This window comes from Moraxella boevrei DSM 14165 (assembly GCF_000379845.1).
In the GTDB taxonomy this organism is placed as follows: Bacteria; Pseudomonadota; Gammaproteobacteria; order Pseudomonadales; family Moraxellaceae; genus Faucicola; species Faucicola boevrei.
Genome location: NZ_KB903780.1, coordinates 1 through 57,671 on the forward strand (window position 1 = coordinate 1; position 57,671 = coordinate 57,671).

Here is a 57,671-nt window from a genome sequence, read left to right on the forward strand (position 1 = left end):
AGCCAAATCGGTTTACGATGCAGGTTGGTTTGAACTGAAACGACAACTAACCTACAAATGTAAGAATGCAGGTTGCCGTTTTGAAATCGTGAATGAACGATACACTACCCAAACTTGCTCGTGCTGTGGCGATATGTCCAGTAGTCCGAAAGGTAGAGCAGGACTTGGAATAAGAGAATGGACTTGTGCAAAGTGTGGCACACGGCATGATAGAGATATCAACGCCAGTAAGAACATTCTTGCGGTCGGGCTTGACTGTCTGGGAGCAGGAATCCCCGAACGATAGGGAGGGGAGGAAGTCAAGGTTGGTTAAATTACTCGCCAAGATGGGGGTTTAACCATTCCTTCGCCGTCGCCAAATCCCAGCCTTTTAATTTGGCATAATGCTCTAATTGGTCTTGGCTGATTTTACCGATGTTAAAATATTCACTTTCAGGCAAGCTATAATAAAATCCACTCACGCTTGACGGTGGGTACATGGCGTAGCTTTCGGTAACAAATGTGCCGATTTCTTGTGTGGTGTAAAGCCAGTCAAACAGCGTGCCTTTTTCGGTATGTTCTGGGCAGGACGGGTAGCTGGGGGCTGGGCGTATGCCGACATATTTTTCACGGATTAACTCATCATTGGTGAGATTTTCGTTCGCTTGATAGCCCCAAAATTCTTTGCGAATGCGTTTATGCAGATGTTCGGCAAAACTTTCTGCAAAACGGTCACCCAAACTTTGTGCCAAAATCGCCGAATAGTCATCGCCTTTCGTTTTAAACTCACTCGCCATCTCTTCCACGCCAAAAATTGACACGGTAAATCCGCCCAAATAATCATTGCCATGGGGCGAAATGTAATCAGCAAGCGACAAGTTGGGTTTGCCTGTGACCTTATCTGACTGCTGACGCAAATGGTAAAACTCATGCGTGGCTTGACCCAAACCATCACCACAGTTATCGTAAACCGTAACCGTAACCGTATCCGTGCGTTTGGCTTGCATCAGCGTAAATACTGCTCGTGCGTCAAATCGCTGATTATCAATGATGTCTTTTAACAGGGTTTGGGCGTTGTCATATAATTCTCGTGCCGACTCGCCGACAATTTCATCGTCCAAGATTTTAGGGAATTTGCCTGCTAAACTCCACGAAATAAAAAACGGTGTCCAGTCAAAATAATTGAGCAAAACATCAAGTGGATAATTTTTTAACACCTGTTTGCCAAGCTGATTAGGAATTGGTGGTAAGTAATTTTCCCAATCTTTTTTAAAGCCGTTTTCTACCACTTCAAGATAACTTAATTTGGCGGCTTTGGGTTGTTTATTGGCAAGGCGTTCACGCACTGTTTGATATTCAGCACGAGTTTTGGTAACAAATTGTCCTTTCATTTCTTTGGATAATAGCGTGGTCGCCACGTCCACTGCACGGCTAGCGTCCGCCACATAAATCACCGCATCATTGCTATAATTTGGGTCAATTTTTACCGCCGTGTGGGCTTTTGATGTGGTCGCACCACCGATGAGTAGCGGAATATGAAAGCCTTGTTCTTGCATTTGGCTTGCGACATAGACCATTTCATCGAGGCTTGGCATGATTAATCCTGATAGTCCGATGATGTCCACTTTTTCATCTTTGGCGGTTTGCAAAATTTTCTCACAAGGTACCATTACGCCCAAATCGATGATGTCATAGCCGTTACACCCTAAGACTACACCCACGATGTTTTTGCCGATGTCGTGTACGTCGCCTTTGACGGTCGCCATTAAGACCTTGCCCTTTTTCAGTATCCGCCTGTCCTTTTTCATCAAATGCCATGACGATAATCGCCGAACCGTAACGGCGACACAGGCGAGCCTTTTGTACAAACTCATGTTAAGTGTGGGTGAATTATGATATACTACCAATATGAAGCTAACTCGTTGTAAACTAAGTAAAAAAATTGCAGTTAAAACTGCTAGAACCGTTGCAGATTTGGTGGGAATTCACCATAACGTTGCTACCTTATTCTACCATAAAATCAGACTTGTGATAGGATATCATCTTGATTTTGAAGCTGAAGCTGAAATTGAATTTGATAGTGAAATAGAACTTGATAAAAACTATCTTGGTGATGTACGCAAAGGTAAACGTGGGCGTGGTGCAGGTGATAAAACAATCGTTTTTGGTATTCTAAAACGCAAAGACAGGGTTTATAATGTCATTGCCAAAACACCAAATAAAGCAAGCTAAGGCATTTCCACTTATTTTTAAAAAGAATGTGAGTTTAGAATTAACTATAGCACACCATCACAAAAACTTAGAGTTTTGAGAAAATGGTATGATGTTTAGGGCTTGTCTAATACAGCTCTAATCAGTTTTTAAAAGAGAAAAAGTGATGCAGAAACAAGATTTAATCACCAATAAACAAGTGGACAACCTTGTTGACATTATCAAAAACCAAGCCATTACAACACCGTTGGTAGCGGTGTATTGTGGCTCTCGCATGGGTAATCAGCCGATTTTTGTGGAACAAGCGTACGAGCTTGGCAAAAAGTTGGCACAAGCCAAACTCGGCTTGGTATATGGCGGTGCGAGCGTGGGCATTATGGGGGCAGTCGCGGACGGTGTACTATCAGAAAATGGTGTGGCGGTGGGTGTCATTCCTGATTTTTTGCTTGGTAAGGAAAATGCCCACCCAAGACTCACACACTTACATTTTACCGACACAATGCACACTCGCAAGGCGATGATGGCGGAGTATGCCAGTGCGTTTGTGGCATTGTCAGGCGGTATGGGTACAGTGGAAGAGTTGGCGGAGATTTTTACGTGGCGACAGCTGAATATTCACCAAAAGCCAATCATTTTGCTAAATACGGACGGTTATTATGATGATTTTATTCGTTTTGTGCAAAGTATGGCGGATAAGGGCTTTATGAGCCAAGTGGATGCCGAGCGGTTAGTGGCGTGTGAGACGGTGGATGCGGTGGTGAACGTATTAAAGGTGTTGGCAAAGCCTGATGAAGATGTGGATACGAGTGTTTTTTGATTGTGGTTCGGTCAATAAAAACAGAATTTATTTTAAAATCCCAAGCGTTGCAAAATCAGCTTGGGGTTATTTTCCAACCAATCATTAACAAAAAAACAACCCTATTTTCACCACAAAATCGGTATCATAGCAAAAATTTATGACAAACCAAAATCGCTATGCAAACTACCCTAACACCCTTAATTGACCCCATTCAAACACTCACCCCAACCCCAAAACCTAGCCTAAAACGCTGGTGGCGACAGGTTTTTTTTATCCCCTGTATCCACAACCGTTGGCTTACCCAACAAGCCCAAGCCGAACTCTCCAAAGCCGTTAGTCAAGCCGAAACAGGACACCGTGGCGAAGTCTTTTTGGTGATAGAAAACACCTTACCTCTCCACATCGCACGCACACAAGATAGCCGAGACAGGGCAGTACAAGTGTTCGCTGACTATGGCGTGTGGGATACGGCAGACAATACAGGTGTGCTCGTCTATCTCAACGTCTGCGAACACCGTCTAGAAATCGTGGCAGATAGGGGTATCAATCAGCACGTTTTGCCGACCATGTGGCAAGCCATGTGCGACAAGGCTCTTACCCAGATCAAAGCCGACAAACCTGTCGTTGGATTGGTCGGATTATTGGACGACATTGGACAGTTATTACGCCAATATTACCAACAAACCGACACCGCAGGTAACGAATTAAGCGACACAGTTGTTTACTTAAGATAAGGTATATTTTTAATGAAATTTTGTTTATAATAATCAATCAAATAAACTTAGAACCTGTATTTATCACGTTTTTGTAATGAAAAGTAAGCTTTAGCCAATTTTCATGCGAAAGCGAACTTTTGTCTATTAATTTTTACAGCAAATGTTAATTGCGTAAAGCTGTGAATACAGGTTCTTAGTTTCCCGTTGGTAATGAGCTAAGTCGAAGTCTTGGAAAACCGTTATTCTTCGATAAGCTCAACATAACGGTTTTAAATTAATCCTCTTATTTGATAAAATTTTTGACAAATAAATAAAATTAACATTGGATAAAAAATGACTGAACAAACGTCTCTTAATCACGATTTTTCCCATTACCAACCACTAGCCGAACAAGGCGATGCCGAAGCCCAATATCAGCTAGGTTTATGCTACGCCCAAGGTAACGGTGTAGAAAAAAACTTTCGTGAAGCAGGGCGATACTGGCTCATGGCAGGTAAACAAAACCATGCCTATGCGTTGCTATATTTGGGTAAATTGTTTGAAAAAGGGGCGGGCGTGCCACAGGACTATGCCCGAGCGTGTCAATGTTACCAAGTCGCTGGTCAACAAAATTTGGCAGAAGGCAAAGTTCATCTTGCCATGCTATATTTACAAGGGCTTGGCGTGGCACAAGATGCGAAAAAAGCAATTAATTTATTTATCCAAGGGGCAGAACAAGGCGATGCTACCGCCCAATATAATTTGGCGATTGCCTATGAAAAAGGCATGGGCGGGTTGAGTGAAAATAACGAACAGGCGATTTTTTGGTATCAACAAGCGGTTAATCAAGGTTACGAACCTGCTAAAAAACGCCTTGAACGGATTGGCATGACGCATAATCAATCTAGTGAAACTGCCGAAGATTTATTTCAACAAGGCGTAGCCATACTACAGCACGACCTTGGCAACGCCTTTGCCCAATTTGAACAATCCGCCCAACAAAACTTTGCCAAAGCCCAATACAATATGGGCGTGGCTCATGCGTTTGGCGTGGCAAATGTGGCGTTGAATTTGGCAAAATCAGTTGAATATTTGCAAAAATCAGCGGAACAAGGCTATCGCAATGCCCATTTTTTGCTTGGTTGGCTATACCAAACCCAACAAAATTTAAAGAACGACACCCAAGCCCTTACCCATTATGAAAAAGCGAGCGAACTCGGAAACGCTCAAGCCCAATACGCCCTGTATCAGATGTACGAAACAGGCAATGGCGTGGCAAAAAATCCCGAAACTGCCCTAATGTGGCTACGTCAATCCGCCAAACAAGGTTACGGCGTGGCGTATCAGCGTTTAGAGCAGTTAATCCCTTAATGTCAAAATTTTAACCAATTTAACAAAACAAAAGCGAGAAACGCATGAAAAAATCTTTGCTACTCTTAAGCCTAATCAGCGTGTTATCCATCAGTGCCTGTAGTTCGGATGAACCTGCAAAATCTGAAAGCACATCAGAAAGCAAGCCTACAAGCCACAGCGATATTGGCAATCAACCCAAAGCCATGATTGATAAAGCCAATAACGCCGTGGATAAAGCCAATGCCCATACCGCAGAAAAAATGGAACAGGCAAATCAATAAGTTAAACTGATAAAACTTTTAAACTTGCCAAAATAAAAAAGGTGATAAATTAGTTATCACCTTTTTTAACATGATTGATTGTCATTATTTTGACTGAAACCAACTATCCGCACGGCTACGAGCGGTTGCGATGTCTTGGGTTGATAGGTTCAAGGCCAATTGACTAATTTTGCTTTGTGCCTTGCTACGCACTTGGTCAGATAGCATACCGTCACGTGAGGCTAAGTCGTACCATTTGTACGCATCGACCAATTTTTTGTCTTTTTCGTCCAACATCGCAAGCGTATAACTTGCACGGTTATCACCAAGTTTTGCCGCTTTTTCTAGCCAATAGCGTGCTTGTTGGGCATTTGGTTTGACACCTTCGCCACGGATATACATCATTGCTAAGTTTAGCTGAGCAGGTGCGATGTCTTGCTTAGCAGCGGTGGTGTACCATTGGATGGCTTGGGCAAAGTCTTGCTGTGTACCGATACCTTTATGGTAGCGTTTTGCCAAAAAAAATTGGGCTTGTTGGTTGCCAGATTTGGCTTGTGTGATTAAATCTTTCACAGGCATGATGTCAAAGCGTGAGCTATCAAGTGGAATGTTTGCGACTAAATCTGCACTGGCAACGCCTGAAAAACCTAAGACACTTGCCAATAAAGTTGCTTTAAAAAACTTTTTCATAAAAAAACTCCGTGAGATGAGATTTACCAAGTTTCTAGACAAAAAACTTGCATAAATTCAACTAATTAAGTGAAATTTTGCCGTTCATTGATAAGATAAAAATTGTTCAAAATCAATTTTTATCTCCTTTTGACGATACGTTTATCGTACCATTCTTTACAAAAAATTTCAAACCATTTTTCGATAAAAGGCAGTATGGCAAAGGTTTGTTACAATATGGTCAAAATTTAGACAAATTTGCCAGTTTAAACCTTCGCCACCCGATATACCGCCACATCTGCGAGTAGATTTGGGGCGGATTTTATCACTTTATCAATGTTCGGTTTGATAAGTTTGTCTTTTAAAGTGTTTGGTACAAATTTTGGTAATTTATCCAGCATCGGCGAGTCGGACAACGCTACTGTCTCTAAAATAGTGATATTGTTGTCATGGCAGAGCTTTTCAAAATCCTTAAAGGTACACAGATGAATGTTGGGTGTGTCATACCACATATGCGGAATGGTTTCGCTCATTGGCATAATGCCTTTAATGCCAAGATATACACGGTTTTGCCAATAGGCGAAATTGGGAAAGGTTACAATGCCAATTTTGGCAACACGGAGCATATCATTTAACAAATCTTTGGGGTTTTTGACTGCTTGCAAAGCACGAGCCATGACTACCACATCAAAACTGCCATCATGAAAACGAGATAATCCGTCATTTAAATCTTGCTCAATGACGTTTACGCCACGAGCGATACATTCGTTGATTTTGGATTGGTCAAGCTCAATGCCGTAGCCAAACACGTTTAAATTATCCTGCAAATGTGACAAAAGCGAGCCGTCACCACAGCCTAAATCTAGAACTTTGGCGTGCGGTTTTATCCATTTTTCGGCGAGTTGGTGGTCGATTTTCATAGTTTACCTTTTTGATTTTTTATGCTAAATTTAAGGCAAATTTAATTGAGCATATCATTTTGAAAGAATTGGCTTTAAAACTTTGGCAAAGATTCACTTTAACACAGCTAGTTATTTTTCCTGTGATTGCAAATGCGGACGATATGTATCGTGGCATGGCAACATTACTAGTCGGCTATCCAAGTATTATTTTTGCAATCACTTTAATTCTATTGGCGTTAAAAGATTTTGGCATAATTTTGCTAAAAATGATAACGTTGCCAATAGCTATGTTAACCATCATCACAAATTTGCTAATTTTCTCAACGGATACAGTCAGCTATTTTGTTTATCACATGAATCAATTAAATCAAGCTGATAAGTTTTCAAATTTACCATCAGAAAGTATCATTTCAACGGATTTAATCATCATGATAATTTACCTTATTTTGAATATTTTCTTAATTTATTTGGCTATCAAATTTTATAAATTCAAGAAAGTTAATTAAGTAAAAAATTAAACACCGCCTGCCGATACAGCGGAATGTCAAACAAAAACGAGTCATGCCCGTACGGTGCGTTAATATTAATGTAGCTGACAGGCTTAGCATTACTGATTAGGGCATTGACGATTTCTTGGGAACGTTCAGGAGCGAACCGCCAATCGGTGGTAAACGACACCACCAAAAATTGACACTGCGTGTGGGCAAGGGCGTGTTTTAGGGCGTCATGGTCGGATAAATTTTCATAATTATCCACCACACCGCGAGCAGGGTCAAAATAATCGAGTGCCTTTGTCATAAGTAAATACGAATTGGCATCAAATCGAGTGCTAAACTGCTCACCTTGATAACGTAGATAGCTTTCTACTTCAAAATCCACGTCGTAATTAAACTTGAGTTTGCCTGTTTTTAAATCTCGCCCAAATTTAACCTTCATCGCCTCATCGGTCAGATAGGTGATATGTCCAACCATACGTGCCAAAATTAAACCACGTTTTGGGGTTTTGTTTTTTTCTAAATAAAATCCACCTATAAAATCTGGGTCGGATAAAATCGATTGGCGAGCTACCTCGTTAAAGGCGATGTTTTGGGCGGAGAGTTTTGGTGTACTGGCAATCACCACGCATTTTTTTAAACGATTTGGAAAATCAATCGACCAGCGTAACGCCTGCATACCGCCCATAGAACCGCCCACCACAGCGTGCCATACATCAATACCAAAATAATCGGCGAGCATGGCTTGGGTCATCACCCAGTCTTTGACCGTAACCATGGGAAAATCCGCCCCAAATGGTTTACCTGTATCAGGATTTATAGTTGTAGGACCTGTTGAGCCGTAGCATGAACCGATGTTATTTAAGCACACCACAAAAAATTCTGATGTGTCAATCGCACGCCCCTTGCCAATAAAATTATCCCACCAGCCCGCTTTTTTATCGTCAATATTATGATAACCTGCTGCATGATGCGAACCTGATAAAGCGTGACAAATTAAAATGGCGTTGGATTTATCGGCGTTTAATTGCCCATAGGTTTCTATCATTAAATCAAAACCGTTTAATTCCTGTCCGCTCTCTAACGTCAAAATCTCATCAAAATGTACTTTTTTTGGAATGACAATGCCGACCGATGTGGGGTCAAGGTGTTTTAGGGAGGTAAGCGTGGGGTTATCTTCGTATTTTTCTTCTGTCTGTGGCTGTTTTTTGGTTTGTACTGTCATAATCATTACCAAGCATAATTTTTTAATCATGCTATTTTAACATAAAATCCGTTTACAAATTAGGGCGTATTGGACATTTAAAAAGAATTTGCCAAAAAAATAGCGATACAGTAAACTTTAAGCTCTGACCCAAAAAATGAGCTATTCGCCATGACTAAGCCCAGACCTATGCTTAAAGATAGACGTTGACATTTTAATTTCTACCCCTTAATGCCCCCAAATAATAGTTATCAAACAGTTTATTGGGTAGATTGCCAGCGTCAGATGTACGCCAAATTATCACGCATTGGCAAAGAGCTTTCAACTTTTAAAAGCGAAAAAAAATCGTCATTGGCGGGTGGGTGTGTTTACCAAATCAGAACGGTGGGTCGGATATGATGAAAATCAGTAGCATATCGTTAGAGAAATTATGACCAAACAAGCAACCAATAAATATATTAAGATTGCTCATATTCCGCATCTCAAAGCCCGTAAAAATAAGAAAATTGACATACAGCAAGAATTGGAAGCGTATGATGATGAATAAAAGTAATTTTTTAATCCGTCACCATTCAGTTTATATAAAACGTCCTTAAACATTCGTTTAAGCAAAACTTACAAAACCAGCCCGCATTTTTACTGATTCACAGGTTCAGCAGGGATGAATTGCTCTTGATTGGTATTTGTACCACGGGCTTGCTGATCTTGCTTCAACGATTTTGCAACTTCAGGTGGCATATAATTTTCATCATGCTTTGCCAACACTTCGCTCGCCACAAAAGTCTTACCCTGTATTTCTCCCGTTGCCACCACGCCCGAGCCTTCGGCAAATAAATCAGGTAAAATCCCTTGATAACTCACAGGCACGGTCTGCTTATAATCGGTAATTTGAAAATTCACCTTTAACGGATCAGTCGCATCACGCACCACGCTACCACGCACTACCATACCACCTGCACGGATGCGGGTTTCCTGTGGGGCTTTGCCTGCATGAATGGCGGTCGGGTCAAAATAATAATCCGTCTGTTGCCCAATGGCGTAAATCACCAACGCCACCGCAATCACCGCCCCAATCAAGGTTGCGATAACCCACATCAATTTTTTTTGACGCACTGCATTCATTGCCATAACGACTACCTTTATTTATCAGTTATTGTTGGCTAAATTGTAAAGAATTTGGCTAAACCGTTAAAATTTTATCAATTATCAACATTATACACTATTTTGTACGTTGGCGTTGATTTTGTCGGACGTGTTGGGTATAAATACGTTTTAGCGTGTTCTGACGTTCACTACGGCTATAAATAATGATGCCAATCAAACAGGCAAAGCTAAAGCCATAGCTTGCCCAAACGTAAAAACCATGTCCACCCATATTTAAAAATTCTGTAAAATTATTAAAGTAAAAATTCATAAGATACCTATTTTTTTGTTAAACGCCGAACTTCCTCAATCACCCATTGCTTGTTGCTTTCTCGTTGCAAAATCAACGTATTGGTACGATAAATCGCTAACGCACCCACCAAAAAATAACAACCAAGCATCATGATTAACAACGGCACCCACATTTCTGCAGGCATTTTTGGGCGTTCGGTAACGGTAAAAGTCGCCCCTTGATGCAGGGTATTCCACCAATTCACCGAATATTTAATAATTGGCAAATTCACCGCTCCAACAATGGACAAAATCGCCGCCGCCTTGCCACGATTTGCCGTATGCTCAAACGCCACAAATAACGCCATCACCCCGGCATACAAAAACGCCAAAATCAACATAGACGTCAGCCGTGCGTCCCACACCCAGTACGTTCCCCACGTGGGTTTTGCCCAAATTGACCCTGTTAACAGACTTAAAACACACAAAATAAAGCCAATCGGAGCAATCGCTTGAGCGACCAAATTCGCGGTTTTAATTTTCCAAACCAAATAAATCACGCCCAAAATCGCCAATGCCAAATAAATAGACATGGCAAGCCCAGCCGCTGGCACATGGATAAAAATAATCCGATAACTATCGCCTTGCAAATAATCCGCAGGAGCAAAACCTAGCCCCCACACCGTGCCAACCGTGAGCAACACCAACGCAATCAACGATAAATACTTGACCCAAGGGGCAAAAATACGGTAAAACTCTTTCGTGCCGACAGTTTTTAAAAAGCCTTGCCACACTCGTGAAAAAAAGCCTTGATTGTCAACAGTTGGGTCAGTTGGGGTCGTTGCCATAGCGTTGCCTGTGTTGGTTGCGGTTTTAGTTTCGGTGATTGAAAAATGATACAATGGGTTAAATATTACAAATATGACTTAAATTTTTATATTTTAATGGATTTTTGAAATTTTTTCACCCAAAAACTGCGATTAAAATTTTTAAAAATCGGTTATAATCTTTTTTTGTCAAACCAATTAATAAACATATAACAAGCATTTGGAAAAACGATGTCAAAACTGCATTACACCCTTGATTTTCAACGTTTTCGTGAGCATCTTGCCGATGTATCGCTCACTTTTACCGCTCATACCGATAATCCAACCGTTTGGTTGCCAACTTGGATTGCAGGCAGTTATCTAATTCGAGAATTTGCCAAAAATATTACCGCATTAACGGCAAAAATCGGCGATAAAACTCAGCGTTGCAAAAAAATCCACAAAAACGCATGGCAAATTTTAGCAAAACAAGGCGATATTATCACGGTGAATTATGAAGTTTATGCCTACGATTTATCTGTTCGCACGGCATATTTTGACCAAACTCGGCTATACGGTAATTTTTCAGCCTTGGCAGTGGCAATTTTAGGGCAAGAAAATGCACCGATTTTAGTGGAGTTGATTTGCCCAAATGCGTTTTTGCAGTCGCCTTATCATGACGGTTTTGAGCCAACTTTGGCAACGGCTTTGCCTGATAAAATGCACCAACAACGCACCCAAACCATTTATCAACTCACCGCCAACAATTACGAAGAATTAACCGATAGCCCCTTTGAAATTGCGGTGCAAGACGGTTTTGAATTTGAAGTCTTTGACCAATATAAGCAACCAATTTTACACCGTTTTTTATTGTCAGGCAAACATAGTGCATATTTAGAAAGATTACACGATGATATTGCTAAAATTTGTCAATTTTATGTTGATTGGCTTGGAGATACGCCGTTTGATGATTATACATTTATGACGCTTGCGACAGGCAATGACTATGGTGGATTAGAACATTTGTCCAGTACGAGCTTGGTAACACCACGCGATGATTTACCAAGTTATCAAGAAAAAGCCGAGCCAAGTGATAATTACCAAACTTTTTTGGGCTTGTGTAGCCACGAATATTTTCATGCGTGGTGGGTAAAAACCGTCTGTCCAAGTGCTATAGAAAATCCTGATTTAAATCAATTATTTAGTAGAGAAACCGACACCAATTTATTGTGGGTTTTTGAAGGCTTTACCAGTTATTTTGATGATTTTGTGTTGCAAGCCAGTGGCGTGATTTCGCAAGACAGTTATTTGAACTTATTGGCAAAACAAATTAACCGTTATTTTCAAACACAAGGGCGAGAATTACAAACACTTGCCGAGTCTGGCTATGACGCTTGGTTAAAACTGTACCGCCCTGATGAAAACTCTGCCAATGCAGGCGTGAGTTATTATAATAAAGGGGCGTTGGTTGCGTTGTGCCTTGATTTGACCTTAAAACAGCACGGCAAACGTTTGCTTAATGTGGTGAAACATTTTTATCAGCTTGCCAAACAAAATCCGTCCGCTAAATTTGGCATGACCGATGACAATGTGAACAGCGTGATGTGTGAGTTTTTGCCAAAACAGGTTTGGGATAATTTTCGTGAAAATTATATTGACGGTTTGACTGAGTTGCCATTGTACGAATTATTAAGTGAAAATGGGATAAGTATTAAACAAAGGTTTGAAAATTTAGCATTTGGAATAAAAGCTATCGATGAACCCTATGGGTTAAAAATTCAACGTGTATTGAGAAATAGCCAAGCCAGCCAAGCAGGTCTATCGGCGAATGATGTCTTGTTGGCGTTTGATAATATCAAAGCGAGTGAAAAGATGTTAAAACAGTTGGCTTTAAATCAAGGGGAAGATGATGAAATTTTGTGTCATTTTTTCCGTAGAGATGAGTTAATGCAGACCTGTATTCAAGGTGGTGGTTCGCCACGATTTGAGATTTGGCAATTAACCGCCACAGAAAAACTTGAATTTTTGGCAAAATGCGTGTAAAATATCAGCTCATTTTTGTTTAAATTATTTCAACCTAGTTCTGTGTTGGCTTTAATCGGTTGGGTTTTTTGGGTAAATTATTGATTCTAAACTTATTTTTTAAAATTCACTATTTACGCCAATCAATACCAATCGCAGACCAAAGGGCAGAACGTAACTAACAAGAGAACCACCATGCGTGCAGACATTCATCCAGAATATAACGAAGTATTATTTCACGACACCAATGCAGACGTGTATTTTTTGACACGTTCAACCATTAAATCAAAACACACTCGTGAATACGAAGGCAAAGAATATCCATACGTTGCCCTTGACGTGTCAAGTGCGTCTCACCCATTCTATACAGGTGAACAACGTAAAGCACAAAATGAAGGTCGTGTTGCGAGCTTTAATAAACGTTTTGGTGCTTTTGCAAGCCGTAAAAAATAAATTTCAGACTGTACTAGAGCGTGTTGAACTTTTATTTTTCCTATTAAAATGATAAAAATCGCAGTCTCTTTAAGGAAAATCTCTTGCTAATATTCATTATATCAACAAGAGATTTGACGAAGAACAACAAGATTTAGCCGTTTTTAATCCAAAAACATATAATGGATTTTAACATATTTCTATTTTGTGAAAAGTGTGATAAATGTTCAACACGCTCTAGATAAGCCCTAAACATCATACCATTTTCTCAAAACTCTAAGTTTTTGTAATGGTGTGCTATAGTTAATTCTAAACTCACATTCTTTTAAAAATAAGTGGAAATGCCTTAGCGTTCTTTATTTGTTGTTTTTGGCAATGACATTATAAACCCTGTCATTGCGTTTTAGAATACCAAAAACGATTGTCTTATCACCTACAACACGCCCACGTTTACCTTTGCGTGTATCGCCAAAATAGTTTTCATCAAGTTCAATTTCAGCTTCAAAATCAAGATGATATTTTATCACAAGTCTGATTTTATGGTAGAATAAGGTAGCAAGGTTATGGTGAATTCCTACCAAATCTGCAACGGTTCTGGCAGTTTTAACTGCAATTTTTTTACTTAGTTTACAACGAGTTAGCTTCATATTGGTAGTAACTCACTCATATGTGCTAATCTACGTCAGCCCTTTTAGTATAGTACAGCCCCATTATAATAAACTTAATTCCGCACTAATCGGTAAATGGTCGGATAATTTGTCAAAAGGCGTGCCTGTATGTACCCACGCTTGATTTACCCTTAAATTTTTCACATAAATTCTGTCCAAGCTTAACAAGGGCAAACGTGCTGGAAAAGTCGGCAATAGTTTGCCAAAATGTTGTTGAAATACTTCTTGCAGTGCCAAATTTTTTGCCAATTTATCCATAGACAACTGTTGCCAATCATTAAAATCCCCTGCTAAAATTAATGGGGCATCAGGGGCGATGTTGTGGCGAATATAGTCGCTAATCGCTTGGTACTGCTTGGTGCGGTCTCGCTCTAGCAGGTTGAGATGAGCATTTAGTACGGTCAAAGGCTGTGTAGCGTTGGGCAGAAGGATTTCGCAATGCAACACGCCACGCTGTTCAAGGCGGTTCACGCTAATATTCATGTTATGCTTTGGGTCAAGCACAAAACGGCTTAGCACTGCATTGCCATGATGTCCATGCGGATATTCACAGTTTTTACCATAGTTGGGTGACATTTGCAAATATTCGCCAAACCAGTCATGTTGCGACTGCTCAGGAAATTCATTAAACTTTATCATCCGTTTTAAATTTTGCCCTTGTACTTCTTGCAAACACAAGATATCACTGTTTAGCTGTTTTAAGGCTTTGGCAATGGGGGCGATAATCACTTCACGGTTAAGCGGTGACATACCTTTGTGAATATTATAGCTTGTAATCATAAATGTCGGTGTTAGCATGATGATTTTTTCAAAAATAGTGGTTATCAGCGTGGTTATCAGTTTGGTTTTTCAACCGTTTTTAACAATTCTAAAAAACCTTGCATAAAACTTAATTCAAGGCTGTCTTGGCGTACGCCTGCATACAGTTGACAAAACACACCGTCACCGAGCGGACGGCTCAGCACCCAGCCTTTGCTTTCATAATCGGCAACCACCCAATCAGGCAGGCTTGCCACACCACGCTCTGATGCCACTAGCTGAATGAGCATGGCAGTCAGTTCGGTAGTGCGGATTTTTTTTGGCAGTACCTTCGCAGGAATCAGAAATTTTGCCATAATATCAAGGCGTTTTTGTTCAACAGGATAAGTAATCAGCGTCTGTTCGCTTAAATCGTTTGGCTCAATCTGTGTTTTATCCGCTAATGTATGGGTTGGGGCAAGCACCAAGCGACTTTCATAGCGAAATAGCGGCAAATAATCCAAGCCGTCAATGGGTAATGGACTGGTGGTAATTAACACATCAATGTCATTATCAATCAGCATCTGATGCGGTTCAGGTTCAAAACCTGTAGAAAAATCCAACTCCACATCTCGCCACTCCTTACGATAACGGTTCAAAATCGGCATCAGCCAATCAAAGCAACTATGACACTCGCTTGCTAAGCGTAACTGCCCCGCTTGTCCATGTGCGAGTCGTCTAATATTGGTGATAGTTCTGGCAACTTGGGGTAAAATAGTGTCAGCAAGTTTTAACAACTCTTTGCCTGCAGGCGTAAATGTAAGTGGGCGAGAACGCCGATTAACAAGGCTCAAGCCATAATAATGCTCAATCTCTTTTAATTGATGTGAGATTGCCGATGCAGTCACGTGTAATTCTTCGGAGGCACCCGCCAACGAACCTTGAGAACGCAAGGCAATCAACATCTGTAAATGACGCAAATCTAACATAGCTCATTATCCAAATAAAAAAAATTTGAATAATTTTAACAAAAATTAATATAAAATGAAATTTTTTCAGCAAGAATTGATTAAAAATAAAAAAATATTAAAAAAACTGGCTTTTTTGCAAATTTTTCTTGTGAGTTTGCCAAATTTTTAGTAAGGTAAGCACTTTAATCTTTGCAAAAAATGATGATTAAAAATTTTTGCTGATAAATGCTGAAAATTAAGGAAAATTTACATGACAGATACCGCCAACACCCCTGTAAAACTTGCTAGCGAACATATAATGCCATGGCTCAAAACCTATGAAAAGTATGGCTTGCCTTATGACATTGAGTTGCCTGATGAAAATACCACATTGATTGATATTTTTGAACGTAATTTTGAAAAGTTTGGCAATTATACCGCCTTTGTCTGCATGGGGGCAAGTTTAAGCTATCGTGAATTGGACATCAAAAGCCGTCAATTTGCTGTGTATTTACGCAGTTTGGGACTAAAAAAAGGCGATAGCGTGGCGTTGATGATGCCAAATATTTTGCAATATCCTGTGTGTATGACTGGGGTGTTACGAGCAGGCTTAACCCTTGTTAATGTCAATCCGCTATATACGTCCAACGAGTTAGCACATCAGTTAGAAGATGCTGATGCCAAAGTGTTGGTTATTTTGGAAAATTTTGCCAAAACTTATCAAGATATTCACAAAAAATTGGTTGACCATGTGGTAGTGTGTTCCATGGGTGAATTGATGAGTCCGATTAAAGGGTTTATCGTGAATTTTGCCGTACGTCATATCAAAAAAATGGTGCCTGCATGGCATATTGATAATCATGTTACGTTTAAACAAGCGATTAACAGCGTGTCTGCCAGTCAATACCAACGCCCAACTGATATCAAAGGCAGTGATATTGCCGTGTTACAATATACAGGTGGGACGACAGGCGTGGCAAAAGGGGCAATGTTGACCCATGCCAATTTGATTGCCAATTTGTACCAAGCGATGGTATACACACGCAGTCTATTTAGCGAAGATGAAGTGCAACATCATGCGATGGTGGCATTGCCATTGTATCATATTTTCTCATTTACCGCTTGTGCATTGTTAGGAATGTATCAAGGTTTTATCTGTGTGTTAATCCCAAATCCACGTGATTTGGATGGTTTTGTCAAAGAATTGGATAAATATAAGCCTGTATTCTTACCTGCGGTCAATACTTTATTTAACGCTTTGGCACACCATAAAGGCTTTCGTGAACTTGACCATAGCAACCTAAGAATGTCACTGGGTGGCGGTATGTCGGTGTTGGCAAGTACTGCCGAAGAATGGCGACGGGTCACAGGCACGGAGATTTTGGAAGGTTATGGCTTGTCAGAAACATCGCCTGTTGCCACCTTAAATCCGCCACAAGTCGGAGCTTATACAGGAAAAATCGGTATTCCAATGCCATTGACCGATATCAAATTGTTGGACGATTACGGACAAGAAGTCGCCATGGGCGAGCGTGGTGAGATTGCCATTAAAGGCCCGCAAGTCATGAAAGGCTATTGGAAACGCCCAGAAGCCACCGCTGAAGTAATGACTGCGGATGGCTATTTTAAAACAGGTGATATCGGTATCGTGGATGAGCAAGGTTTTATCAAAATCGTTGACCGCAAAAAAGATATGATTTTGGTATCAGGTTTTAACGTGTATCCAAACGAAGTGGAAGAAGCGTTAACAAGTCACCCAAAAGTGCTAGAATGTGGCGTGATTGGCGTGGCTCACGATAAAAGTGGCGAAGTGCCAAAAGCCTATGTCGTGCGTAAAGACAGCAGTTTGACCGAAAAAGAATTGTTGGATTATGCCAAAAGCGTGCTAACAGGCTACAAACGTCCAAAATATATTAAATTTGTGGATGAACTGCCAAAATCTAATGTGGGTAAAATTTTACGTAAAGAAATCCGCAAATTAGAAGAACAAAGCTCATAAATCATTGACAATCATGATAAATAAATACACAAAACCGTGAAAGCTTTATTTAATGGTCAAGTCACGGTTTTTGCCAATCGTTTTTATCAAAAACTTCCATCAAAATGACCCAAAATTTATCCAACGCCCCTACTCAAAAACCGATTTGGGCGATTAGCTATGAACGTTATAATATTCAGCCAGACATTCATTTGCCTGAATTTCACAGTTCATTGATTGATTTGTTGGAAAATCGGTTGTGGCAATTTGCCGAACGTACCGCTTATATTAGTGGTCAACAAAAGTTGAGTTATCAATCTCTTGACCACCAAAGTAAAATCGTGGCGACTTATTTACAAAGTCAGGGCTTTCAAGTCGGTGAGCGGATTGGTGTAATGTTGCCAAATTTATTGCATTATCCAATTATTGCGTTGGGCATCGTGCGAGCGGGTATGGTGTTGGTAAGTGTTAATCCGACTTATACCCAGCGAGAATTGGCACATCAGCTCAAAGACAGTGGTATTAAGGTATTGTTTTTGTTAGATAAATTTCAAAATCATGTTACCAAAATAACCCATCAACTACCCAATTTGCAACAAGTGATTATTTGCCAAGATACCGACTTTATGGGATATTTTGCCAATCAATTGAGGTCGGCGGTGAATATTGGTTTTGGTGTGCAATTACAGCAAAATTTGGCATGGTTTAGTAAAAAACAAACGTTAATTAAACGTATTTATTTCCGCCAACTTAAAAAACATAGCCGTGATGCAGTGTACCAAAAACCGAATCTGACCCTTGCTGATGTGGTGCTGGTGCAGTACACAGGTGGTACGACAGGCGTGGCAAAAGGGGCGATGCTCACACATGGCAATATTATTGCCAATATTTTGCAAATTGATAATTTGTTAAGTTCGGCGTATGATGAAAGCGATGATGATGTGGATGTGGTACTGTCGGCATTGCCATTGTATCATGTGTTTTCGTTTAGTATCTGTTGTATGTTATTGACTTATCGTGGTTTTTGTGGGTTGTTAATTGCTAATCCACGCAAGGTTGATACGATTATTGATGCGTTGGCACAGCACCCTGCGAGTTTTATTTTGGGGGTGAATACACTATTTCATGCGTTGTTACAACAGCGACACTTTCGTCAGTTAGATTTTTCTCGTTTAAAAGCCACGATTGGCGGTGGTATGGCGATTTTGCCAAAAATTGCTCGCACTTGGCAACATATCACAGGTACGCCGATTGTGGAAGGCTATGGTTTATCGGAAACTGCCCCTGTGGTGGCGTTTAATCCGTTAACGATTGCTAGTTTTACCAATAAAATCGGTATTCCTGCTCCTGCCACCGATGTGAAAATTATGAATGATGCCGAGCAAGAAGTGCCAATTGGCGAACGTGGCGAAATCGTGGTCAAAGGTCCGCAAGTGATGAAAGGTTATCAAAATTTGCCTGAAGAAACCGCACAATCGTTTACCAAAAACGGCTATTTACGCACAGGCGATATTGGCATTATGGACGAACGTGGTTTTATCAAAGTGGTTGACCGTAAAAAAGACATGATTGTCGTATCGGGATTTAATGTGTATCCCAACGAAATAGAAGCGGTGATGCTAGAACATCCTGATGTGGCAGAATGTGTGGCAATTGGCGTACCGTCAGCGTTGCGTGGCGAAGAACCCAAAATTTTTGTGGTAAAAAGTAATCCATTGCTCACCGAAAAAATGTTAATTGAGTTTGGTAAACAAAATTTGACAGGTTATAAACGCCCACGCCATGTTGCTTTTGTGGATAGCCTGCCAAAATCGGCAGTGGGTAAAATCTTGCGTCATGAACTGCGAAAGCGAGAAGGATTGATGTAAACAGTTACGTTTTTGAGCGTTTTTATCAAAGTCAAGTTACGTTTTTTCACTTGTCAAAAACAATTTGGCAAGGTAGTATAGGCGGTTATTTATTTTTGTTTTTTTATTCAATTAAAGGAAATCTCATGCGTTCTGATAACCGTGAAAATAACCAATTGCGTGCCATTAGCTTTCAGCGAAATTATACCAAACACGCCGAAGGCTCGGTGTTGGTGTGTTATGGTGATACCAAAGTGCTATGCACTGCCAGTATTGAAACCCAAGTGCCACGCTGGTTAAAAGGCACAGGCAAAGGGTGGATTACTGCTGAATATGGGATGTTACCACGAGCCACCCACGAACGTACTCAGCGTGAAGCATCAAAAGGCAAACAGTCGGGACGCACCCAAGAAATCCAACGCTTGATTGGGCGTAGTTTGCGTGCCATGGTAGATTTGGAAAAATTGGGCGAAAATACCATTCATATTGATTGCGATGTTATCCAAGCAGATGGTGGCACACGTACCGCAAGTATTACAGGCTCAGCGATTGCGTTGGTAGATGCGTTGGAAAAACTGCAAAATAGCAAAAAATTAAAAGCCGACCCACTTGTTGGTCTAGTATCAGCCGTATCGGTGGGGATTAAAAACGGTGAAGTATTGCTAGACTTAAACTATGAAGAAGACTCAAGCTGTGATACCGATTTGAACGTGGTCATGACCCAAAAAGGTGAATTTATTGAAATTCAAGGGACAGCCGAAGAAAAACCTTTTACCAGAGCCCAAGCAGATGACATGTTAACCGTTGCGGAACAAGGCATTAAAGAATTGATTGCCAAACAACAAGCGGTTTTGGGTTGGTAAGATGCTGACTGTTACCGACAATGGGGTCAAAGTCGTCCTAAATTCTGCCGATACCCCCAATCCTTTTTTAGGTTTGCTTATCGCTACCGCCTTGTTATTGGCAATGGTGGGGGTGGCGTTGGGATTGGGCTGGCTGTCGGTGCGGGCAAGCATTGGGGCGTTGGCAGTCATTGCGGTGTTGTCCTATTTTTGGCGATTTTATCAACAAAAACAAGAAATTATCAAAATCTCAGGCGGTCAAATTTTGTTAAGTAAACAACAAATTGACCACGCTCACCCACTTGGTAACAAAACCTATCGGTTACAAGCCGACGATAGATTGGAGATTACCGATAATCAACTAACCGTAATAACCGCACAAGGCAAGATAAGGTTGGTGGTGCTTGGTTTTTCGCAACCGCAACACGCCCAAATTAGCCAAGCGGTGCTACAAGGCAAACAAATCCAGACCCAAGCCAAAGCCATTAAAATGCAAGGTTAATAGACCGTTAAATAGTGGTAAAAATAACACGTCATCAGCTGTCGTATTGTTAGCAAAAAGGGCTTTTATTTTGGCAAAAATTTGTTATGATAAGACATCATTTTGACAAGCATCAACATTTCTAAACTCATTTACAAAGGTAATCCATATGGCTTCAACTCCAAAAACCAAAGACAAAGAAAGCTCTGTCTCTATTGAAGAGAACAAAGAAAAAGCACTCGCCGCCGCCCTTGCCCAAATTGAAAAAAACTACGGCAAAAACACCATCATGCGTCTAGGCGATGACTCTGCTCGCCAAATGGTTGACGTTATACCGACAGGCTCACTTGGGCTTGACATTGCCCTTGGGATTGGGGGGCTACCAAAAGGGCGAATTGTAGAAATTTACGGCCCTGAAAGCTCGGGTAAAACCACGCTAACCTTACAAGCGATTGCCCAATGTCAAAAACAAGGTGGCACTTGTGCGTTTATTGATGCAGAACACGCTTTAGACCCAGTCTATGCCAAAAAACTCGGTGTAGACGTGGATAATTTACTCGTCACGCAACCTGACAATGGTGAACAAGCGTTAGAAATTACCGATATGCTAGTACGTTCTGGAGCTATTGACATGATTGTCGTGGACTCGGTTGCAGCACTCACACCAAAAGCCGAGATTGAAGGTGAAATGGGTGATAGCCATATGGGTCTGCAAGCCCGCCTGATGAGCCAAGCTTTGCGAAAAATCACAGGTAATGCCAAACGCTCTAACTGTATGGTGGTGTTCATTAACCAACTGCGTATGAAAATTGGCGTGATGTTCGGCTCACCTGAGACCACAACGGGCGGTAATGCGTTAAAATTCTATGCGTCGGTGCGTCTTGACATTCGCCGTATCGGTTCGGTAAAAGAGGGTGATAATATCATCGGTAACGAAACCAAGGTTAAAGTCATCAAAAACAAACTTGCACCACCGTTTCGTGAAACCAAGTTTGATATCTTGTACGGTGAAGGCAGTAACTTCTTGGGCGAAGTGTTGGACATTGGTGTGGACTTAGATTTGGTGAAAAAATCAGGGGCGTGGTATAGCTACAACGATAGCAAAATCGGTCAAGGCAGAAATAAGGCGGTTGCATTTTTGCAAGACAATCCGCAAATTGCCCAAGAGATTGAAGCCAAAGTGCGTGAAATGAAATTAGCAAATCCAACGGCCATTGTACAAAGTAATGACGATGTGGAAGAAATGCCTGAAGAGTTTGATGAATAAATACTTATATTTATCAACAGGTTATCAATCATTTAATAAACGGATAAAAATCTTTATCCGTTTATTTTATAGGGGTTATAGGGCATACTGTGGAATATATGCGACAACAAGCACACAATATTCATTCATTTGATGATATTTTTTGTCATCAAGGTTTTAAAATCAGAGATTTTAATAAAAATAATCTGCAACATCAATCGTTAGCGGATACTTTTTCGCATGAGAAGTTATTTAATATAGAAAATCGGCGTTATATTGGGAGTAAATCTAAATTAATGGCTTGGATAAATAATATTCTTTTAACAGAGTGTTTAGATTGTCATTCATTTTTTGATGTTTTTGCAGGGACGGGTATTGTTAGTCAGTCTATGTTAGCACATTACAATAAGCTGATAATGAATGATTTTTTATTTTCTAATCATGTGATTTATCATGGTTTTTTATCACAGCAACCCTTTAATTTTAATAAGTTAATTCTATTAAAAAATAATTTTAATCAATCGTCTCATACTTTAAAAACGAATTATTTTTCAGAGAATTTTGGTGATAAGTTTTTTTCGTTAAATGATGCGAAACAAATTGGATGGATAAGAGAAGAAATTGAGCAATTATTTTTAACTAATAAAATTAATCAAAAAGAGTATCATATTTTATTAACGTCATTAATTTATTCATCAGACCGAGTTTCTAATACGGTTGGGCATTATGAGGCTTATATTAAAGGAAAATCCATAGTGGATAGATTTGTTTTTGACCTTATTCAACCAATTATCAGCGATAAAGAGATTCAAATTTATCGTGAAGATGCCAATGTACTTGCTCCCAATATTGATGCTGATATTGCTTTTATTGACCCACCTTATAATAGTCGTCAATACAGCCGTTTTTATCATGTGTTAGAAACGCTCATTAAATGGGATAAGCCAGAGCTGTTTGGCATTGCGATGAAGCCGAAAGAAGAAAATATGTCAAATTATTGTCGCTCGTCGGCACCACAAGCATTTGATGATTTAATCCAAAACTTAAATACCAAATACATTGCGGTAACGTATAATAATACTTACATGTCTAAAAGCAGTTCATCACAAAATAAAATTTCATTGGCACAAATAACCGAAATTTTGCAAAGAAAAGGGCAAACCAAAGTTTTTGAAACATCGCATCAGTTTTTTAATACAGGAAAAACTGATTTTAATGACCACAAAGAATTTTTATTTATTACTCAAGTAGGTTGATATGAAGTCGGTTATTCGCTCACCATTTTTTTATGTGGGTGATAAATATAAATTAATGCCCCAGTTACAACAAATCGTTCCGCAAGATTTGGACTATTTTATTGAGCCATTTGTTGGTGGTGGTAGTTCTTTTTTAAATATTAAAAGCCAACATTATTTGGTTAATGATATCAATCCTTATGTCATTCAATTACATCAATTTATAAATAGTTATCAAGATAATCTTGTAACCTTGCTTGATGAGCTGTATGCTTTAATTGATAATTATCAGTTATCTTGCTCTTATCGTGGCTTAACTGTGCCTGATGACTTAAAAAAAGCCTTTGTTAAGACTTATTATGCAAAATTCAATAAAGCAGGCTATTTAGCCATGCGAGATGATTTTAATCACAATCAAACCGATATGCATCGTTTATATTTGTTGTTGATTTATGGTTTTAATCACATGATACGTTTTAATAGTTCTGGTAAATTTAATTTACCTGTTGGCAATGTGGATTTTAATAAAAATGTTTATCAAGCATTGCAAAATTATATGAATTTTATGCAAAACAATCAGATTACATTTTTTAATCATGATTATCAAAAATTTCTAAATCTAATTGATTTTAAAGATAAAAAAAATAGCTATGTTTTTTTAGACCCACCTTATCTGATTTCTATGAGTGAATATAATAAACTTTGGAATCAAGAAAAAGAGCAGGCTTTATGTCAGTTTTTAGATGAATTGCATCAAAAAAGTATTCGTTTTGGCATCACAAATTTAATTCATCATAAAAATAAATTTAACCAAATATTTTTTGAATGGTCGCAAAAATATATCACTTATGATATTCAAAGTAATTATATTAGTTTTCATGACAATACAGTAAAAGCAACATCTAAAGAGATTTTTGTAACGAATTATGAGGTAAAATAATTATGCGAAAGGAACGTCTAGCGGAAAGAAAACCTTTATCTTTTTCAACCACCATGAGAAATCCTGAGCGTATTGCCAGTTTTTTGGCGTGTATCAAGGATTTTGAAGGGCATGAATTAACATCAGAAGTCATTAAAAAAATTATTAAAAATGTATTAAATCAAGGCTTATATGAAACGACTTATCAAAGAAAAGATAAAGAGTTATTAGATAAAGTGAAAGCTCAAGAAGAACAATATACCGATGAACAACTTGATGAGATTATTCTCAAAAATCCACAAAACCACAAGGAAGCAGGGTTTAATCATGGGTGGGATTCTCGCTTTGATACTTGGTATAAATTGCCAAAAGAATTTGGTTTTCTGTATTATGAGATACATCAGCCGATTGAAATTTCTACCACAGGGCATATGTTGATAGATGCTTATCAACAATATCCAAGTAATGAGCAAAAAATCCAAAATGTATTTTTGAATGCGTTGGCAAAATACCAATCTGATAATCCTTTTAGAAAAAATAAAAATTCCAATATACCCTTGATGTTGTTGTTAAATGTCATTCAATTATTAAAACAAGACAAAGATGAAAATAATGCAGGTGTTTTTCGTCAAGAATTGTCAATTTTCATTTGTTGGCAAAATAATGATGCCAATGCACTCTATCAATATTTAAAACAGTTAAGAAAAGAAGTTGGTTTTACTTATTCAGATGAATATATCTATGAACGCTGTTTGGCATTGCTTGAAGGTGATGAAACGAAGAAAAATCGGTTCAAAATCAGTCAAATTTGTGGCGAGTCAGTTGATGAATATATCCGAAAAATGCGAAGTACGGGGATTATTTCTTTGCGTGGCAATGGACGATTTTTGGATTTTAACCAATTTGAAATTGATAAAATTCATTATTTATTGCAACAGTATTCAGATTATCCGATATTTAGCGATAAAAAATCCTATTATAACTATATGGGGCAAATAGATAGTCAAATCGTTTCTATTCAGTCCAATATTCGTTTAGATACATCAGATATTCGCAAAAAGACACTGTATGAATATGCAAAAAACTACACGCCTTACCAAATCTTTGATGAATTAAAAAAATTATTAGCTAGTAAGAGAGTAGAAAGTAAAGACCCTGTATTCAAGTTTATCCCTGCACCGACACGGCTAGAATTTTTAACCAGTATTGCTTTGGTTCAACAATTTCCAACATTGGTGGTAAACCCAAATTATATCGTTGACGATGAAGGTTTGCTAACTTGTACCGCATCAGGTGGTATGGCGGATACTGTTGTGCTAGATGTGGCGTGCGATGGTTTATTTGAAGTTACCTTAATGCGTGGCAGGCAAGACCAAACTTGTAATGAAATCGTTCCAATTCGTTGGCATTTAATGGAATATAAAAAGCGTAAAGAGAACGTTTTTTCTGTTTTTATTGCACCAAGCATACATGAAGACACCAAGGAAATGGCGAGTTGGTATAAACATAAAGACAATCTTGATATCTTAACTTTTGATATTTTGGCATTTTTAGAAAATATCAAACATAAATCTAACCTATCTCAACTGATATAGATGATTGAGCTATGAAAGATTTATTAAAAAAACTTGAAAGTCAACTCATGACGGACGAAGAACGAGAGGCTTACCACGCCAAAATCAAAGGCGAAAGCTACATGCGATGGCTGGCGTTTTATTATCTTGGCAGGCGAGAACATTCTCAAAAAGAACTACGAGAAAAACTGCTTGCCAAAAACTGCAACCCAGATGCGGTAGAAAAATTATTAATAGAATTCGCACAAGAAGGCTACCAATCCGACGAACGCATGACGTCCGCCCTTATCAAAGACGGCATTACAAAAAAACATGGCAAAATCCGCATTTACCAAACCCTAAAAAAACACGGCTTAAAAACCCTTGGTTCAGCCAGTGACGTGAATGATTGGATAGACACACACAGCGAATTTTTTAGCGATTTAATTATCAATGCCACGAGCGAAGAACAAGAAGAAGTTAACGATAATTACGAAGTGGACTGGCTCGCTCAAGCGGTGGAAGCCCGGGTGCAAAAATACGGTGACAGCATACCGACCGACCAAAAAGAAAAAGCCCGTCAATTGCGATTTTTGCAATATCGGGGCTTTGATATGTCGGTGTGTTTTGATGCGTTAAAATATGATTTAACAAAATTGGCAGAAAGGGATTAACGGTTACAACATCGCTCCTAACTCCGCCCCTTCACGGATAGCCCGTTTTGCGTCCAGTTCACCTGCGAATTTTGCCCCGCCAATCACATGATATTGGGCGGTTAATCTGTCCAAATTATCACTCAATTTTGGCATTAAATCATTCACCGATTCTTGCCCTGCACACACCACCACCGTGTCTACACGCAGTAGCTGACTTTGACCGTTGTCGGTGCGTAGCCAAATACCTTCATTGGTGATTTTTTCGTATTGTACGCCACTCATTTCAATCACGCCGTGATGTTTTAGCGTGGCACGATGCACCCAGCCTGATGTTTTGTTCAGTCCTGCCCCCAAACGTCCTTTTTTGCGTTGCATCAGGTACACTTCTCTGGCAGGTGTGATTTTCTCGCTAGGGATTAAACCGCCCAAACTGTCATAATGAGCACGATTATCTACCCCCCATTCTGCTTGCCAATCATCAATTGATTGTGGAGTAGGGCGTTGATTCTGTTGTAAATTTTGAATAGTTGTTGGCGTGCGTTCGTTGGTTGCGGTCAAAAATTCGCTGACATCAAAGCCAATACCACCCGCCCCAATCACCGCCACTTTTTGCCCTGCAGTTTTTTCACCAGACAACAGTTCGGCATAGCTGATAACATTTGGCAAATCCGCCCCTTGAATGCTTAGCGAACGTGGCACAACACCTGTGGCAATAATCACATCATCAAACTTTTCATTTTGTAAAAATTCTTTGGTTACTTTATGATTTAGCTTAACCGTTACGTTTAATTCTTTTAACAAATTATCAAAATAGCGTATGGTTTCAAAAAATTCTTCTTTACCATGAATGACTTTGGCAAAGTTAAATTGCCCCCCAATTTTGTCTTGGGCTTCAAAAACGGTAACGTGATGCCCCCGTTGTGCCAGTACGCTACTGGCGGATAGACCTGCCATACCTGCACCAATGACCGCAATTTTTTTGGCTTTTTTCACAGGTTTGTACACCAGCTCGGTTTCATAACAGGCTTGCGGATTGACAAGGCAACTGGCTCGTTTGTTGTCAAAAATATGGTCAAGACAGGCTTGGTTACAAGCGATACAGGTGTTAATCAGATGCGTTTGCCCTGATTTGGCTTTATTTACCCAGTTGGGGTCTGCCAAAAATGGACGTGCCATTTGTACCAAGTCGGCAGTGCCATTGGCTAACAATTGCTCGGCAGTTTCGGGCATATTAATACGGTTGGCGACCATGACAGGAATGTTGACGTGCTGTTTGATTTCGGCAGTCAAATGAGCAAAACCTGCTCTTGGCACGCTAGTTACAATGGTTGGCACACGGGCTTCGTGCCAGCCGATACCTGTGTTGATAATGCTCACGCCTGCTACTTCTAAGGCTTTGGCAATCTGAATAACGTCAGCAAACGTATTGCCATTTGGCACTAAATCTATGAGTGATAGACGAAAGGTGATGATAAAATCGTTACCAACTGCCTCACGTACCGCCTTGACCACCGCTAACGGAAATCGCATCCGATTTTCCAAACTACCGCCCCATTGGTCGTTGCGTTTGTTGGTATGTGGGCTTAAAAATTGGTTAAGCAAATAGCCTTCCGACCCCATGATTTCTACGCCGTCATAACCTGCAAGTTTGGCAAGTTTAGCCGTATGAGCAAAATCTTTAATCGTGGCTAAAATGTTTTTTTCCGACATTTTTCTGGGTTTAAATAACGAAATGGGTGATTTAATCGCACTTGCCGACACCACAAACGGATGATAACCATAACGTCCACTATGTAGTATTTGTAAAATTAACTTGCAGTCATATTGATGAACTGCTTTGGTTAAACGTTTGTGATTAATCACGTCAGCGAACTGATTAAGCGTACCACCAAATGGCGTAAGCCAGCCTTGTTTGTTGGGTGCAATGCCTCCTGTGATAATCATCGCAACGCCACCTTTGGCACGTTCGGCAAAATACTCGGCAAGTTTGCCATAATGATAAAAGCGGTCTTCCAAGCCTGTGTGCATTGATCCCATCACCATGCGGTTTTTTAGTGTGGTAAAGCCCAAATCCAAAGGGGTAAAAATATGCGAAAAATTAATATTTTCGGTTGGGATTTTTTGGTTTTGTTGTGCGTGTTGGCGATTAGCTGACATGATTTTTCCTTAATTTTTTATTAATTTAGTATGAGTTTTGTCTATTTTAACAGTTTATAGCAAAGAATTAAGCATTATTTTGTGAAACTTCAAAAAATACTGAACAAGGATTTTAACCATGCGTTTTTATCAGCAACTTGTAAAATAAAGGTAACGTATAGTTACGCAATCATACAGCAATCACATAGCCAAGCAAGAATTTTTTTGTTATACTTAAATATTGTTTAGCCCGCAGACATTCAAAAGGGAAAATGCCATGCCAGCCAAAAAAATCTTAATTTGCTCAGCCATTGCGTTAACATTCGCCCTAGTTGGTTGTAACAAAGCCGAAGAAACCGCCACCAAGGCCATTGATACCGCAACGACTACCGCCACAACGGCAGTCAATACCACCGCCAGTGCCGTCAGCAGTGGGGCAAATGCGGTGGGTTCTGCCGTGAGTGCGACCGCAAGCCAAGTTGCCAATACCATAAACGCCAGTGCGACGTCAAACGTTGCCAAAGCGACCGCCGTTGACCCAAACATGACACCTGCACAGCATCAAGACGCTCGTGAAGACATCATGAAACAATATAGCCGTGCGAGCAAAGCCTTGCGTGGCATGACCGAAGATCCAAGCAAATTTAATGCAGACGAGTTAAAACAACACGCTCAAACCCTAAGCCAAGACCCATGGGTACATTTCCCAGCAACGGCAAAAGGTGGCGAAGCCAAAGATGACGTATGGACAAATCCTGAGGAATTCCAAGCTCAAATTGATAAATATAAATCTGCAGTAACGGTGTTAAATACTGCGGTTGTCTCAGCAACCAGTATTGATGCGGTTAAAACCCAAATCGCTGACGTAGGGGCAAGTTGTAAATCTTGCCACACACAATTTAAAGCGGATTAATTTTATTTTAAAAAAATTTTCAATAAAAATTAATTAAAACTTGCAAAATTGCGTTCAATTTCGCCGAGCGTCAGTGGAAATGGACGCAATTTTTGCAATTGTGCGATTAAAAATTTGGCATCGCTTGGTAATTTTTCCCCTGTGCTAAAAAATTTGATGGCTTGTTTGGCGACATCATCAGCAAACGTGCTATTTGACGTGTCAAAATCGGCAAATAAATTATCTTGCGACACCAAAAAACGCTTGCCACAGCTTAGGCTTAGCAAACATTCAATCGCCTGTGGGACGATTTCTACTTGCTCAAACTGCTGTTGTTGCTGTTCACTGCGTCCGTCAGGGGCGTACCAATAGCCGAAATCATTGAGTTGACGGCGTTTGTTACCCGCCACGCACCAATGGCTGATTTCATGCAAACAACTGGCAAAAAAACCATGAGCAAACACGATTTTGGCGGGTTCGTGTTCAGTTGGGGCAAAATATTCGGGTTCATGCCCGCCACGCATCAGCTTGGTATTTTTGGTTTTAAACCATTGATTAAACTGAAGAATAAGCCAATCTACTTGATATTTTTCATTATAAAACCACTGCATAGTTGCAAAATTTTGTTGTAAAAAATTAACATTATTGGTTAATTTTAACTTTACAATCTTATCGCTATTTAACTCAGCTTGACAAAAACTGTTGACATAAGGCACGCTATGATAAGGAAAAATCGCAACCTTTGGTTGTTTGCTAGCGTGAACAAAAGTTGAATGGGGTGAAAAATCGGCGTTGTTTAACATAAAAATTGATTGCTATTGTCAAAAAATAGCGTAAAATTATAGCAAATTTTTCGTCCATTTTTTTCTTATTTTTGCGAAATTTTTCTGCTAAAAAAAACCAAAAGAGCCAACTTATGTTAAATTATACCAGCAATCATTCAGATATCAGCCCAAATCTGGCCAAATACATTGACCTTGCCAAATGGGAACACAATACCGATAATCATTATCATTGGCAAGGAGAAATTGCCCTACAGCAACTGCCGAGAATTATGGCGTTGGCGGATGAACAGCACGACAATAGCCAACCTTTGTCGGTCAGTATTGACGTGAAAAAAAATGGGGCGATCGTCCAATGGCAACTCACCACCAAAGGCACTCTGTGGCAGACCTGTCAACGATGCCTTGAGCCTGTGGCGATTAGCCTTGATACCGATAGTGAATTGGCATTGTTGGAAAAAGAAAGCCACATTGGGTTATTGGATGAAGAGACTGAATATTTGTTAATCAGTGAATTAACCAAAGATAATAAATTATACTTGTTAAGTATGATTGAAGATGAATTGTTGGTGGATTTACCGCTTGCCCCAAAACATGATGACTGCGAAATGGCAGTTAGTCAAGTTGGTGAAGTGATTGAAATTATCGAAGAAAAGGAAAATCCCTTTGCAATTTTGGCAAATTTAAAAGGCTAATTTTGGCAATATTTTACAAAAAATATGGATAAAGGCTTTTTTATTGTTGCATTTTTAGGTATAATAGAGCGTTCATAACATTTACTGATTGCAAAGCGTGGATAACTTAACCCTTATCACCTTTTTCAATCGCTTAATTTAGAAGCACAGGAGCTAAACTCATGGCTGTTCAACAAAATCGCAAAAGCCGTTCACGTCGTGATATGCGTCGTTCACACGATCACATGATTGTTAACGTCGTATCTATTGACAAAGAGACGGGCGAAAAACACATTCGTCACCACATGACTAAAGACGGTTTTTACCGTGGTCGCAACTTGTTTGCCGTAAAAGCAGTTGCTGAATAATCATTGATTATTCCTTTGGTGAATAAAAAGGCTTATAAATTAACATAAGCCTTTTTTTATTTTCATAAATTTTGTTTTTACAAAATTATTTCATTTGAAAGGTGGGTTAAATCCACCTTAGGTTATAAAATTAGATTGTTTAAGGTTTTACCGTGATTAACACTCGTACGCTGTCAGGAATGAGTGATAGCTGTTGCAAGGCGTGCAAACCTTGTTGTTGTAAACGTTGCAATTGAGAAATTTCACTGTCACGCACGTTTGGATTGATACTTTGCAAATATTGCAAGCGTTCAATTTCACGATCAAAACGCTGGTTAAAGCGTTCAATCGCTTCTTGGCTCATGGCGTTAAGCTGTGCATTTGCGATATTCACCGCTTGGTCGTAGCGTTGTTCAATGATATCACGGCGAGCCTTGATGACTTGCCCTGCACGGCTTTTATCTAAGCGATAAATATGCGGCGCAATCATGTCTGCACGGATTTTTTCGCTAAAATCTGTCCCTTGTTGGCTCAAAAATACTCGGACAATCGGCTTGGTTAAGTAGCTCGTTAGATTGAGTAGTTTTGGGGCAATCGCTTCTACCCGAAAATTCACTTCTAATAATAGCATCCCTTCTGGCATGGCATTACTTTGCAAGGTAGCAACGGTAGCATTGCCAAAAGAACCTGAATTGATACTGTCAAAAATACTTTGCATGAGCGGATGTTCATAGGTCATAAATGCCAAGTCTTCCCGTACTAAGGCTTGGTCTCGCTCAAAGGTCAAACTTAGCCCATCTTCAGGGATAGCAAGCCCTTGTAGTTGGACTTCATCGCTTGGGTGAAGCATCAGCGAGCCGTCCCGTTGACCGCTAAAATCCATGTTAATCGACGACATAAACCGCTCAAAAAAACGAGGTAGGTGATTGGTATCGTCAAATTCTTGCATGGTATAGGCGATTTTGTTTGCCACGCGAGGACGACAGGAGTTGTATTCTAGCAGTCTATCACGCCCTTGTTGCATCATGGCTTCTAGCTCAAGGCGTTGTTCACGTCCTTCGGCGATAATGGCGTCCAAATCCGTTGTTGTGCCTTTGCCTTCCAACAGGGGTTTTAAATCGGCAATAAAGTATTCTTGCACGGTTTGGGCGGTGGGTGAGATTTGATTAAAAATATTTAACGCTTCATCATACCAACGGTATAGCCGTTCGGTCGCTGTGTGCATCACATACGGAACGTGAATGCAGATTTCGTGGCGTTGTCCGATACGGTCTAGCCGTCCGATACGTTGCTCTAGCGTGTCAGGATTGGCAGGTAAATCAAACAAAATTAAGTCACTGGCAAACTGAAAATTGCGACCTTCCGAGCCGATTTCTGATGCCAATAAAATTTGAGCCCCTTCACGGTCAGCAAAATACGCCGCTGCTTGGTCTCTCTCTAATAAGCTCATTTGTTCGGTAAAAATTGCCGTTTTAATCCCTGCGTGCAGACGTAGCACGGCTTCTAGGCTTTCTACAGTTGCACCACTCCTTGCGATGAGAAGTACTTTTTTGTGTTTTAGCGGTTGTTTTAAGGTGTCAATTAACCATAACACTCTAGGGTCATCTTCTAGCCAACCACCGTCAGGTTGTTGCTCTTCGCTCCATAATTGTTCACGCAATTTACCTTGGGTATGATAGCTATTTTGCCAATGTTCAGGCAACGGCAACGGATACGCCACTGCATGCCGTCCTTGAAAGCCTTGAATAAGCTGAGCCACGCTTTCACGGGTATTGCGAAATAATACTCGCCCTGTACCATGACGGTCTAACAATTCGTTAATCGCCCGTCCACGCCCCATCTCATCATCACTAATCTCATATCCAAGCAACTGTGCCAAAGCCGACTGTTGTCCGTCACTTAGCGGATTATCACTTAACAAAACTTCGGCAATTTGGGCGGTTTGGGAAAAGTTATCTTCACTTTCTAAAAAGCTATCTAAATCCGCAAAACGATGTGGGTCAAGTAATCGTAACCGAGCAAAATGGCTTTCTAAGCCTAACTGTTCAGGTGTGGCAGTTAACAACAGCACCCCTGCGGTTTGTTTTGCAAAACTTTCTACCAACTCATATTTATCATTGCCACCTTGCTCGCTATCCCAGTGCAAATGGTGAGCTTCATCTACAACCAATAAGTCAAAACCTGCTTCTAAGGCTTTTTCGTGCAAATCGGCATGGTCAAGCAACAAATCCACGCTTGCAATGATACATTGTTCGGTTAAAAATGGATTTTGTTCTGGGTCATGTTCGGCAATAGAAGCGGTTCGCACCAAGTCAAAAATCGCAAATTCAAGGTTAAAACGTCGGCGTAACTCAATCATCCACTGATACTGCAAACTATCAGGCACGAGAACTAACACACGTTCAGCCTTGCCTGTCAATAATTGCTGGTGAATAATCAGCCCTGCTTCAATGGTTTTGCCCAAGCCTACTTCATCTGCCAGCAATACCCTTGGTGCGATACGCTTACCCACCTCATGAGCGATATACAGCTGATGCTCAATGATATCTACCCTTGCTCCCATTAAACCTTTGAGTGGATGATTGGCAAGGTTGGCTTGCGTGTATAAAATCTCTTGGCGTAAGGCATACCAGTCATTTTGGTGAATACGATTTGCCAACAAACGTTCTAGCGGTTTAGCAAGGGTAATATTCGCCCCCAACCGAGTTTCCATCATCGGCTTGTCAAGCTCTGCCACATGATAACGACACACGCCTGACACCATTTCTACATCGGTGACCGTAAACGTGTTACCGTCTTGGTCATGGATATTATCGCCCGTCTTAAACATCACCCGTGACAGCGGGGCAGACACTTTGGCATACACCCGAGTTTCTTCGCTTTGTGGAAATAAAATATGCACACAGCGGTCATCGACCAACACCACCACGCCCAAGCCCAATTCACTTTCGGTATCCGAAAGATAACGTTGTCCAATTGCAAAATCAATCATGTGAAAACCAGTTGAAAAAAGTTTTTTGATAAAAATTCTTATAAAATGATTAACTGTCTATCATAACAAAAAACCTGATTTTAAGATAGTAAAATCAGGGATTTCTCGCATTTTTTACCAAATTTTTTTGCCAAAAATTATCAAGCCTGTGGTGTATAGCCTTTTGGTTTTTCATAATCGGCATTATCCAAAAACTTATCTCGTTGCTCATTGATAAATTTTTTGGCATCTTTGTCAATCATACTCAAATGATTTTCATTGATTAACATGGTCTGTAGCTCAAGCCACTCATGCCAAGCCTTTGCGGATACCGTGTCTTGGATTTCTTGTCCTTTGGCGTTGGGAAAGGGTGGGGCAGGGAGTTTTGGCAAATTTTGTTTATATTTACGGCAAAAAACCAAATTGGCTTTTGGGTTAAACATTTCGGTCATAAACATTTCCTAATTTAAAAAATTTTATCATCACAAAAAATCAGCATTTTAAACAGACAAATGCTATTAAATGATATTTTAACAAATGTTAGAAAATATGCTAAAATATCCACTAATTTTTATATTTATTAAGGCGATTATCATGGAAATCAACCCATATTTAGAACATATCAAAGATTTAGCCGACCGTGGCGACCAACTTCGGAGGTATCTTTGACATAGAAACTAAACAAGAACGTTTAGAAGAGGTCAATCTAGAACTAGAAAATCCAGAGCTTTGGAACGATCCTGAGCGAGCCACCAAAATCAGTAAAGAAAAAGCCCAACTTGACGGTATTATCGGCGTGATTATCGCCCTTGATGAAAAGTTAGATGACGCTCGTGCCATGCTAGAATTGGCTCAAGAAGAAGACGACGAAAGTTTGCTTGCTGATGTGCAAAGTGAGCTTGACGATGCTGAAACCAAAGTTGCTGACCTTGAATTTAAACGGATGTTTAGCGGTGAGATGGACGGTAGTAACTGCTATCTTGAATTACAGGCAGGCTCTGGCGGTACAGAGGCACAGGACTGGACGGAAATGTTACTGCGTATGTATCTGCGTTGGTGCGAGGCTCACGGCTTTGATGCCAAAGTGGTGGAAGTATCTGAAGGCGGTGTGGCAGGGCTAAAAAGTGCGTCCGTGTATATCAAGGGTGATTATGCTTTTGGTTGGTTACGTACCGAAACAGGTGTGCATCGCTTGGTAAGAAAATCACCATTTGACAGCAATAACGGGCGTCATACGTCATTTTCTGCCGTGTTTGTGTCGCCTGAAATTGATGATAACATTGAAATTGACATCAACCCTGCCGATTTGCGAGTGGATACTTACCGTTCTAGTGGGGCAGGCGGTCAGCACGTTAACACCACCGATTCTGCGGTACGAATTACCCATATGCCAACGGGCGTTGTGGTGGCGTGTCAAAGCGAACGAAGCCAAATTTCTAACCGTGAAACGGCGATGAAAATGCTCCGTGCCAAACTGTACGAACGAGAAATGCAACTGCGTATGGAAAAACAGCAAGCCCTAGAAGACAGCAAATCCGACATCGGTTGGGGAAGCCAAATCCGCTCCTATGTGCTTGACGATTCACGCATTAAAGACTTGCGTACAGGGGTGGAAACGTCTAACACCACGGCAGTGTTAAATGGGGATTTGGATAAGTTTATTGAAGCGAGTTTAAAAGCTGGGCTTTGATTTTTTTATTTTGTTAAATAAACGGTTAAAAAAATGGCGTAATTTTACGTCATTTTTTTTGGCAAAATAAAGCGGTAAATGAAAAATAACAAACTTTTTTCAATTATATATTGTATTTTTTTTCTTTATAGTTTTATAATTAAATCTTATTAATTTAATAAGGAATGACCCTATGAGTGACCAAAGCGTTTATATTTATGTAAAAGATAAAAATCATCAATTAACACAAGAACAAAAAGACCAAGCGTTTGAGCTGTTTGATAGCAACACAACAGAAGGGGATTTTGAGCCATGTTTGATTAAACAGTCTTCATATCAACTTGAACATACAGAAGATGATGAAGACGGCATTGTGATTGAAAGCCCATTTATTATGACAGCAGGTAATTTTTCTGGTACAAATGAGTTTTGGATTTTATCGGAAGATGAAGAAGATGCTGAAATTGATTCTTCTAATCATATTCGCCCTGAAATGAAGAAAAAATTAGAAGAAATTTTGGGTGCAGAAATTGCGGTTGTTTGGGGGTTTAGAGATTAATTGTTTTTCTTGAGTTTTGAAAAACCCTTAACTTTTAACTGGTTAAGGGTTTTTATTTTTCACAAAAAAATTACCTAAAAAATCATTTTTATGTTATTGTTGTAAAGCCGTTTCAACCATTAAAAAGGAAATTTTATGCTTTACCAATACCAAGACAAAAAACCCACCTACAACGCCCCATTCACAGGCTGGATAGCCGATTCCGCTCAAGTCATCGGCGATGTACATTTGGGCGATAATGTCAGCGTGTGGTTCGGTGCTATCATTCGTGGTGACAACTGCACCATACATATCGGCGATAATACCAATATCCAAGAAAACTGCGTTATTCATACCGATACCGATATCCCTGTGTATATTGGCAAAGGTGTAACTGTGGGGCATTTGGCGATGTTGCACGGCTGTACTATCGGCGACAACAGTTTAATCGGTATCGGGGCGGTCGTATTAAATCACGCCAATATCGGCAAAAACTGCATCATCGGTGCGAATGCACTCGTTACCGAAAAAATGCAAATTCCCGATAATTCAGTCGTGATGGGTAGCCCTGCCAAAGTGGTGAAAACTTTAGACAACGAACGGGCCGAAATGCTAAAACTTTCTGCCAAAATGTACGTTGAAAAAGCACACAGTTTTAAACAAAACTTAACGCCGATTTGCTTATAAATTTGTATTTTTTATTCACTTACCAATATCAATAATTGTTCAATATTAGCAATTTGATATTGGTTTTCTTGTTTTAACAACAAACCATCGTTAATCAGCTCATGCAAGGTGCGGTTAAGCGTTTCGGGACGTAAACCTAATTGCCCTGCCAACTGTTTTTGACTGCCCAAAAATGTAAAGTCTTTATCAGGGGCAAAATTGGTGAGAATATAATACGCCAATTTTGCCTTGGCACTTTTAAAGGTAAGCAAATCACTGCTAATCAAATGTTTGTACAAACGCACACTCATTTGCTCAGCAAACCAAGTAAATAACGCCCCAAGCTCAAATTTTTGGATATAATAAAAATAATCCGTCACAGGCAAGGTCGCAATCACACAGGTATGGCTCGCCTTGGCGGTGAGTTGGTGCAGGCTGGCATCATTAATCAGTAGTTGCAAATTGGTGGATACCGCATGGCTAAAGGCAGTTTTATCGCCAAACTCACTGTGCGGTGTGCCGTTTTCACTTTGTTCGGCGAGTATGGATTTGGCACGCCATAGTACACTTTCGTTAATCAGACTGGGCATTTCGGGGTTGGCGTGGTAGGTCTGTATCAGACATTCTTGTCCGTTAGGTAGTTGCCGATAGCAGTTCACTGTGCCGTCTAGCAAAAAATATAGACTTTGTACTTGGCTATGTTGCAAAAAAATTAGCGAATTTTTGTCAAATTTATGCAACATTAACTTTTGTAACAGTTGTTTTTGTACGCTGTCGCCTGTGTCGGTTTGGCTTGGCAATAAGGCGATGAATGGCTGTTTTGCCATCATTTTCAAAAAATTGTGCGAAAGGCGAAAAAATTGGCTCATAATTAGCAGATCTGATATAGGGATAAAAAACGATAAATGATCACCACTATATCAACTGCTAAGCAAATTTGCTATGATGCCAAAGTTTGTATTTTTGCCGATTGGCTACTACTTTTGGGGGAATGGGAGTTTGCTGAATTATTTTAATAAACGATTGATTTCAGTTGGATTTTTTAAAACATCTGCCAATGTATAACGGTCAAACACTTGCAAAAATGCTTGCGTCGCTTCAAAAAATACTGACTTTAGTTGACACGCAGGTGAAATCACACAGCTAGACGGTTCGGGCAGTTCGCTAATGTCTTTGGCGATTAAGGTCTGAGTTACAGCGATGCGGTCGGTTTTTAGCCGTTCTGGATTGACGGTAATCGGTTGGTTTTGCGTGGCGTGATAGTCGCACGGCACAAAACATGCCACCACGGCAAAGTCGGTTTCAGTTTGGCGTAATACCGCACCGATGTTGATATCTTTTGGGGCTTTGGCAAGGCGAATACCGCCGTTTTTGCCACGTGTGCTGTCAATCAATCCGATACGGCTGAGCTGATGTACGATTTTTGTCAAATGATTTTTGGAAATGCCATAACTATCCGCCACGTCTTGGATATTGGCGAGTTCGTAGGGGTTGGGTTTTACTGCCAAATAAATCAATGTGCGTAGGGCGTAGTCGCTATACTGGGTAATTCGCATGTGTTGCCTTGTACATGTATTAACGATAAATAATAATATTATACCGCAAAATGGTACGGTTACTAGGTTTTTTTTGTAGAAAAAAACGTTTAAGCTGATAAGCTTTACTTAAACGTTTTAGTAAAAATTTTAATTAAAACCATCGTTAATGTCATTCATGAAAGACAGGACGATTACCCGGCGTGGCACGGTTAATGTGCAAGAAAGCACGGTGGCGTTCGTATTTGTCAAGAATATCATTAATCACTTGTTCCTTGCTATAACCCGACAAGTCATTGCCTTGTAAACCGTCAAATAACATGGTTTCCAAGTGATAATAATGGCTTTGAGCATCAGGTACAATCGGACGCATCGGCACAGAATACGCCACAGGATGAATGCCGTAGATGAAGTTTTGCTCATTTTGATAAGCAATTTCTAGGTTGATTTGATAAAGTTCATGCTTATCAGAATTATCAGCGATTGGCGTGGTATCAACCGTCACCGTTAACCCTTTTTTAGCAAGCTCATCGGCGACCACTTTTACCGCAGACAGACAAATGTTGTCAAGAGTGGCTTTGGTCGTAACTTTATCAGGATAAGACGTGATACGGTCAAGGCGTGCTTGCCAGTTGTCAATATCCACATTGCCCGCCACAGGCCCTGCGTGCAGTTTGGTTGATGCTTCACGAAAATCTTCCAACCGCAGTGAGGTAAACAGCCCTGTCATCACAAAAAAGATGACAAAACTAAATGGCAAACCCATAATAATGGTAGCTTTTTGCAAGGCAGTAATGCCATCTGTCATTAACATGGCAATTGTCAAACCTGCAATCGCAAGCGACCAAAAAATACGGTTCCAAATGGGTGGATTGTTATGGCTATCGGTGCTTTTACAGCTAAAATTACCCAAAACCAACGCCCCAGAGTCTGCCGATGTGACATAAAACAAAAAGCCTGATACAAATGCCAAAACCGCTGTAAATTCAAACCACGGATAAAACGACAACAGCTCAAAAAAACCCACTTCTGGACGAGCGGTCACTTTTTCAGCAAAGGCAAGATTGCCATTAATCACCTGATCTAAGGCACTATTGCCCATGATGGACAGCCACGCAAGCGTAAACATAAATGGAATAGATAACGTGCCAACCACAAACTGACGAATGGTGCGACCTTTGGAGATTTGTGCCAAAAACAGCCCCACAAATGGCGACCACGCAATCCACCACGCCCAAAAAAACAGCGTCCAATCTTGCACCCATTGTTTGACTTCGGCGGACTGTTCGTAGGCAAATGTGTTAAGGGTTAGATTAGGAAATTGTGCCAAATAATCGCCCACATTTTGTACAATGGCGTTAAGCAAAAATTCGGTATTGCCCAAAAATAACACAAATAACATCAGGCCAATGGCAAAATAAATATTCAGCTCCGATAAAATTTTAATGCCTTTTGACACGCCTGTCGTTACCGAAATGATGGTCAAAATCACCGCAACCACAATCAAAATCAACTGCCAAATCAGACTTTCTGGCACACCCAAGATAATATGCAAACCATAATTTAGCTGAACCACACCAATACCGCAAGTGGTCGCAATACCAAAAATCGCCCCCAAAATCGCCGCCACATCCACCGCATCGCCTGCTTTGCCATAGATTTTTTTGCCAATCATGGGATAAAGTGCCGAACGAATGGACAAAGGCAAATTATAACGATACGAAAAATAGCCCAAAGCAATGCCAATCAACGCATACATTGACCAACCTGTCATGCCATAGTGAAAAATCGTCCACATAAGTGCTTCACGGGCTGCATCAGCTGTCTGTGGGTCTGCAATTGGTGGAGCCATGTACTGCATAATCGGCTCTGCCACCGAAAAAAACATGAGGTCAATGCCAATTCCCGCCGCAAACAACATCGCCGACCAGCTCAAAAGGCTATATTCTGGCACGGAATGTTTTGGACCTAGTTTGATATCACCATAACGAGAACAAGCAATAAATAAGACAAAAATAATACACAAACTTGTGGTAAAAAAGTAATACCAACCAAAGGTATGAGTCACCCAGTTTAACACCGTGTCCAAAATCTGTGAGGCAGTTTGGTTAAACAAAATGGTATAAAGGCTAAAAAACACGATTATTGTTGCCGAGACAAAAAACACACTGTGATTTAAATCACTCGTCGGCTGTCCATTTTTTTTCATCGTTTAGTCCGTCAATTTATCTTATAAAATACGCTAAAATCTTGCATTAAAACAACACAAGAACCTATCAAAATACAGTCATCATAACAAGATTTGCAATTGAAATCAATGATTTGCCTAATAGCACGCTTTTTGTTATCATAATATTTCATTATTTTTATCCAACTTTTTAACAAAAATAATGAGTTATCGCTGAATTATTACTTATTTATCAGATTTTTTAATCAGTTTTTTAAAAAATTTACTGTATTTGAACAAGCATTTTAACAGGAGAATACTGATGGACAACTCAACACAACTTTATATTCATGGTGGCTATGTCAATTCAAGCAGTGAAAAAACCTTTGAAACCATTAATCCTGCTACAGGCGAAGTACTGGCGGTGGTGCAAAGTGCAAGCCTTGCCGATATTGACAAAGCAGTAGAAAGTGCCAAACAAGGACAAAAAATCTGGGCGAATATGACCGCCACCGAACGCTCTCGTATTTTATTAAAAGCGGTGGCGATTTTGCGCAAGCGTAATGATGAGCTTGCTCACCTAGAGACTGCTGACACAGGCAAGGCATACAGCGAAACATCGGCGGTGGACATCGTCACAGGGGCGGACGTGCTTGAGTATTATGCAGGGCTTGCCACCGCCACCCAAGGCATTCAAGTGCCTTTGCGTGAAACGAGCTTTGTTTATACTCGCCGTGAGCCACTTGGCGTGGTGGCAGGGATTGGGGCGTGGAATTACCCCATTCAAATCGCCCTTTGGAAATCCGCTCCTGCTTTGGCGGCGGGCAATGCCATGATTTTTAAGCCAAGCGAAATCACCCCTTTAACCGCCCTAAAACTTGCCGAAATCTATACCGAAGCAGGCGTGCCTGATGGCGTGTTTAATGTGGTACAAGGCGGTGGCGATGTCGGTGGTTGGCTAACGTCTCACCCAGAGATTGCCAAAATTTCCTTTACAGGTTCTGTACCCACTGGTAAAAAAGTTATGTCATCGGCAGGCTTAACCCTAAAAGATGTTACGATGGAGCTTGGCGGAAAATCCCCCTTAATCATCTGTGAAGACGCTGATATTGACAAGGCGGTGGACATTGCCATGATGGCAAACTTTTATAGCACAGGGCAGGTCTGTACCAACGGCACACGCGTGTTTGTACCAAAATCGCTAAAAGAGAAATTTGAGCAAGGCATTTTGAGCCGTTTGCCCTTTATCAAACTTGGCGACCCAAACGAGCCTGCCACCAACATGGGGCCTTTGGCAAGTTTTCCCCACATGGAAAAAGTGCTTGATTACATTGAACAAGGCAAACAAGCAGGAGCAAAACTACTGGCAGGCGGTGGACGATTTACCGACACGGTGAACGGTTTTGATTGTGGGAAAGGAGCCTATGTTCAGCCGACTGTTTTTACCAATTGTACTGATGAGATGAGCATTGTGACAGACGAGATTTTTGGACCTGTGATGAGTATTTTGACTTATGAAACGCTTGATGAAGCAATTGCTCGTGCCAATGCGACAGAATACGGTTTGGCAGGGGGTGTGGTGAGCCAAAATATCGCTACCGCTCATCGTGTGGTACACGCTTTGGAAGTGGGGATTTGTTGGATTAACACATGGGGCGAGTCGGACGCCAAAATGCCTGTCGGTGGCTACAAAGCCTCTGGTGTGGGGCGTGAAAATGGCATTAGCACACTAAACCATTATACCCAAATCAAATCGGTACAAGTAGAGATGGGTGAATTTACATCGATATTTAAGGCATAAAAAATAAAAGGAAAAAATCATGACGCAAAATTACGATTATATCATCATTGGGGCAGGTTCGGCAGGCAATGTGCTTGCTACTCGTTTAACGGAGGATAGCGATGTCTCCGTACTACTTTTAGAAGCAGGTGGGCCTGATTATCGCCTAGATTTTCGCACGCAAATGCCCGCCGCGTTGGCGTATCCTTTACAAGGTCGCCGTTATAATTGGGCGTATCTCACCGACCCTGAGCCACACATGAACAACCGCCGTATGGAGTGCGGACGTGGCAAGGGGCTTGGCGGTTCATCACTTATTAATGGCATGTGTTATATTCGTGGCAATGCGATGGATTTGGATGGCTGGGCGAAATTGGACGGCTTAGAAGATTGGAGCTATGCCGACTGTTTGCCTTACTATAAAAAGTCCGAGACCCGTGATGTGGGTGAAAACGACTATCATGGTGGATCAGGACCTGTCAGCGTAACCACGTCACAGCGTGGCGATAAAATTGGTAATAACGAACTGTTCAATGCGATGGTGGAGGCAGGCGTGCAAGCAGGTTATCCACGCACCGATGATTTGAACGGTTATCAGCAAGAGGGTTTTGGTCCGATGGACAGAACGGTTACGCCCAAGGGCAGACGATCATCTACCGCTCGTGGCTATCTGGACATGGCAAAATCTCGCCCAAACCTTACCATAAAGACCCATGCCGTCACGGATAAGATTTTGTTTTCTGGTAAAAAAGCGATTGGCGTGCAATATTTACAAGGCTCTGACGCAAATCCTATTGTCGTTCACGCCAATCGTGAAGTCATCGTCTCGGCAGGGGCGATTGCCTCACCGCAAATCTTGCAACGCTCAGGTGTAGGCAGTAAGGCTCTGCTTGACGAATTTAAAATCCCTGTGGTGCATGATTTACCCGGTGTGGGTGAAAATTTGCAAGACCATTTGGAAATGTATTTGCAATACGAATGTATCAAGCCTGTATCGCTGTATCCTGCCTTAAAATGGTACAATCAGCCTGCCATCGGAGCGGAATGGCTGTTTTTGGGAACGGGCATTGGGGCGAGCAACCAGTTCGAGGCAGGCGGTTTTATCCGTACACGAGAAGAATTTGAATGGCCGAACATTCAATACCACTTTTTGCCTGTGGCGATTAATTACAACGGCTCAAATGCGGTCAATGCTCATGGTTTTCAGGCACACGTTGGCTCAATGCGTTCGCCATCTCGGGGTCGCATTCGCCTAAAATCGCTAAATCCGCACGACCACCCAAGCATTTTGTTTAACTATATGTCGCATGAACAAGACTGGCAGGAGTTTCGTGATGGCATTCGTATCACACGAGAAATCATGCACCAACCAGCCCTAGACCCGTACCGTGGGCGTGAAATTAGCCCAAGTGCCAACGCCAAAACCGATGCCGAGCTTGATGCTTTTGTGCGTAGTCATGCTGAGACGGCGTATCACCCTTCGTGTAGCTGTAAAATGGGCTATGATGACATGGCGGTGGTGGACAATGAAGGGCGTGTGCATGGCATAGAAGGGCTTCGTGTGGTGGACGCCTCTATCATGCCACTTATCATCACAGGCAACCTAAATGCCACCACGATTATGATTGGGGAAAAAATCGCCGATAGCATTCGTGGTAAAAAATTGCCAAAATCGGATGCGCCTTATTATAAGGCAAACCCAAGCGTGCTCAGAAATCCGCCAGTGCGTGCCTTTGATGAGCATATGTTAAAATAATTATTTGTTAAAGTTAAAAAACGTCCAAATTGGGCGTTTTTTTGGGCTTGGTATCATTGTCACAGCCATAATACGAATAGCGCTTGATAAACTGACTTAGAGAGTTTTGCTAGCATAAAAAAACGCCCCATTTCGGAGCGTTTTCATTTTTAAAAGTCATTTAACCGCAGATTAATCGTCTGTTTTTGGTTTTAAGTCATCGCTTAAAAAACTGCTAGTTGGTTTTAACAATTTTTTTGCTTCGGTTTCTGCTTCGGCTTTATCTTGAATATTTTTTAGCAAACGAGCTGCCGCATCACGACCGCCCAAACCAAACGCCAAAGCGAATGCCACAGCAACTGAACCAAGCGTTAAACCAAATGCCAAGTTCACGATTGAATCGGCGATACCCATCGCACGTAAGCCCATGGCAAGTACTAAGCCCATGATTAATACACGCACAAGGTTTGCCAAAAAGGTTGAGCCACTTGGTGAGCGTTGTACCATGCCTGCCAGTAGATTTGCCAACCAAAAACCAATTGCCAAAATCACTGCACCAAGCAAAATTTGAGCCCCAAATTCAATAAACATGGTGATTAAATTGCTGATGTGGTCAAAACCAAGCAAGTTTGATGCTTCAATCGTTGCAAATAACATCGCAAAAAACACAATCAAGCAACCGATAATATCCGAAACTTTGGTATTTTTAGCAGTAACTGGTTGATTTGGCTCAATAATATGAGGATTGGTATTTAATACATTTTGTAAGCCCAATTTGGTTGGCAAGTCGTTAATGCCTGTATTTTCTAGTAAGTTTTTAACAATATTTGCCACAAATTTCATCATATAATAGGTTAAGCCCAAAATCGCCGCCGCCGCAATGATATTTGGAATGGCAGTCATGATTTGGTTTAACATATTGGTCGCAGGGCGAGAGATTGACTCAATCTTTAACGCATCTAACGCCATGATAATCGTGGTAATCATCACCAGTAGATACACCAACGTCCCTGCCATATTTGACATTTGCATTTTATTGCTAATGCCTGCTTTATCGGTCAAGGCTTGAATGTTCAAACTTGCCACCACGTTGGTAGCGATACCACGCAAGATTTTGGCAATCACTAAGCCAACAAAGAACAAAACGCCAGCAACGACAATATTTGGTACAAAATCAAGGGCTTTGCCAATCATATTATTAACAGGTGTTAATAAACCTGTTAAGCCTAATTGTTGTAAAACCATTGGCAAAAACATCAACAAAATAAACCAATACGCAATATTGGCAATATTGTCGCTCATTGGCTGAACGCCTGCTTGCTGGGTCAATTTTTCGTCCAAAGTTGTACGATTTAACGCCCCTGTCAAAGCCGTGCGAGCAATGGTCGCAATCACAAAACCAAGCACCGCCAACATTGTCGCACCGATTAGATTTGGAATAAACAACAACACTTGATTAATCATATTAGCAAATGGCACAGAAATCGCATCCAAACGCAAGAAACTGAGCGATGCCGAAATGCCAATGACAAACACAAACCAAAATGCAATGCGAGACAACAAGCGAGCGATGTCGTAAGTTTTGCCTGTTGATGCGTTCATTTTTTGGTTAAGGTTGATTTTTGCCAGTAATTTATGCACTGCAGAGCCGATGATACCTGCCAAAATCCAGCCAATTAAAAAAATCACCAATGCCCCAATCATCGTAACCACCGATGAACCAAGGCTTTGGTTAAAATTGATAAAAAAATTATCCATAAATCCCCCAAATGCAATTTTTACAAAAAAATAGGACTTATCCAACGATAAATCCTTTAGATTTTTGGTAAATTGCAATCTTGCTTATAAAAAAATATATGTTTTAAAAAACGATTATCCAAACGTCACGTTAACACTTGATATTAAAAAATAATTATCAAGTGATTGTATTGTTTAGATAAAGTTTGCTTACTTTAAACTAAAAACTCTCAAAAAAACAGTATAAAAAAGTTGCTAAAGCGATAAATTAAGCAGTTTTTTGTAAACAGATGTAATAAAATGTAAATTAATTTTAAAATTGCACAAAGTTTTTGCCAAAATGCTAAATTTTTTGCATATTTTAGGCGGATTTTCTGTTATTATAGCGGGTAATTTTTTTGTTTTTGACACACATCTAGGATTTTTTATGAGCAATAAAACCGTTCCTGTTTTGGCTGGCATCGTGTTGGGTGCTGTGGCGTTAACGCCTATTTTTATGAAAAGTTTTGGCGACAATCCACAAGTCGCGAACGTTGGACGTTTGGCAAGCGGTGGCACGACTGGTGGTAGCACCATTACTGCCCAAAGCGATGATGTTACCAAAGCGGGCTACAGCTTGGGCTATATGATGGGCTCAAACGTTGCCCAAAGTGCCAAAGATTTAAAACAAGCCGATATTATTCAAGGCTTGCAAGATGGTCAAGCGGGTAAACAATCGGTGCTAACCCGTGAACAAATGGAACAAGCGGTTATGGCTTACCAAGAACGCCAAATGAAAGCGATGACTGAAGGGAATTTAGCAAAAGGTCAACAATTTTTGGCAGAAAACAAGAAAAATCCAAAAATCAAAACCACCGCATCAGGCTTACAATATGAAGTGTTAAAAGAAGGCAATGCTACCAAACCAAAAGCGACCGATATTGTTTCGGTCAATTATGAAGGTAAACTCATTGACGGCACAGTATTTGACAGCACCGCTCAACATGGCGGACAACCCGCTGAATTTCCGCTAAATCAAGTCATTCCAGGGTGGACAGAAGGCTTGCAATTAATGGGGGAAGGGGCGAAATACCGCTTTTATGTACCGTCAAATCTAGCTTATGGCGAACAAGGGGCACCGCAAGGGGGTATTGAGCCAAATAGCGTGTTGATTTTTGACGTGGAGTTGTTAAAAGTTAATCCAACCCAAGCCCAAGACACCCAAAAAATTGAGCTAAATGGCAACAACATGGAAGAGCAAATTAAACAACTAGAAACCCAAATGCAGCAAGCGGTAACCGCATCAACGGCAAAATAATGACTTGTTAAAAATCATTTTTTAAAAAATTGTAGCGTGGGTGACTGTGCGTAACCCACCAAAAATAAATTGTTTCATTTATTTTAAAAAATTAAAAAGAGAATTAATATGATAAAGAAGTTAAGCATTTGCACCCTTGCGATATTGGCAAGTGTGGCAAATATCGCATCTGCCGATAATAACATCAGCAAAACCAGCGTGGCAGACTCAAAATATTTACCGAAAACAACCGTTGTCAGCCCAACTAGCGACACCTTACAAAAAGTTGGCTACAGTTTTGGCTACATGATGGGCGATGGCAATAAAGACAGTGCCGATGACCTTGTGCTAGATGCCTATTTTCAAGGCTTTCGTGATGCGTATATCGGTAACACCCCTGCATTAACCGAAGCCCAAATTAAACAAGTATTGTTAGATTACCAAAAAAATAAAGAAGCCGAATATGCCAAAGAAATTGAAGCATTGGGCAAAAAAAATCTGGAACAAGGCAATGCTTATCTCAAAGAAAACGCCAAAAAATCAGGCGTAAAAACCACCAAATCAGGGCTACAATACAAGGTTTTAACCAATGCCAACGGCAAAAAACCGACCGCCAAAGACACGGTTTCGGTGAATTATGAAGGGCGATTGATTGACGGTACGGTATTTGACAGCTCTTATAAACGTGGCGAGCCGTCCGTTTTTCCACTTGGTCAAGTGATTGATGGTTGGGTGGAAGGCTTGCAGTTAATGCCTGTTGGTTCAAAATATCAGTTTGTTGTGCCTGCAAATTTGGCGTATGGCGAAGCAGGTAATGTGGATATTGAGCCAAATAGCGTCTTGATTTTTGATGTGGAATTGCTTGAAATTAATCCGAAAAGCAAAAAATAAACCATGATTAGTTAAAGATTGTTGGTTTAAATAGGCTAAACGTAGGTTTGGTCTATTTTAGTTTTGTTTAAAGTAAAATAAAGAGTGTTTTAATATTTTAACAAAGGAAAATCTGTATGCTAAAATCAGTCGTTCATGATGGACAAACCACCATTCCTAGCGATGTGATGACGATGCTATCCCTTAAAGAAGGTCAAGAATTAACTTGGGTGATGATGCCTGACCGTAGTATTGTGTTGCGAGCAAAAAATCGTCCAATTACGGATTTGGACGGAATGTTACCAACGCCAAAACAAGCAGTTTCTATTGATGAGATGCGTTTATAATAATTTTATCAAGCTAATCGTGCGGATTTGCATACGGCGATTAGTGAGCAAGCCAATAAAACACCGTTTTATAGTTTTGATGTTAAAGCCAGTGAAATGAATAACAACCAATTATTTAATTGATTTTAAATTTTTTTTAACAAGATGAATACTATCTCCGACAATTTATTTACCAAAATCGCCGAAATTTTGCACCGTTCACGCCAAAATCTGGTGCAGACGGTCAATAGCACAATGACGCACGCTTATTTTGAAATTGGGCGAATGATTGTTGAAGATGAGCAAAACGGACAACTGCGAGCGGAATATGGCAAACAGCAGTTGGCAAAATTATCCACGCAATTAACCGCTGAATTTGGTAAGGGATTTTCCGAACGCAATTTACAAAGAATGCGTCAGTTTTATTTGGTTTATAGCGAGCAACGAGCATTTATTGCAAGTAAAAACAATGAGTTACAAATTTCGCCAACAGTGTTGTCGCAATTTCAGCTAAGTTATTCGCATTATTTAAAACTCATGCGAATTGCCGACCCGTTAGAACGCCAATTTTATGAAATTGAAAGCATTAAGCACAATTGGAGCTTGCGAGAGTTAGAACGTCAGTACGATACGGCGTTGTTTACACGCCTTAGTTTGAGTAAAAATAAAGACGATGTTTTAAAGCTGGCATTGACAGGGCAAGTGATTGAAAAACCACAAGATTTAATCAAAGACCCTTATATTTTGGAGTTTTTAGGTCTGCCAGAGCAAAATTTGTATTCTGAAAATGAGCTTGAAAACCAATTGATTGACAAGTTAGAGCAGTTTTTGTTGGAGCTTGGGGCGGGTTTTACGTTTGTTGGTCGCCAAGAACGGATTAGCTTTGATGAACAGCATTTTTTTGTGGATTTGGTGTTTTATAATCGCTTGTTACGTTGTTTTGTGTTGATTGATTTAAAAATTGGCAAGTTAAAACATCAAGATATCGGACAGATGCAAATGTACGTGAATTTTTATGACCGTCAGATGAAACTTGACGATGAAAATCCCACGATTGGCATTATTTTGTGCCAAGATAAAAATCAATCAGTGGTGGAATTTACCTTGCCTGCTGACAATACGCAAATTTTTGCCAGTCGTTATCAGACGATTTTACCAAGTAAAGAGCAACTGTTGCAAGTTATTAGTGACTAAGTTAATCAATTTTTTAAAAACCTAAACTTAATTTTAAGGAGTGGAATATGAAAAAAAACTCACAAAAAGACAAATACACTCTCGATAAAAAACGAGAAATATTAGCTAGCAATATTCGTCAGCTAAAGGTTAGAAAGTTTCCATTTGACGATTTAAACAGCATTGCGAAAAAGGCGGGATTATCCTCATCTGTGGGTTCAGAAGCAGTTGCTCAGAAAATAGAAAAGCTAGAGGGTAAAGATGCTAGTAAAATAATTACTGGGATGTTTGAAAAGATTGAAAATTTGCTAGAATATAATACCGCCTTAGCTTCAAAAAGAATCTATTTATACGAAGTTCCCATAGATGAGTTAAAAGAAATTAAAAATTTATTTGATACCCATAGCTTGTTCAATAGCAAATTTAAATTAGGTGATGAGAGTTTATTTGATTACTCACTGCCTAATAATAATGACCGATATTCTAGTAAAATTTATAAAGCTAGTGATACATTATTTTTATACTATATAAAGGGTTTTCGATCTTATGTTGAAAAAGTACATTCTCCCTCTCTAATGGCTAAAGCTCAAAATATTGAGGATGATGGAGAAGTTATTGATGTTCTAAAGGTAGTTAAACACAATGTAACAATATTCGATTTTGTTGCAATAGATTTAAAAAATAATTGTCTCATTTATGGGCTAGACTTAGATAATGGAAAGTTTATAAAAGCTGAACTAGATAAAGCTTACGGCAAAATTAGTGATATTTTTAAAAATAGTTTTTCTAAATTTAATTTAAAGCCAATTAATTTAAGACCCTGTATTGCAAAAATGGAAAAAGAATTGAATGGTAAAGTAACCAAACATGGTTTTGCAACAGATGATGGTTCATACTCTTATACAGGTGGTAGTTCAACTCAAAAATTAGATGCTAGGCAAGATAAATTTTATGATGAAGGTATCAAAAATGTTAGCCCTGATTATTTTGGGATTAGAAAAATATATTCTTTAGAGAATAAAGATAATCCAATAATAGCTATAGAAATGGGATATAGAGAATACAGATCTTCAGCAACTTCAGAAATCAGATATGCAATTTTATATAATTTAACAAAATTTGAAAGCTTGCAATTTTGCATAGATAAAATTATTTCTTTTAAATGAGATGTTTAAAATGGAAGCTAATCTAATGAAAATAAAAAGTTTTTTTGAATTAAAAACTAAATATCTTATTGAAGGCAGAGAAGATGGATATTTATTAGAAGAATCCTGTTTTAATATTATAGAAAATATTGTAGAAAGAGAAAAACTTAATAAAGACAAGTTTTTTGATTTTTCTTCCCTATTTAATATTTCAAAATTAGATAGGGATAATGATAAACAAAAATCTATATTTATAAAAATAGTCTATATTCTTGTACATCCAAACGTCGATTTTTTGGAGCAGAAGTTTCATTATTTGAATGATGATAGTAATTGGTATGATTTGGATATTGAAATCATTTATGAAAGTTATAAAACAAATATCTATATAGACCCACGCAATGACAGAAAAGTTTCAAAAGTTGAATTTAATGAAATAGTTTTGCCATACTTTGTTCCTTCTGATTTATTGATTAGTAAATTGGAGGAACTTAGTGAATAGTTTTAACGATTTCCCATATGCAGAAGATTTAGCGATAAGAAATATTGCCTCAAAACTTTCATACGAAGATTTCATTAGCCAGTTAAATGAAGATATTGACTTAATAGTTGCAGATATGATGGATGGCGTAGAAAATTTTATTGATAGGAACGAAAAAAATATTTCATATCATATCTATACGAATTTGAAGTCTAAAAACTATTCTGCAGAATACGACAGCGATAAAAATGGTAATGCTGATATTTCAGTAAGTGCTGGCTCATATAGATGGTTAGCTGAAGCAAAAATTTTTGGAGGTAAGAATAACTATAATACTGATTATTTATACGGTGGATTTAAGCAATTAACGACTCGTTATAGTAAATGTCAAGGGAATGCAGATTGTGGTGCAATGTTTATTTATATTCATCCAAGAAGTGCAGATGATAGTGAAAAAAATGTGATGGATGCTTGGAATAGTTTTTTAGAAGGAAAGAAATTGGAGTTAAATCAGCTTTGTATTATTCCACACAGTGGAAAAGATAGAAGTTTATATACTCAACATATACATGGTACAAGTGGTTATCCGTATAAAGTTAGGCATATTCCACTATGTTTTTTTCATTTACCTGAGGATAAGAGCGGGGTAAATGCAAAGAAATATAATGAGACTAGAGAAAAATTCTTAAATTTCGATAGCAAAGAAGAACATTTTTAAATCTGTTTTAAAAAATTATAGGTAGAATTAATAGTGAGTAAATACACCAGTCAAAGTTTAGAAGTATTAGAAGGTCTTGACCCTGTGCGTCGTCGTGCAGGTATGTACACCGACACGACCCGCCCAAACCACCTTGCCCAAGAAGTCATCGACAATTCGGTGGATGAGGCTTTAGCAGGATATGCCAAAAATATTACCATTATTTTGCACCCTGACAACTCCTTGTCGGTGGAAGATGACGGACGGGGCATGCCGACCGACATTCACCCAGAATTTAACCAGTCGGGCATTGAGATTATCCTAACCAAACTGCATGCAGGCGGAAAATTTTCCACCGACAACTACCAAGTCTCAGGCGGTCTGCACGGTGTGGGCATTAGTGTCGTGAATGCCTTGTCGCACCGTGTGGAGGTGACCGTGTGGCGGTCTGGCGAAGAATTTAGTATGAATTTTGTCGAGGGTGAACCTACCGCACCCTTAGCAGTCAAGCCAAGTTCTAACAAAAAAAAACGTGGCACAAAAGTGCAATTTTGGGTCAATGAAAGCTATTTTGATACGCCAAAATTTAACATCAAGCAATTAAAACACCACCTAAAAGCCAAGGCAGTGTTATCGGCAGGTTTAACCATTACTTTTATCAATGAAATTGATAATGAGACGGAGGTTTGGCAATTTGACAATGGCTTATCGCAATATTTAACTGAGCAAATTGGTGATAATGCCACCGTGCCAGAGTTACCTTATGTCTTTGATTATGAGGCCAAAAAAGGTGAGCGAGCAGGACTTAATTTTGCCCTAAACTGGAATGTGGACGACGGGGCAACCGTGCAAGAAAGCTATGTGAACCTAATCCCCACAATCCAAGGTGGCACGCACGTCAACGGATTACGTACAGGCATCACCGATGCGTTAAAAGAGTTTTGCGAACTGCACAATTTATTGCCAAGAAATGTCAAACTCACCGCCGATGACGTGTGGGACGGCGTGAACTTTATTGTATCTTTAAAATTCTCCGAACCCCAATTTAGTGGACAAACCAAAGAACGCCTATCTAGCCGTGAAGCGGTGTCGGTCGTGCAATCATTTGCCAAAGACGGCTTTAGCCTGTGGCTTAACCAAAACACTGAAATTGCCAAACAAATCGCCGAACTTGCTATTACAAAAGCTGGCACACGCTTGAAATCTGCCAAAAAGGTCGAACGCAAAAAAATCACTCAAGGTCCTGCCTTGCCTGGTAAATTAGCCGACTGTCGTGCGACTTTGCGAGATGGTGCAGAGTTGTTTTTGGTAGAAGGTGATTCGGCAGGCGGTAGTGCAAAACAAGCAAGAGACCGTCATTTTCAGGCGATTATGCCACTTCGTGGGAAGATTTTAAACTCGTGGGAAGTCTCTAGCGATACCGTTTTAGCCAGTGAAGAAATTCACAACATTGCGATTGCCATTGGTGTTGACCCCAATTCTGATGATTTGTCCGAACTGCGTTACGACAAAATTTGTATTCTAGCGGACGCTGACTCGGACGGTTTGCACATTGCCACTTTGCTGTGTGCGTTATTTGTCAAACATTTTTCGGCAGTTGTGGAAGCGGGGCATTTGTTTGTCGCTATGCCACCGCTTTACCGCATTGACATTGGTAAAGAGGTGGCATACGCTCTTGATAATGACGAGCTTGAGCATATTTTGAAAAAATTGCCAAAAACCAAAAAAGCCCAAATCACTCGCTTTAAGGGGCTCGGTGAAATGAGTGCCGAACAACTCAGAGAAACCACGATGAACCCTGATACTCGCAGACTTGTGCAGTTGGATTTAGACGACCATCACGCCACCGATGCGATCATGGATATGCTTTTGGCAAAAAAACGAGCAAGCGACCGTAAAATATGGCTTGAACAAAAAGGGGATTTGGCAGATTTATCAGTATGATAACAATTCCAAACATTATTTCAGCTGGTCAAACGGGTGTTGATAGGGGACATTTTTTGAGTTTAATTTTCTTTTGTTACTATTTTTGGTAAAGGGTTGAATGAACTGTTAAAAGTTTTTTTAAAAAAAACGTTAACAAAAACACACACATTTAACAAATAATAAACTTACAAACCGTACCAATACCATGATAATACCGACATAAAATTGATAACAAGATTAGGTATTTTTATGAAAATCAACGCCCAAACCGCCAAACACTTTGCCCTAGCCACTGCTATTATTGTCGGCTCTGCCAACTTAACAGGCTGTGGCTATAACGCCATGCAAGCCCAAGATGAGCAAATCAACGCCTCATGGTCAGAAGTCGTTAACCAATACCAACGCCGTGCCGACTTAATCCCAAACCTTGTCAAAGTCGTTGCCCAATACGCCCAACACGAGCAAGCCACACTTACCCAAGTTACCCAAGCTCGTTCGGCAGCCACGTCTATTCAAGTCACCCCTGAGGTGTTAAACGACCCTGCCTCATTCCAACGTTTTCAACAAGCCCAAGACCAACTCGGCGGTGCGTTATCTCGTTTAATGGCGGTGTCCGAGCGTTATCCAGACCTAAAAGCCGACCGTCAGTTCCAAGAACTGCAAGCCCAACTTGAAGGTACGGAAAATCGCATTACCGTGGCTCGTGGTCGCTATATCCAAGACGTGCAAACCTACAACACCACGGTTCGCCAATTCCCAACTAACCTAACCGCAAAAGTGTTCGGTATGCACACACGTCCAAACTTCACTGTCGGTAATGAAGCCCAAATCTCTGTCGCACCGACTGTTGATTTTGGCAACAATAACAATACCGCTAATGCAGGTGGACAACCTGTCCAAGCCAACCCAAATACTGCCAATGCAGGCGGGCAACCTGTGCAAAATGTTGTCACCCCAAATACGGCTAATACAGGGACAGCGACCGCCACCACGTCAGGTAATTCAGCAACGGCAACAGCTCAATAATTATTTTAATTGAGTTTTATTCTTAATAAATATTTTGAATTAGTCGTTTAATTTGCAATCATTACGGTTTGGCTTTAAAAAGGTTCGTCATGTTATGTTGGTAAAAACTACCCTTTCATCACCCACATTTGTAAAATCAGCATGGTTTGCCATGTTGACTGCCTTGTTTTTGTCAAATCCAAGCCTTGCCGAAACAGCGACCGCAACTGCCAATAGCAATCATGCCAATCAAGCCACGGCAACAGCGACTGCCACAAACAACGACAATATCTTGCAATCACACAGCGTGGCGGACATGGTGGCGTTGGGGCAAGTTGCCAAACAAAACGAAGCGGTGAATGACGCGGTATTTGGTAATGAAGCCATTCAAGAAACCCTAAATCATGATGCCTTACCCTTGCCAACAGGCACGCAAAATCAAGCATCAAATCAAAGTTCAAGCCAAACTTCAGACAATCAAACGACCCAAACCATGCCTCGTCAATCCACTGAAAAAGGGGTGGAAGGGGTGGATAGCAAGGATTTGGCATTGCAAAGTGCAGTGATTGACCAAGCACGGGTTTTAACCGCCAGTGAAAAATCCGCCCTTGAACACAAAATCCGCCAAATTTATCAACGTGGCTTGGCACAGCCTGCGATTGTGATTGTACCGACTACCAACGGTACAGATATTTTTAGCTATGCCATGCAAGTTGCCGAGCGTTGGCAGTTGGGTGGCAAGGACAGCGACAACGGACTGCTGATTGTGGTGGCGGTGAACGACCGTGATTTACAGATTTTAACAGGCTACGGCTTGGAAGGGGTCGTGCCTGATGCCATTGCCAAACGCATTATCCGTGAAGACATCACGCCGTACTTTAAACAAGGGGATTATGCAGGTGGGCTAAATGCTGGGTTAAATCGGATTGAAGAACGCCTAACCACCGATCCACAAATCCTTGCCCAAGCCGACGCCGAACAAGCCAAACAACAGCAAGTCAGTGGAGTATCGCCCATTCCCTTTGCGATTATGGCGTTGTTTGTGGGGTTTGTATTGACAGGGATTTTTGGACGGTTTTTGGGGGCGAGCATTACCGCAGGTGGCGTGGTAATTGGCGGAACTTTATTTGGTTTTGGTTTTTTTACTAGTTTAATCATTGCCATATTGCTATTTGTGTTCTTGTTAATCCGCAATACAGGTGGTAGACGTGGCGGTGGCGTTGTGATTGTACCGACAGGGGGCTTTGGTGGCGGTGGTTTTGGCGGTGGCGGTTTTGGTGGCGGGGGCTACGGCGGAGGCGGTGGAGGCTTTGGCGGTGGTGGAGCAGGTGGGTCGTGGTAAATTTCTATAATGAATGATAGCTTACAAAATTTAGAAATCAATCAATCACTTAACATAATCAAAGGCGATAATACCATTAAAAAATATATTTGGTAAATCGCCTTTGTTGTAATAAGCTAAAGATACAACAAAAATACTTAGAAAACTAAGCAAACTTGTTAAACCAACTTTTCTAACCATTTGTTTGGATTGAAAAATTTTTCTTTGTCAAGGCATAAAAAGCACATAACAAATTACCCCTGCCATCACCCCTGCCAACACATCATCAATCAAAATGCCAAAACCGCCATCAACATTTTTATCTACCCATTTAATCGGAAAAGGCTTGATAATATCAAAAAAGCGAAATAAAACAAAAGGTATGATAAATAATAAAACCACACTTGGGTGTAAATGGGCTAATCCTGCCTTATTGCCACTTTGTGTACTTGCCAATAACCAAACGCTTGGCAATAATGCAATCCACATTCCTACCCATTCATCAAACACAATGTGCGGGTCATCGTGAACTTGCATTAAATCTGATGTCTTGCCACAAATAAAACTGCCAATCAAACAACCCAAAACGGTCATGGCAAAAAACCCCAAAAAGCCCAATAATAACATCGGTAATGCCATCACAAGTCCACCCACCGTCCCCCAAGTGCCAGCCGCTTTTTTGGGTAAGCCAGAACCTAAGCCAATGCCAAGCCAATAAATACATCTTTCCCAAGTGGTAGCGGTTTTTGGGCAAGGGGGGCAGGGGTTGGATTTACGAATGTCGGGCTTGTGGTTGGTCATAGTTATTTATCTTTTGTTGCAACAATACCAAATGCCATATCTTGTAAAAATATGCCATTTTCACTATTTTTTAATTCATCGGCTAATTGTTCTGCCAAAGTATTGTGATTTAAAGCACTTAAAATTGGCGAATTGTCTTTTAATAAACCAAAACTTTCCATTCTTTCACGCATTACACCAATGAGCCACGCCAAATCTGAAATGGTGTCCGCTGTTTTAATCGTTGCTTCACAAAAATGCTCTTTGATATCAAAACCTGTTTGTGTTAGCAGTTGATATAATTTTCTACCAATATGAATATCACCATTTTCTGCTAATACGGTTTTCCAAGCCAAACCAATCGCTTGTTCATTTAATGGTAAATATTGTGGCAGTTCATCAAAAATTGCATCGGTTTCTTGCAAGGCAATCACACCGCCCGTGTTTAAAATGGCATATAATTTTTGTAAAGTTTGCATTGGATTTGGCAAATACATGAACACTCTACGAGCTATAATTGCATCAAAATTTTTATTTAATGTTGCTAATTGATCAATATCCATACACAAAAATTGTATGTTGGCAATATTGTGTTGCTGTTCCAATGGCTTTTTTGTTGATATCAATGCCAATAATATTGCATTGGTTGTTTAATATTGAATTTGCTAAAAAACTTAATTCGCCTGTACCACACCCAATATCCAAAATGGTCATATTGGGTTCTAGTGC

At 40.2% G+C, this 57,671-nt stretch carries 51 protein-coding genes and 5 pseudogenes (1 of these 56 running past the window's edge); 36 read left to right on the plus strand and 20 right to left on the minus strand.

Translation table 11 applies throughout. The features are described 5' to 3' along the window. The coding region (locus tag A3G3_RS0105070) for an RNA-guided endonuclease InsQ/TnpB family protein (protein ID WP_019519459.1) at positions 1-286 on the plus strand (286 nt) is incomplete at its 5' end. A 28-nt stretch (positions 287-314) separates the two neighbouring features. Here the strand turns inward: A3G3_RS0105070 and A3G3_RS0105075 are convergent. Continuing rightward, a pseudogene (locus A3G3_RS0105075) lies at positions 315-1,760 on the minus strand (vitamin B12 dependent-methionine synthase activation domain-containing protein); the annotation flags it as partial. A gap of 127 nt (positions 1,761-1,887) precedes the next feature. Between A3G3_RS0105075 and A3G3_RS14960 the strand changes: the two are divergent. The 5 genes and pseudogenes from A3G3_RS14960 to A3G3_RS0105105 all read left to right on the plus strand — a co-directional run. Next, positions 1,888-2,190: pseudogene (locus tag A3G3_RS14960) on the plus strand (IS1595 family transposase); the annotation flags it as partial. A 166-nt stretch (positions 2,191-2,356) separates the two neighbouring features. After that, a complete protein-coding gene (locus A3G3_RS13220) occupies positions 2,357-3,007 on the plus strand; it encodes an LOG family protein (protein ID WP_019519462.1) in 651 nt (216 codons plus the stop codon). Positions 3,008-3,165: 158 nt separating this feature from the next. Continuing rightward, the gene (locus A3G3_RS0105095) at positions 3,166-3,723 is read left to right on the plus strand and encodes a TPM domain-containing protein (protein WP_019519464.1); all 558 of its coding nucleotides are present in this window, start codon (positions 3,166-3,168) and stop codon (positions 3,721-3,723) included. A 315-nt stretch (positions 3,724-4,038) separates the two neighbouring features. Continuing rightward, a complete protein-coding gene (locus A3G3_RS0105100) occupies positions 4,039-5,055 on the plus strand; it encodes an SEL1-like repeat protein (RefSeq protein WP_019519465.1) in 1,017 nt (338 codons plus the stop codon). Positions 5,056-5,099: 44 nt separating this feature from the next. Beyond that, positions 5,100-5,318: a hypothetical protein gene (locus tag A3G3_RS0105105; RefSeq protein ID WP_019519466.1), complete on the plus strand. Its 219-nt coding sequence runs from the start codon at positions 5,100-5,102 to the stop codon at positions 5,316-5,318. 84 nt (positions 5,319-5,402) lie between these two features. Here A3G3_RS0105105 and A3G3_RS0105110 read toward each other — a convergent pair whose 3' ends face one another. Then, positions 5,403-5,987 carry a tetratricopeptide repeat protein gene (locus tag A3G3_RS0105110; protein WP_019519467.1) on the minus strand — a complete coding sequence of 195 codons (585 nt, stop codon included), beginning with the start codon at positions 5,985-5,987 and terminating at the stop codon, positions 5,403-5,405. A gap of 245 nt (positions 5,988-6,232) precedes the next feature. Continuing rightward, positions 6,233-6,886, minus strand: coding sequence for a methionine biosynthesis protein MetW (gene metW, locus A3G3_RS0105115; RefSeq protein WP_019519468.1), 654 nt, complete (start codon positions 6,884-6,886; stop codon positions 6,233-6,235). Between the two features lie 59 nt (positions 6,887-6,945). On the opposite strand from metW, the gene A3G3_RS0105120 reads away from it, so the two are divergent. After that, positions 6,946-7,374 carry a hypothetical protein gene (locus A3G3_RS0105120; protein ID WP_156802104.1) on the plus strand — a complete coding sequence of 143 codons (429 nt, stop codon included), beginning with the start codon at positions 6,946-6,948 and terminating at the stop codon, positions 7,372-7,374. Here the strand turns inward: A3G3_RS0105120 and metX are convergent. From metX to A3G3_RS0105150, 4 genes are all read right to left on the minus strand, one after another. Continuing rightward, positions 7,367-8,587: a homoserine O-succinyltransferase MetX gene (gene metX / locus A3G3_RS0105125; protein ID WP_019519470.1), complete on the minus strand. Its 1,221-nt coding sequence runs from the start codon at positions 8,585-8,587 to the stop codon at positions 7,367-7,369. The genes A3G3_RS0105120 and metX overlap by 8 nt on opposite strands. A gap of 615 nt (positions 8,588-9,202) precedes the next feature. Next, complete coding sequence (ccmE, locus tag A3G3_RS0105140; RefSeq protein ID WP_026212858.1) at positions 9,203-9,688, minus strand: cytochrome c maturation protein CcmE; 486 nt, start codon at positions 9,686-9,688, stop codon at positions 9,203-9,205. Positions 9,689-9,785: 97 nt separating this feature from the next. Beyond that, positions 9,786-9,980, minus strand: coding sequence for a heme exporter protein CcmD (gene ccmD / locus A3G3_RS0105145; protein WP_019519474.1), 195 nt, complete (start codon positions 9,978-9,980; stop codon positions 9,786-9,788). 7 nt (positions 9,981-9,987) lie between these two features. Next, positions 9,988-10,788 (minus strand): heme ABC transporter permease, encoded by an 801-nt coding sequence (locus A3G3_RS0105150; RefSeq protein WP_019519475.1) that lies wholly within the window; start codon positions 10,786-10,788, stop codon positions 9,988-9,990. Positions 10,789-10,998: 210 nt separating this feature from the next. Here A3G3_RS0105150 and A3G3_RS0105155 point away from each other — a divergent pair, with 210 nt between their 5' ends. Together A3G3_RS0105155 and A3G3_RS0105160 are read left to right on the plus strand one after the other, a co-directional pair. Then, a complete protein-coding gene (locus A3G3_RS0105155; RefSeq protein ID WP_019519476.1) occupies positions 10,999-12,789 on the plus strand; it encodes a M61 family metallopeptidase in 1,791 nt (596 codons plus the stop codon). 174 nt (positions 12,790-12,963) lie between these two features. After that, positions 12,964-13,221, plus strand: a complete 258-nt coding sequence (locus A3G3_RS0105160) for a type B 50S ribosomal protein L31 (RefSeq protein ID WP_019519477.1) — start codon at positions 12,964-12,966, stop codon at positions 13,219-13,221. A gap of 227 nt (positions 13,222-13,448) precedes the next feature. On the opposite strand, the pseudogene A3G3_RS13225 reads toward A3G3_RS0105160, so the two are convergent. The 3 genes and pseudogenes from A3G3_RS13225 to A3G3_RS0105175 form a co-directional block, all read right to left on the minus strand. Further along, positions 13,449-13,847: pseudogene (locus A3G3_RS13225) on the minus strand (hypothetical protein). A 63-nt stretch (positions 13,848-13,910) separates the two neighbouring features. Beyond that, positions 13,911-14,666: an endonuclease/exonuclease/phosphatase family protein gene (locus tag A3G3_RS0105170; RefSeq protein ID WP_040631330.1), complete on the minus strand. Its 756-nt coding sequence runs from the start codon at positions 14,664-14,666 to the stop codon at positions 13,911-13,913. Between the two features lie 38 nt (positions 14,667-14,704). After that, on the minus strand, positions 14,705-15,595 hold the full coding sequence (locus tag A3G3_RS0105175; RefSeq protein ID WP_019519480.1) for a LysR family transcriptional regulator: 891 nt from the start codon (positions 15,593-15,595) through the stop codon (positions 14,705-14,707). Positions 15,596-15,827: 232 nt separating this feature from the next. Between A3G3_RS0105175 and A3G3_RS0105185 the strand changes: the two genes are divergently transcribed. The 9 genes from A3G3_RS0105185 (at position 15,828) to A3G3_RS0105225 (ending at position 26,331) form a co-directional block, all read left to right on the plus strand. Further along, the gene (locus A3G3_RS0105185) at positions 15,828-17,555 is read left to right on the plus strand and encodes a long-chain-fatty-acid--CoA ligase (protein ID WP_019519482.1); all 1,728 of its coding nucleotides are present in this window, start codon (positions 15,828-15,830) and stop codon (positions 17,553-17,555) included. A gap of 104 nt (positions 17,556-17,659) precedes the next feature. Next, positions 17,660-19,402, plus strand: coding sequence for an AMP-binding protein (locus tag A3G3_RS0105190; protein ID WP_019519483.1), 1,743 nt, complete (start codon positions 17,660-17,662; stop codon positions 19,400-19,402). 125 nt (positions 19,403-19,527) lie between these two features. Further along, on the plus strand, positions 19,528-20,244 hold the full coding sequence (rph, locus tag A3G3_RS0105195; protein ID WP_019519484.1) for a ribonuclease PH: 717 nt from the start codon (positions 19,528-19,530) through the stop codon (positions 20,242-20,244). 1 nt (position 20,245) lies between these two features. Then, complete coding sequence (locus A3G3_RS0105200; protein WP_019519485.1) at positions 20,246-20,725, plus strand: hypothetical protein; 480 nt, start codon at positions 20,246-20,248, stop codon at positions 20,723-20,725. Positions 20,726-20,918: 193 nt separating this feature from the next. After that, positions 20,919-21,971: a recombinase RecA gene (gene recA, locus A3G3_RS0105205; protein WP_026212860.1), complete on the plus strand. Its 1,053-nt coding sequence runs from the start codon at positions 20,919-20,921 to the stop codon at positions 21,969-21,971. 98 nt (positions 21,972-22,069) lie between these two features. After that, positions 22,070-23,206, plus strand: coding sequence for a DNA adenine methylase (locus tag A3G3_RS0105210; protein ID WP_019519487.1), 1,137 nt, complete (start codon positions 22,070-22,072; stop codon positions 23,204-23,206). A gap of 1 nt (position 23,207) precedes the next feature. Next, the gene (locus A3G3_RS0105215; protein WP_019519488.1) at positions 23,208-24,125 is read left to right on the plus strand and encodes a Dam family site-specific DNA-(adenine-N6)-methyltransferase; all 918 of its coding nucleotides are present in this window, start codon (positions 23,208-23,210) and stop codon (positions 24,123-24,125) included. A 2-nt stretch (positions 24,126-24,127) separates the two neighbouring features. Beyond that, entirely contained in the window at positions 24,128-25,699 is a 1,572-nt protein-coding gene (locus A3G3_RS0105220; protein WP_019519489.1) for an AlwI family type II restriction endonuclease, read from the plus strand. A gap of 11 nt (positions 25,700-25,710) precedes the next feature. Then, positions 25,711-26,331 carry a regulatory protein RecX gene (locus A3G3_RS0105225; protein ID WP_019519490.1) on the plus strand — a complete coding sequence of 207 codons (621 nt, stop codon included), beginning with the start codon at positions 25,711-25,713 and terminating at the stop codon, positions 26,329-26,331. A gap of 3 nt (positions 26,332-26,334) precedes the next feature. Here the strand turns inward: A3G3_RS0105225 and A3G3_RS0105230 are convergent, their stop codons facing one another. Next, complete coding sequence (locus tag A3G3_RS0105230) at positions 26,335-28,470, minus strand: FAD-dependent oxidoreductase (protein WP_019519491.1); 2,136 nt, start codon at positions 28,468-28,470, stop codon at positions 26,335-26,337. Positions 28,471-28,726: 256 nt separating this feature from the next. Between A3G3_RS0105230 and A3G3_RS0105235 the strand changes: the two genes are divergently transcribed. Next, positions 28,727-29,362 (plus strand): c-type cytochrome, encoded by a 636-nt coding sequence (locus tag A3G3_RS0105235; protein WP_019519492.1) that lies wholly within the window; start codon positions 28,727-28,729, stop codon positions 29,360-29,362. A 29-nt stretch (positions 29,363-29,391) separates the two neighbouring features. Here the strand turns inward: A3G3_RS0105235 and A3G3_RS0105240 are convergent, their stop codons facing one another. Beyond that, a complete protein-coding gene (locus tag A3G3_RS0105240; protein ID WP_019519493.1) occupies positions 29,392-30,144 on the minus strand; it encodes an elongation factor P hydroxylase in 753 nt (250 codons plus the stop codon). A 113-nt stretch (positions 30,145-30,257) separates the two neighbouring features. Here A3G3_RS0105240 and A3G3_RS0105245 point away from each other — a divergent pair, with 113 nt between their 5' ends. Beyond that, positions 30,258-30,818 carry a YceD family protein gene (locus A3G3_RS0105245; protein WP_019519494.1) on the plus strand — a complete coding sequence of 187 codons (561 nt, stop codon included), beginning with the start codon at positions 30,258-30,260 and terminating at the stop codon, positions 30,816-30,818. A 161-nt stretch (positions 30,819-30,979) separates the two neighbouring features. Continuing rightward, entirely contained in the window at positions 30,980-31,165 is a 186-nt protein-coding gene (rpmF, locus tag A3G3_RS0105250; protein WP_019519495.1) for a 50S ribosomal protein L32, read from the plus strand. A gap of 139 nt (positions 31,166-31,304) precedes the next feature. Here the strand turns inward: rpmF and rapA are convergent, their stop codons facing one another. Further along, a complete protein-coding gene (gene rapA, locus A3G3_RS0105255) occupies positions 31,305-34,136 on the minus strand; it encodes an RNA polymerase-associated protein RapA (RefSeq protein WP_019519496.1) in 2,832 nt (943 codons plus the stop codon). A 140-nt stretch (positions 34,137-34,276) separates the two neighbouring features. Beyond that, a complete protein-coding gene (locus A3G3_RS0105260; protein WP_019519497.1) occupies positions 34,277-34,567 on the minus strand; it encodes an oxidative damage protection protein in 291 nt (96 codons plus the stop codon). 142 nt (positions 34,568-34,709) lie between these two features. Here A3G3_RS0105260 and prfB point away from each other — a divergent pair. The 3 genes from prfB to A3G3_RS0105275 all read left to right on the plus strand — a co-directional run bounded on the left by prfB (position 34,710) and on the right by A3G3_RS0105275 (position 37,009). Beyond that, positions 34,710-35,805, plus strand: a protein-coding gene (gene prfB / locus A3G3_RS0105265; protein ID WP_156802105.1) for a peptide chain release factor 2 whose coding sequence is annotated in 2 segments (ribosomal slippage) — positions 34,710-34,781 and positions 34,783-35,805 — 1,095 coding nt in all. Because the reading frame shifts where the segments join, the coding sequence is not laid out codon by codon here. Between the two features lie 172 nt (positions 35,806-35,977). After that, entirely contained in the window at positions 35,978-36,343 is a 366-nt protein-coding gene (locus A3G3_RS0105270; RefSeq protein ID WP_019519499.1) for a hypothetical protein, read from the plus strand. 135 nt (positions 36,344-36,478) lie between these two features. After that, the gene (locus A3G3_RS0105275; protein ID WP_019519500.1) at positions 36,479-37,009 is read left to right on the plus strand and encodes a gamma carbonic anhydrase family protein; all 531 of its coding nucleotides are present in this window, start codon (positions 36,479-36,481) and stop codon (positions 37,007-37,009) included. 11 nt (positions 37,010-37,020) lie between these two features. Here the strand turns inward: A3G3_RS0105275 and A3G3_RS0105280 are convergent, their stop codons facing one another. From A3G3_RS0105280 to betT, 3 genes are all read right to left on the minus strand, one after another. Beyond that, positions 37,021-37,815 (minus strand): Crp/Fnr family transcriptional regulator, encoded by a 795-nt coding sequence (locus tag A3G3_RS0105280; RefSeq protein ID WP_169333196.1) that lies wholly within the window; start codon positions 37,813-37,815, stop codon positions 37,021-37,023. A 180-nt stretch (positions 37,816-37,995) separates the two neighbouring features. Further along, positions 37,996-38,544, minus strand: a complete 549-nt coding sequence (locus A3G3_RS0105290) for an Rrf2 family transcriptional regulator (RefSeq protein WP_019519503.1) — start codon at positions 38,542-38,544, stop codon at positions 37,996-37,998. Between the two features lie 151 nt (positions 38,545-38,695). Continuing rightward, complete coding sequence (gene betT / locus A3G3_RS0105295) at positions 38,696-40,732, minus strand: choline BCCT transporter BetT (protein ID WP_019519504.1); 2,037 nt, start codon at positions 40,730-40,732, stop codon at positions 38,696-38,698. Positions 40,733-41,012: 280 nt separating this feature from the next. Between betT and betB the strand changes: the two genes are divergently transcribed. Both betB and betA read left to right on the plus strand, forming a co-directional pair. Beyond that, positions 41,013-42,491 carry a betaine-aldehyde dehydrogenase gene (gene betB, locus A3G3_RS0105300; RefSeq protein ID WP_019519505.1) on the plus strand — a complete coding sequence of 493 codons (1,479 nt, stop codon included), beginning with the start codon at positions 41,013-41,015 and terminating at the stop codon, positions 42,489-42,491. Between the two features lie 19 nt (positions 42,492-42,510). After that, on the plus strand, positions 42,511-44,226 hold the full coding sequence (gene betA, locus A3G3_RS0105305; RefSeq protein ID WP_019519506.1) for a choline dehydrogenase: 1,716 nt from the start codon (positions 42,511-42,513) through the stop codon (positions 44,224-44,226). Between the two features lie 171 nt (positions 44,227-44,397). Here betA and A3G3_RS0105310 read toward each other — a convergent pair whose 3' ends face one another. Continuing rightward, complete coding sequence (locus A3G3_RS0105310; protein WP_040631334.1) at positions 44,398-45,963, minus strand: mechanosensitive ion channel; 1,566 nt, start codon at positions 45,961-45,963, stop codon at positions 44,398-44,400. Between the two features lie 406 nt (positions 45,964-46,369). Between A3G3_RS0105310 and A3G3_RS0105315 the strand changes: the two genes are divergently transcribed. From A3G3_RS0105315 to A3G3_RS14815, 10 genes and pseudogenes are all read left to right on the plus strand, one after another. Further along, positions 46,370-47,239: an FKBP-type peptidyl-prolyl cis-trans isomerase gene (locus A3G3_RS0105315; RefSeq protein ID WP_019519508.1), complete on the plus strand. Its 870-nt coding sequence runs from the start codon at positions 46,370-46,372 to the stop codon at positions 47,237-47,239. A gap of 108 nt (positions 47,240-47,347) precedes the next feature. After that, positions 47,348-48,109 carry an FKBP-type peptidyl-prolyl cis-trans isomerase gene (locus A3G3_RS0105320; protein WP_019519509.1) on the plus strand — a complete coding sequence of 254 codons (762 nt, stop codon included), beginning with the start codon at positions 47,348-47,350 and terminating at the stop codon, positions 48,107-48,109. Between the two features lie 116 nt (positions 48,110-48,225). After that, complete coding sequence (locus A3G3_RS0105325) at positions 48,226-48,435, plus strand: AbrB/MazE/SpoVT family DNA-binding domain-containing protein (protein ID WP_019519510.1); 210 nt, start codon at positions 48,226-48,228, stop codon at positions 48,433-48,435. A 144-nt stretch (positions 48,436-48,579) separates the two neighbouring features. Beyond that, entirely contained in the window at positions 48,580-49,608 is a 1,029-nt protein-coding gene (locus A3G3_RS0105335) for a PDDEXK nuclease domain-containing protein (protein WP_019519512.1), read from the plus strand. Positions 49,609-49,655: 47 nt separating this feature from the next. Then, positions 49,656-50,753, plus strand: a complete 1,098-nt coding sequence (locus tag A3G3_RS0105340; protein ID WP_019519513.1) for a hypothetical protein — start codon at positions 49,656-49,658, stop codon at positions 50,751-50,753. A 10-nt stretch (positions 50,754-50,763) separates the two neighbouring features. Further along, entirely contained in the window at positions 50,764-51,234 is a 471-nt protein-coding gene (locus A3G3_RS0105345; RefSeq protein ID WP_156802106.1) for a hypothetical protein, read from the plus strand. Beyond that, positions 51,227-51,931, plus strand: a complete 705-nt coding sequence (locus A3G3_RS0105350) for a hypothetical protein (RefSeq protein WP_019519515.1) — start codon at positions 51,227-51,229, stop codon at positions 51,929-51,931. Before A3G3_RS0105345 ends, A3G3_RS0105350 begins: the two co-directional genes overlap by 8 nt. Before the next feature lie 33 nt (positions 51,932-51,964). After that, positions 51,965-53,854 (plus strand): DNA topoisomerase IV subunit B, encoded by a 1,890-nt coding sequence (gene parE, locus A3G3_RS0105355; protein WP_019519516.1) that lies wholly within the window; start codon positions 51,965-51,967, stop codon positions 53,852-53,854. A 231-nt stretch (positions 53,855-54,085) separates the two neighbouring features. Then, positions 54,086-54,718, plus strand: a pseudogene (locus A3G3_RS13230) (LemA family protein); the annotation flags it as partial. Between the two features lie 238 nt (positions 54,719-54,956). Then, the gene (locus tag A3G3_RS14815; protein ID WP_019519518.1) at positions 54,957-56,183 is read left to right on the plus strand and encodes a TPM domain-containing protein; all 1,227 of its coding nucleotides are present in this window, start codon (positions 54,957-54,959) and stop codon (positions 56,181-56,183) included. A gap of 207 nt (positions 56,184-56,390) precedes the next feature. Here A3G3_RS14815 and A3G3_RS0105375 read toward each other — a convergent pair whose 3' ends face one another. Together A3G3_RS0105375 and A3G3_RS0105380 are read right to left on the minus strand one after the other, a co-directional pair. Beyond that, positions 56,391-56,963 (minus strand): phosphatidylglycerophosphatase A family protein, encoded by a 573-nt coding sequence (locus A3G3_RS0105375; protein ID WP_019519519.1) that lies wholly within the window; start codon positions 56,961-56,963, stop codon positions 56,391-56,393. Positions 56,964-56,965: 2 nt separating this feature from the next. Continuing rightward, positions 56,966-57,671 (minus strand): annotated as a pseudogene (locus tag A3G3_RS0105380) (class I SAM-dependent methyltransferase); its annotated part runs 12 nt beyond the window's last position; the annotation flags it as partial.

Coding starts and splice junctions, on each gene's coding strand:
- A3G3_RS0105110 (WP_019519467.1), bottom strand. CDS start 5,987: ATGAAAAAGTTTTTTAAAGCAACTTTATTGGCAAGTGTCTTAGGTTTT.
- A3G3_RS0105260 (WP_019519497.1), bottom strand. CDS start 34,567: ATGACCGAAATGTTTAACCCAAAAGCCAATTTGGTTTTTTGCCGTAAA.
- A3G3_RS0105240 (WP_019519493.1), bottom strand. CDS start 30,144: ATGTTAAACAACGCCGATTTTTCACCCCATTCAACTTTTGTTCACGCT.
- rph (WP_019519484.1), top strand. CDS start 19,528: ATGCGTTCTGATAACCGTGAAAATAACCAATTGCGTGCCATTAGCTTT.
- betA (WP_019519506.1), top strand. CDS start 42,511: ATGACGCAAAATTACGATTATATCATCATTGGGGCAGGTTCGGCAGGC.
- A3G3_RS0105290 (WP_019519503.1), bottom strand. CDS start 38,544: ATGCGAATTACCCAGTATAGCGACTACGCCCTACGCACATTGATTTAT.
- A3G3_RS0105275 (WP_019519500.1), top strand. CDS start 36,479: ATGCTTTACCAATACCAAGACAAAAAACCCACCTACAACGCCCCATTC.
- A3G3_RS0105220 (WP_019519489.1), top strand. CDS start 24,128: ATGCGAAAGGAACGTCTAGCGGAAAGAAAACCTTTATCTTTTTCAACC.
- A3G3_RS0105095 (WP_019519464.1), top strand. CDS start 3,166: ATGCAAACTACCCTAACACCCTTAATTGACCCCATTCAAACACTCACC.
- A3G3_RS0105245 (WP_019519494.1), top strand. CDS start 30,258: ATGTTAAATTATACCAGCAATCATTCAGATATCAGCCCAAATCTGGCC.
- A3G3_RS0105210 (WP_019519487.1), top strand. CDS start 22,070: ATGCGACAACAAGCACACAATATTCATTCATTTGATGATATTTTTTGT.
- A3G3_RS0105225 (WP_019519490.1), top strand. CDS start 25,711: ATGAAAGATTTATTAAAAAAACTTGAAAGTCAACTCATGACGGACGAA.
- A3G3_RS0105170 (WP_040631330.1), bottom strand. CDS start 14,666: ATGCTAACACCGACATTTATGATTACAAGCTATAATATTCACAAAGGT.
- A3G3_RS0105155 (WP_019519476.1), top strand. CDS start 10,999: ATGTCAAAACTGCATTACACCCTTGATTTTCAACGTTTTCGTGAGCAT.
- betT (WP_019519504.1), bottom strand. CDS start 40,732: ATGAAAAAAAATGGACAGCCGACGAGTGATTTAAATCACAGTGTGTTT.
- A3G3_RS0105315 (WP_019519508.1), top strand. CDS start 46,370: ATGAGCAATAAAACCGTTCCTGTTTTGGCTGGCATCGTGTTGGGTGCT.
- A3G3_RS0105310 (WP_040631334.1), bottom strand. CDS start 45,963: ATGGATAATTTTTTTATCAATTTTAACCAAAGCCTTGGTTCATCGGTG.
- A3G3_RS0105335 (WP_019519512.1), top strand. CDS start 48,580: ATGAATACTATCTCCGACAATTTATTTACCAAAATCGCCGAAATTTTG.
- ccmD (WP_019519474.1), bottom strand. CDS start 9,980: ATGAATTTTTACTTTAATAATTTTACAGAATTTTTAAATATGGGTGGA.
- A3G3_RS0105340 (WP_019519513.1), top strand. CDS start 49,656: ATGAAAAAAAACTCACAAAAAGACAAATACACTCTCGATAAAAAACGA.
- A3G3_RS0105190 (WP_019519483.1), top strand. CDS start 17,660: ATGACCCAAAATTTATCCAACGCCCCTACTCAAAAACCGATTTGGGCG.
- A3G3_RS0105235 (WP_019519492.1), top strand. CDS start 28,727: ATGCCAGCCAAAAAAATCTTAATTTGCTCAGCCATTGCGTTAACATTC.
- A3G3_RS0105230 (WP_019519491.1), bottom strand. CDS start 28,470: ATGTCAGCTAATCGCCAACACGCACAACAAAACCAAAAAATCCCAACC.
- rpmF (WP_019519495.1), top strand. CDS start 30,980: ATGGCTGTTCAACAAAATCGCAAAAGCCGTTCACGTCGTGATATGCGT.
- A3G3_RS0105150 (WP_019519475.1), bottom strand. CDS start 10,788: ATGGCAACGACCCCAACTGACCCAACTGTTGACAATCAAGGCTTTTTT.
- A3G3_RS0105105 (WP_019519466.1), top strand. CDS start 5,100: ATGAAAAAATCTTTGCTACTCTTAAGCCTAATCAGCGTGTTATCCATC.
- A3G3_RS0105215 (WP_019519488.1), top strand. CDS start 23,208: ATGAAGTCGGTTATTCGCTCACCATTTTTTTATGTGGGTGATAAATAT.
- A3G3_RS14815 (WP_019519518.1), top strand. CDS start 54,957: ATGTTGGTAAAAACTACCCTTTCATCACCCACATTTGTAAAATCAGCA.
- A3G3_RS0105280 (WP_169333196.1), bottom strand. CDS start 37,815: ATGGCAAAACAGCCATTCATCGCCTTATTGCCAAGCCAAACCGACACA.
- A3G3_RS0105185 (WP_019519482.1), top strand. CDS start 15,828: ATGACAGATACCGCCAACACCCCTGTAAAACTTGCTAGCGAACATATA.
- A3G3_RS0105325 (WP_019519510.1), top strand. CDS start 48,226: ATGCTAAAATCAGTCGTTCATGATGGACAAACCACCATTCCTAGCGAT.
- A3G3_RS0105345 (WP_156802106.1), top strand. CDS start 50,764: ATGGAAGCTAATCTAATGAAAATAAAAAGTTTTTTTGAATTAAAAACT.
- betB (WP_019519505.1), top strand. CDS start 41,013: ATGGACAACTCAACACAACTTTATATTCATGGTGGCTATGTCAATTCA.
- A3G3_RS13220 (WP_019519462.1), top strand. CDS start 2,357: ATGCAGAAACAAGATTTAATCACCAATAAACAAGTGGACAACCTTGTT.
- A3G3_RS0105375 (WP_019519519.1), bottom strand. CDS start 56,963: ATGACCAACCACAAGCCCGACATTCGTAAATCCAACCCCTGCCCCCCT.
- A3G3_RS0105160 (WP_019519477.1), top strand. CDS start 12,964: ATGCGTGCAGACATTCATCCAGAATATAACGAAGTATTATTTCACGAC.
- rapA (WP_019519496.1), bottom strand. CDS start 34,136: ATGATTGATTTTGCAATTGGACAACGTTATCTTTCGGATACCGAAAGT.
- A3G3_RS0105270 (WP_019519499.1), top strand. CDS start 35,978: ATGAGTGACCAAAGCGTTTATATTTATGTAAAAGATAAAAATCATCAA.
- A3G3_RS0105100 (WP_019519465.1), top strand. CDS start 4,039: ATGACTGAACAAACGTCTCTTAATCACGATTTTTCCCATTACCAACCA.
- metW (WP_019519468.1), bottom strand. CDS start 6,886: ATGAAAATCGACCACCAACTCGCCGAAAAATGGATAAAACCGCACGCC.
- A3G3_RS0105200 (WP_019519485.1), top strand. CDS start 20,246: ATGCTGACTGTTACCGACAATGGGGTCAAAGTCGTCCTAAATTCTGCC.
- metX (WP_019519470.1), bottom strand. CDS start 8,587: ATGACAGTACAAACCAAAAAACAGCCACAGACAGAAGAAAAATACGAA.
- A3G3_RS0105320 (WP_019519509.1), top strand. CDS start 47,348: ATGATAAAGAAGTTAAGCATTTGCACCCTTGCGATATTGGCAAGTGTG.
- ccmE (WP_026212858.1), bottom strand. CDS start 9,688: ATGAATGCAGTGCGTCAAAAAAAATTGATGTGGGTTATCGCAACCTTG.
- A3G3_RS0105175 (WP_019519480.1), bottom strand. CDS start 15,595: ATGTTAGATTTGCGTCATTTACAGATGTTGATTGCCTTGCGTTCTCAA.